The organism is Halorussus halobius, assembly GCF_004765805.1.
Taxonomy (GTDB): domain Archaea; phylum Halobacteriota; class Halobacteria; order Halobacteriales; family Haladaptataceae; genus Halorussus; species Halorussus halobius.
Genome location: NZ_ML219773.1, coordinates 111462 through 166418 on the forward strand (window position 1 = coordinate 111462; position 54957 = coordinate 166418).

Annotated in this window: 61 protein-coding genes and 1 tRNA gene (2 of these 62 running past the window's edge); 34 read left to right on the forward strand and 28 right to left on the reverse strand. The window is 67.8% G+C overall.

Annotated elements, in window-relative coordinates; all coding sequences use genetic code 11:
- The 9 genes from EPL03_RS00545 to pheA all read left to right on the forward strand — a co-directional run.
- Nucleotides 1-48 carry the 3' end of a dihydrolipoamide acetyltransferase family protein gene (locus EPL03_RS00545; RefSeq protein ID WP_135827388.1) on the forward strand. 1521 nt of this gene lie to the left of the window's left edge, so 48 of the gene's 1569 nt are visible here — the last part of the coding sequence; its start codon lies off the left edge, out of view; it ends in the stop codon at nt 46-48.
- Nucleotides 49-155: 107 nt separating this feature from the next.
- Nucleotides 156-386, forward strand: coding sequence for a UPF0175 family protein (locus EPL03_RS00550; protein WP_135827389.1), 231 nt, complete (start codon nt 156-158; stop codon nt 384-386).
- Nucleotides 383-904 carry a hypothetical protein gene (locus EPL03_RS00555; RefSeq protein ID WP_135827390.1) on the forward strand — a complete coding sequence of 174 codons (522 nt, stop codon included), beginning with the start codon at nt 383-385 and terminating at the stop codon, nt 902-904. Before EPL03_RS00550 ends, EPL03_RS00555 begins: the two co-directional genes overlap by 4 nt.
- A 155-nt stretch (nt 905-1059) precedes the next feature.
- Nucleotides 1060-2304 carry a threonine ammonia-lyase gene (gene ilvA / locus EPL03_RS00560; RefSeq protein ID WP_135827391.1) on the forward strand — a complete coding sequence of 415 codons (1245 nt, stop codon included), beginning with the start codon at nt 1060-1062 and terminating at the stop codon, nt 2302-2304.
- Between the two features lie 192 nt (nt 2305-2496).
- Nucleotides 2497-3153 (forward strand): lactate utilization protein, encoded by a 657-nt coding sequence (locus EPL03_RS00565; protein WP_135827392.1) that lies wholly within the window; start codon nt 2497-2499, stop codon nt 3151-3153.
- A gap of 106 nt (nt 3154-3259) precedes the next feature.
- The gene (gene lpdA / locus EPL03_RS00570) at nt 3260-4684 is read left to right on the forward strand and encodes a dihydrolipoyl dehydrogenase (protein ID WP_135827393.1); all 1425 of its coding nucleotides are present in this window, start codon (nt 3260-3262) and stop codon (nt 4682-4684) included.
- Between the two features lie 83 nt (nt 4685-4767).
- A complete protein-coding gene (locus EPL03_RS00575) occupies nt 4768-5490 on the forward strand; it encodes a LolA family protein (protein WP_135827394.1) in 723 nt (240 codons plus the stop codon).
- A gap of 134 nt (nt 5491-5624) precedes the next feature.
- Nucleotides 5625-6353, forward strand: coding sequence for a LolA family protein (locus EPL03_RS00580; protein WP_135827395.1), 729 nt, complete (start codon nt 5625-5627; stop codon nt 6351-6353).
- A gap of 78 nt (nt 6354-6431) precedes the next feature.
- Nucleotides 6432-7241, forward strand: a complete 810-nt coding sequence (gene pheA / locus EPL03_RS00585; RefSeq protein WP_135827396.1) for a prephenate dehydratase — start codon at nt 6432-6434, stop codon at nt 7239-7241.
- Nucleotides 7242-7260: 19 nt separating this feature from the next.
- Here pheA and EPL03_RS00590 read toward each other — a convergent pair whose 3' ends face one another.
- Nucleotides 7261-7752: a hypothetical protein gene (locus tag EPL03_RS00590; protein WP_135827397.1), complete on the reverse strand. Its 492-nt coding sequence runs from the start codon at nt 7750-7752 to the stop codon at nt 7261-7263.
- 158 nt (nt 7753-7910) lie between these two features.
- Between EPL03_RS00590 and hsp14 the strand changes: the two genes are divergently transcribed.
- From hsp14 to EPL03_RS00605, 3 genes are read left to right on the forward strand one after another with little or no spacing between them, the layout of a single operon-like run.
- Nucleotides 7911-8351, forward strand: coding sequence for an archaeal heat shock protein Hsp14 (gene hsp14, locus EPL03_RS00595; protein WP_135827398.1), 441 nt, complete (start codon nt 7911-7913; stop codon nt 8349-8351).
- Nucleotides 8352-8389: 38 nt separating this feature from the next.
- Entirely contained in the window at nt 8390-8842 is a 453-nt protein-coding gene (locus tag EPL03_RS00600) for a peroxiredoxin (RefSeq protein ID WP_135827399.1), read from the forward strand.
- Nucleotides 8843-8898: 56 nt separating this feature from the next.
- Nucleotides 8899-9357 (forward strand): hypothetical protein, encoded by a 459-nt coding sequence (locus EPL03_RS00605; protein WP_135827400.1) that lies wholly within the window; start codon nt 8899-8901, stop codon nt 9355-9357.
- Between the two features lie 9 nt (nt 9358-9366).
- Here the strand turns inward: EPL03_RS00605 and EPL03_RS00610 are convergent, their stop codons facing one another.
- Complete coding sequence (locus EPL03_RS00610; RefSeq protein ID WP_135827401.1) at nt 9367-9831, reverse strand: hypothetical protein; 465 nt, start codon at nt 9829-9831, stop codon at nt 9367-9369.
- Between the two features lie 26 nt (nt 9832-9857).
- Nucleotides 9858-10016 carry a hypothetical protein gene (locus EPL03_RS19690; protein ID WP_168216152.1) on the reverse strand — a complete coding sequence of 53 codons (159 nt, stop codon included), beginning with the start codon at nt 10014-10016 and terminating at the stop codon, nt 9858-9860.
- Between the two features lie 238 nt (nt 10017-10254).
- Here EPL03_RS19690 and EPL03_RS00615 point away from each other — a divergent pair, with 238 nt between their 5' ends.
- Nucleotides 10255-11526, forward strand: coding sequence for a carboxylate--amine ligase (locus EPL03_RS00615; RefSeq protein WP_135827402.1), 1272 nt, complete (start codon nt 10255-10257; stop codon nt 11524-11526).
- 1 nt (nt 11527) lies between these two features.
- Here the strand turns inward: EPL03_RS00615 and EPL03_RS00620 are convergent, their stop codons facing one another.
- The 6 genes from EPL03_RS00620 to ilvA (EPL03_RS00645) all read right to left on the reverse strand — a co-directional run bounded on the left by EPL03_RS00620 (nt 11528) and on the right by ilvA (EPL03_RS00645) (nt 16819).
- Nucleotides 11528-12523 (reverse strand): ornithine cyclodeaminase family protein, encoded by a 996-nt coding sequence (locus EPL03_RS00620; RefSeq protein ID WP_135827403.1) that lies wholly within the window; start codon nt 12521-12523, stop codon nt 11528-11530.
- 175 nt (nt 12524-12698) lie between these two features.
- On the reverse strand, nt 12699-14351 hold the full coding sequence (thsB, locus tag EPL03_RS00625) for a thermosome subunit beta (RefSeq protein WP_135827404.1): 1653 nt from the start codon (nt 14349-14351) through the stop codon (nt 12699-12701).
- Between the two features lie 498 nt (nt 14352-14849).
- A tRNA-Ser gene (locus EPL03_RS00630) sits at nt 14850-14931 on the reverse strand.
- 42 nt (nt 14932-14973) lie between these two features.
- On the reverse strand, nt 14974-15165 hold the full coding sequence (locus EPL03_RS00635; RefSeq protein WP_135827405.1) for a hypothetical protein: 192 nt from the start codon (nt 15163-15165) through the stop codon (nt 14974-14976).
- Between the two features lie 3 nt (nt 15166-15168).
- Nucleotides 15169-15549, reverse strand: a complete 381-nt coding sequence (locus EPL03_RS00640; protein WP_135827406.1) for a Rid family detoxifying hydrolase — start codon at nt 15547-15549, stop codon at nt 15169-15171.
- 58 nt (nt 15550-15607) lie between these two features.
- Nucleotides 15608-16819 (reverse strand): threonine ammonia-lyase, encoded by a 1212-nt coding sequence (gene ilvA / locus EPL03_RS00645; RefSeq protein WP_135827407.1) that lies wholly within the window; start codon nt 16817-16819, stop codon nt 15608-15610.
- A gap of 358 nt (nt 16820-17177) precedes the next feature.
- On the opposite strand from ilvA (EPL03_RS00645), the gene EPL03_RS00650 reads away from it, so the two are divergent.
- Together EPL03_RS00650 and EPL03_RS00655 are read left to right on the forward strand one after the other, a co-directional pair.
- Complete coding sequence (locus EPL03_RS00650; RefSeq protein ID WP_135827408.1) at nt 17178-18431, forward strand: potassium channel family protein; 1254 nt, start codon at nt 17178-17180, stop codon at nt 18429-18431.
- Nucleotides 18428-19270, forward strand: coding sequence for a hypothetical protein (locus EPL03_RS00655; RefSeq protein ID WP_135827409.1), 843 nt, complete (start codon nt 18428-18430; stop codon nt 19268-19270). Before EPL03_RS00650 ends, EPL03_RS00655 begins: the two co-directional genes overlap by 4 nt.
- Before the next feature lies 1 nt (nt 19271).
- Here EPL03_RS00655 and EPL03_RS00660 read toward each other — a convergent pair whose 3' ends face one another.
- Nucleotides 19272-19538: a DUF7536 family protein gene (locus EPL03_RS00660; protein ID WP_168216153.1), complete on the reverse strand. Its 267-nt coding sequence runs from the start codon at nt 19536-19538 to the stop codon at nt 19272-19274.
- Between the two features lie 116 nt (nt 19539-19654).
- On the opposite strand from EPL03_RS00660, the gene EPL03_RS00665 reads away from it, so the two are divergent.
- The 7 genes from EPL03_RS00665 to EPL03_RS00695 all read left to right on the forward strand — a co-directional run bounded on the left by EPL03_RS00665 (nt 19655) and on the right by EPL03_RS00695 (nt 29296).
- Nucleotides 19655-21694 (forward strand): hypothetical protein, encoded by a 2040-nt coding sequence (locus EPL03_RS00665; protein WP_135827410.1) that lies wholly within the window; start codon nt 19655-19657, stop codon nt 21692-21694.
- A 558-nt stretch (nt 21695-22252) separates the two neighbouring features.
- Nucleotides 22253-22927 (forward strand): DUF7504 family protein, encoded by a 675-nt coding sequence (locus EPL03_RS00670; RefSeq protein ID WP_135827411.1) that lies wholly within the window; start codon nt 22253-22255, stop codon nt 22925-22927.
- Between the two features lie 488 nt (nt 22928-23415).
- Complete coding sequence (locus tag EPL03_RS00675) at nt 23416-24372, forward strand: succinylglutamate desuccinylase/aspartoacylase family protein (protein WP_135827412.1); 957 nt, start codon at nt 23416-23418, stop codon at nt 24370-24372.
- An 87-nt stretch (nt 24373-24459) separates the two neighbouring features.
- Complete coding sequence (locus tag EPL03_RS00680; RefSeq protein ID WP_135827413.1) at nt 24460-26874, forward strand: GAF domain-containing protein; 2415 nt, start codon at nt 24460-24462, stop codon at nt 26872-26874.
- Between the two features lie 94 nt (nt 26875-26968).
- Nucleotides 26969-27571 (forward strand): response regulator, encoded by a 603-nt coding sequence (locus tag EPL03_RS00685; protein WP_135827414.1) that lies wholly within the window; start codon nt 26969-26971, stop codon nt 27569-27571.
- A 97-nt stretch (nt 27572-27668) separates the two neighbouring features.
- Nucleotides 27669-28778 carry a threonine synthase gene (locus tag EPL03_RS00690; RefSeq protein ID WP_135827415.1) on the forward strand — a complete coding sequence of 370 codons (1110 nt, stop codon included), beginning with the start codon at nt 27669-27671 and terminating at the stop codon, nt 28776-28778.
- A complete protein-coding gene (locus EPL03_RS00695; RefSeq protein WP_135827416.1) occupies nt 28775-29296 on the forward strand; it encodes an NUDIX domain-containing protein in 522 nt (173 codons plus the stop codon). Before EPL03_RS00690 ends, EPL03_RS00695 begins: the two co-directional genes overlap by 4 nt.
- A gap of 33 nt (nt 29297-29329) precedes the next feature.
- On the opposite strand, the gene EPL03_RS00700 is transcribed toward EPL03_RS00695, so the two are convergent.
- Nucleotides 29330-30655: a tRNA(Ile)(2)-agmatinylcytidine synthase gene (locus EPL03_RS00700; RefSeq protein WP_135827417.1), complete on the reverse strand. Its 1326-nt coding sequence runs from the start codon at nt 30653-30655 to the stop codon at nt 29330-29332.
- Nucleotides 30656-30779: 124 nt separating this feature from the next.
- Here EPL03_RS00700 and EPL03_RS00705 point away from each other — a divergent pair, with 124 nt between their 5' ends.
- Nucleotides 30780-31628 (forward strand): DUF6159 family protein, encoded by an 849-nt coding sequence (locus EPL03_RS00705; protein ID WP_135827418.1) that lies wholly within the window; start codon nt 30780-30782, stop codon nt 31626-31628.
- Nucleotides 31629-31744: 116 nt separating this feature from the next.
- Here EPL03_RS00705 and EPL03_RS00710 read toward each other — a convergent pair whose 3' ends face one another.
- Nucleotides 31745-32548: a halocin C8-like domain-containing protein gene (locus tag EPL03_RS00710; protein WP_135827419.1), complete on the reverse strand. Its 804-nt coding sequence runs from the start codon at nt 32546-32548 to the stop codon at nt 31745-31747.
- 382 nt (nt 32549-32930) lie between these two features.
- Here EPL03_RS00710 and EPL03_RS00715 point away from each other — a divergent pair, with 382 nt between their 5' ends.
- Nucleotides 32931-33890, forward strand: a complete 960-nt coding sequence (locus EPL03_RS00715; protein ID WP_135827420.1) for a transcriptional regulator — start codon at nt 32931-32933, stop codon at nt 33888-33890.
- Between the two features lie 129 nt (nt 33891-34019).
- Here EPL03_RS00715 and EPL03_RS00720 read toward each other — a convergent pair whose 3' ends face one another.
- The 4 genes from EPL03_RS00720 to EPL03_RS00735 form a co-directional block, all read right to left on the reverse strand.
- The gene (locus tag EPL03_RS00720) at nt 34020-34277 is read right to left on the reverse strand and encodes a glutathione S-transferase N-terminal domain-containing protein (RefSeq protein ID WP_135827421.1); all 258 of its coding nucleotides are present in this window, start codon (nt 34275-34277) and stop codon (nt 34020-34022) included.
- Between the two features lie 71 nt (nt 34278-34348).
- On the reverse strand, nt 34349-34813 hold the full coding sequence (locus tag EPL03_RS00725) for a hypothetical protein (RefSeq protein WP_244605173.1): 465 nt from the start codon (nt 34811-34813) through the stop codon (nt 34349-34351).
- Between the two features lie 13 nt (nt 34814-34826).
- Entirely contained in the window at nt 34827-35498 is a 672-nt protein-coding gene (locus EPL03_RS00730) for a nucleotidyltransferase domain-containing protein (protein ID WP_244605174.1), read from the reverse strand.
- A gap of 382 nt (nt 35499-35880) precedes the next feature.
- Nucleotides 35881-37275 (reverse strand): aryl-sulfate sulfotransferase, encoded by a 1395-nt coding sequence (locus EPL03_RS00735; protein WP_394346925.1) that lies wholly within the window; start codon nt 37273-37275, stop codon nt 35881-35883.
- A gap of 167 nt (nt 37276-37442) precedes the next feature.
- Between EPL03_RS00735 and EPL03_RS00740 the strand changes: the two genes are divergently transcribed.
- The gene (locus tag EPL03_RS00740; RefSeq protein WP_210424877.1) at nt 37443-37946 is read left to right on the forward strand and encodes a DUF7342 family protein; all 504 of its coding nucleotides are present in this window, start codon (nt 37443-37445) and stop codon (nt 37944-37946) included.
- Between the two features lie 5 nt (nt 37947-37951).
- Nucleotides 37952-38395 (forward strand): hypothetical protein, encoded by a 444-nt coding sequence (locus tag EPL03_RS00745; protein WP_135827423.1) that lies wholly within the window; start codon nt 37952-37954, stop codon nt 38393-38395.
- A gap of 36 nt (nt 38396-38431) precedes the next feature.
- On the opposite strand, the gene EPL03_RS00750 is transcribed toward EPL03_RS00745, so the two are convergent.
- The 5 genes from EPL03_RS00750 to EPL03_RS00770 all read right to left on the reverse strand — a co-directional run bounded on the left by EPL03_RS00750 (nt 38432) and on the right by EPL03_RS00770 (nt 42638).
- Complete coding sequence (locus EPL03_RS00750) at nt 38432-39907, reverse strand: NCS2 family permease (RefSeq protein WP_135827424.1); 1476 nt, start codon at nt 39905-39907, stop codon at nt 38432-38434.
- 144 nt (nt 39908-40051) lie between these two features.
- Complete coding sequence (locus EPL03_RS00755) at nt 40052-40768, reverse strand: phosphoribosyltransferase family protein (RefSeq protein ID WP_135827425.1); 717 nt, start codon at nt 40766-40768, stop codon at nt 40052-40054.
- Between the two features lie 165 nt (nt 40769-40933).
- Nucleotides 40934-41479 carry an orotate phosphoribosyltransferase gene (gene pyrE / locus EPL03_RS00760; protein WP_135827426.1) on the reverse strand — a complete coding sequence of 182 codons (546 nt, stop codon included), beginning with the start codon at nt 41477-41479 and terminating at the stop codon, nt 40934-40936.
- A 71-nt stretch (nt 41480-41550) separates the two neighbouring features.
- Nucleotides 41551-41934 (reverse strand): winged helix-turn-helix transcriptional regulator, encoded by a 384-nt coding sequence (locus EPL03_RS00765; protein WP_135827427.1) that lies wholly within the window; start codon nt 41932-41934, stop codon nt 41551-41553.
- Nucleotides 41935-42092: 158 nt separating this feature from the next.
- Entirely contained in the window at nt 42093-42638 is a 546-nt protein-coding gene (locus tag EPL03_RS00770) for a CDP-2,3-bis-(O-geranylgeranyl)-sn-glycerol synthase (protein ID WP_135827428.1), read from the reverse strand.
- Nucleotides 42639-42801: 163 nt separating this feature from the next.
- Between EPL03_RS00770 and EPL03_RS00775 the strand changes: the two genes are divergently transcribed.
- The 3 genes from EPL03_RS00775 (at nt 42802) to EPL03_RS00785 (ending at nt 44901) form a co-directional block, all read left to right on the forward strand.
- Nucleotides 42802-43638, forward strand: a complete 837-nt coding sequence (locus EPL03_RS00775; protein ID WP_135827429.1) for a proline dehydrogenase family protein — start codon at nt 42802-42804, stop codon at nt 43636-43638.
- Between the two features lie 51 nt (nt 43639-43689).
- Nucleotides 43690-44301: a DUF502 domain-containing protein gene (locus EPL03_RS00780; protein WP_135827430.1), complete on the forward strand. Its 612-nt coding sequence runs from the start codon at nt 43690-43692 to the stop codon at nt 44299-44301.
- Nucleotides 44302-44433: 132 nt separating this feature from the next.
- Entirely contained in the window at nt 44434-44901 is a 468-nt protein-coding gene (locus EPL03_RS00785; protein ID WP_135827431.1) for a GNAT family N-acetyltransferase, read from the forward strand.
- 124 nt (nt 44902-45025) lie between these two features.
- On the opposite strand, the gene EPL03_RS00790 is transcribed toward EPL03_RS00785, so the two are convergent.
- Nucleotides 45026-45961: a branched-chain amino acid transaminase gene (locus EPL03_RS00790; protein ID WP_135827432.1), complete on the reverse strand. Its 936-nt coding sequence runs from the start codon at nt 45959-45961 to the stop codon at nt 45026-45028.
- Nucleotides 45962-46013: 52 nt separating this feature from the next.
- On the opposite strand from EPL03_RS00790, the gene EPL03_RS00795 reads away from it, so the two are divergent.
- The gene (locus tag EPL03_RS00795) at nt 46014-46349 is read left to right on the forward strand and encodes a hypothetical protein (RefSeq protein WP_135827433.1); all 336 of its coding nucleotides are present in this window, start codon (nt 46014-46016) and stop codon (nt 46347-46349) included.
- 449 nt (nt 46350-46798) lie between these two features.
- Here the strand turns inward: EPL03_RS00795 and ribB are convergent, their stop codons facing one another.
- A complete protein-coding gene (gene ribB / locus EPL03_RS00800; RefSeq protein ID WP_135827434.1) occupies nt 46799-47455 on the reverse strand; it encodes a 3,4-dihydroxy-2-butanone-4-phosphate synthase in 657 nt (218 codons plus the stop codon).
- Nucleotides 47452-48159 (reverse strand): DUF120 domain-containing protein, encoded by a 708-nt coding sequence (locus EPL03_RS00805; protein ID WP_135827435.1) that lies wholly within the window; start codon nt 48157-48159, stop codon nt 47452-47454. Before EPL03_RS00805 ends, ribB begins: the two co-directional genes overlap by 4 nt.
- Nucleotides 48160-48285: 126 nt before the next feature.
- On the opposite strand from EPL03_RS00805, the gene EPL03_RS00810 reads away from it, so the two are divergent.
- Both EPL03_RS00810 and EPL03_RS00815 read left to right on the forward strand, forming a co-directional pair.
- Nucleotides 48286-49179 (forward strand): FAD-dependent oxidoreductase, encoded by an 894-nt coding sequence (locus tag EPL03_RS00810; RefSeq protein ID WP_135827436.1) that lies wholly within the window; start codon nt 48286-48288, stop codon nt 49177-49179.
- Between the two features lie 59 nt (nt 49180-49238).
- Nucleotides 49239-50462 carry an ABC transporter substrate-binding protein gene (locus tag EPL03_RS00815; RefSeq protein ID WP_135827437.1) on the forward strand — a complete coding sequence of 408 codons (1224 nt, stop codon included), beginning with the start codon at nt 49239-49241 and terminating at the stop codon, nt 50460-50462.
- Nucleotides 50463-50479: 17 nt separating this feature from the next.
- Here EPL03_RS00815 and EPL03_RS00820 read toward each other — a convergent pair whose 3' ends face one another.
- The gene (locus tag EPL03_RS00820; protein WP_135827438.1) at nt 50480-51265 is read right to left on the reverse strand and encodes a hypothetical protein; all 786 of its coding nucleotides are present in this window, start codon (nt 51263-51265) and stop codon (nt 50480-50482) included.
- Nucleotides 51266-51380: 115 nt separating this feature from the next.
- On the opposite strand from EPL03_RS00820, the gene EPL03_RS00825 reads away from it, so the two are divergent.
- Nucleotides 51381-52034: a hypothetical protein gene (locus tag EPL03_RS00825; RefSeq protein WP_244605175.1), complete on the forward strand. Its 654-nt coding sequence runs from the start codon at nt 51381-51383 to the stop codon at nt 52032-52034.
- Here the strand turns inward: EPL03_RS00825 and twy1 are convergent, their stop codons facing one another.
- The 3 genes from twy1 to EPL03_RS00840 form a co-directional block, all read right to left on the reverse strand.
- Complete coding sequence (gene twy1, locus EPL03_RS00830) at nt 52035-53012, reverse strand: 4-demethylwyosine synthase TYW1 (protein ID WP_135827439.1); 978 nt, start codon at nt 53010-53012, stop codon at nt 52035-52037.
- Between the two features lie 100 nt (nt 53013-53112).
- Complete coding sequence (locus tag EPL03_RS00835) at nt 53113-54042, reverse strand: metallophosphoesterase family protein (protein WP_135827440.1); 930 nt, start codon at nt 54040-54042, stop codon at nt 53113-53115.
- Nucleotides 54039-54515 (reverse strand): DUF7529 family protein, encoded by a 477-nt coding sequence (locus EPL03_RS00840; protein WP_135827441.1) that lies wholly within the window; start codon nt 54513-54515, stop codon nt 54039-54041. The genes EPL03_RS00835 and EPL03_RS00840 overlap by 4 nt, the downstream gene beginning before the upstream one ends.
- A gap of 139 nt (nt 54516-54654) precedes the next feature.
- On the opposite strand from EPL03_RS00840, the gene EPL03_RS00845 reads away from it, so the two are divergent.
- Nucleotides 54655-54957, forward strand: partial view of an ABC transporter substrate-binding protein gene (locus tag EPL03_RS00845; protein WP_135827442.1) — the beginning only. Its footprint extends 1623 nt past the window's final position; only the first 303 of its 1926 coding nucleotides appear in the window; its start codon is at nt 54655-54657; its stop codon lies off the right edge, out of view.

The following is a 54957-nucleotide window of genomic DNA, read 5'->3' on the forward strand; positions in this document are numbered from 1 at the left end:
ACGTTCATCGAGTACGTGGAGAATCCGGAACTGCTCCTGCTGGAGTAGTTCCATCGTCCGAAGTCGTTCCGGAACCCCGTCTCTGACGTTCGCCGTCGGTGATTTTTGATTCGCCCGTACATTCATAAGTTAGAACGCCCAAGATTCGCGTAGCGATGGCTTCGGACCGCAGAACTGCCGACGCTGAAAGCTCTACCGAACTCGCCGAAACCATCGGACTCTACGCGCTCGGCGAGATTAGCCTCGGAAAGGCGGCCGAGCGCGCCGGCGTGTCCCGCTGGGAGATGCGGGACGTGCTTCGGGACGCCGGCGTCGAGGTCCGACTCGGGCCGCAGAGCGAGGCGGAGCTAGAGGACGAGATCGACGCCGCGCTGAATCTCGAATGAATCGGGCGAAGCCGCTAGTTCTAGATGCCACGGTTCTGAGCAACTTCGCCAGTTCCGAATCGATTTCGTGGCTCACTTCGTCGTTTTCCGGCCTCGAAACCGCACCCAGCGTCGAGCGCGAACTCCGAACCGGCGTCGAAGCGGGCTACCCGTTTTTGGAAGCTGCGGTTCGCGCTATCGATGACGAGACGATATCGGTGTCCGGGTCGACGGGTGAGGTCGCAGCTTCGCCCGAAATCCACCCCGTCTTGCAACGGCTGGACCGCGGGGAGGCGGAGGCGCTCGTGATTACGGAGCGGACTGATGGGACGCTCGTGACTGACGACATGGCTGCTCGGGAACTCGCCGACGTGCGCGACGTTCCGGTCACCGGGTCTATCGGACTACTCGTCAGTGGCGTTCACCGCGACCTGCTCTCGGTAGAGACGGCCGACGAGTGGCTCGACGTGTGGCGGGAGGTGCGGGACTACTACGCCCCCGTCGATAGCGTCACTGCAGTTCTCCCGCCCGACTCGTAACGGGACGGCGTGGTCGAGTACGTGGAGAATCCGGAACTGCTCCTGCTGGAGTAGTTCCGGCGACTCGTCCCGTCCCGACTCGCTTTTCGCTTCGATTTCGTCGGTCGCCCGCGCCACTGATAAACTCATATAACGCTCCTCGCGTAGGCGCAACCATGGCCGAAGTGACCCTCGACGACGTCGAGGCCGCGCGCGAGCGGTTCGACGAGGCGGTGGTCCAGCGGACCGGCGTCGACCGGAGCCGGTCGCTGAGCGGGATGACCGGCGCGGACGTCCGCCTCAAGATGGAACACCTCCAGCGCACCGGGTCGTTCAAGACCCGGGGCGCGTACAACAAGCTCCAGCAGGTGGCCGACCGCGGCGACAGCGGGGACGACCCCGAACGCGGCGGGGTCGAGCGCGTCGTCGCCGCGAGCGCGGGCAACCACGCCCAGGGCGTCGCGCTCGCCGCGACCGAGACCGGCATCGACTCGACCATCGTGATGCCCGAGAACGCACCGCAGGCGAAGGTCGAAGCCACCCGCGAGTACGGCGCGGACGTGGAACTGCGCGGCGAGGACTTCCGGGCCGCGATGGAGTACGCCCAGTCGCTGACCGAGGCTGCGGACACGGAGTTCGTTCACGCCTACGACGACCCCGCAATCGTGGCGGGACAGGGAACCATCGGCGTCGAAATCCACGAGCAGGTGCCCGACCTCGACACGGTGGTCGTCCCCATCGGCGGCGGCGGGCTAATCGGCGGAATCAGCGCCGCGCTGGCCGAACTCGACCCCGAGGTCCGCGTGGTGGGCGTGCAGGCCGAGCAGGCCGCCACGGTGCCCGAGAGCCTCGACAAGGGCATCCCCGCGACCGTGGACTCGCCGACCACCATCGCCGACGGCATCGCCACGGGGAGCATCTCCCGACTCACGCTCGACCTCATCGAGGCCCACGTCGACGAGGTGGTGACCGTCTCGGACGACGACATCGCTCGCGCGGAACTCCTCCTGCTCGAACGCGCCAAGCAGCTCGTCGAGGCGGCGGGCGCGTCGTCGGTCGCGGCGCTGCTCTCGAACGAGCTGGACGTGGCCGGCGAGACGGTCGTGCCCGTCCTCTCGGGCGGCAACATCGACATTTCGATGCTCCAGACCGTCCTCACGCAGGCGCTGACCGAGCGCAGCCAGCTCATGCGACTTCGGGTCCGCATCGAGGACGAACCGGGCGAGATGACCAAGCTCTCGGGCATCATCGCCGACGGGGACGCCAACATCCGGACCGTGCGCCACGACCGCGCGGTCGACGACCTGCGCGTGGGGGAAGCCTACCTCGTCTTCCAGGTGGTCACGAACGGCAGCGGGCACGCCGAGGCCATCATCGACGAGGTTCGGGACGCGGGCTACGAGGTCGAGCGCGTGGCGTGAGCCACACCCCCGAGACCGGCGGTTACGCTCGCGTCACCTGCTTGCGTCGGCATCACCTGCCCGCGTCCCCGTCACCGGGTGACCCGGGCGTCCGCGAGTACTTATCCGATTTCGGTGCCACGAGTCGAACGTGAGCGGCGCGGGTCGGCGCTCGACCGAGCGCGCATCCACAGCCCACCGCTCGTGATACTCATGGTGAACGACAAAGCAGCCTTCGCCGACGAGGTATCGTACGACGAATCGCTCGACGACCAGCCGACCGACGAACAGCTCGACGAGACGGTCGCCAACCTCGAAGACCGAGGGTTCGAGGTCGTGGTCGTCGACGACGCCGAGGACGCGCTCGCGCAACTCCAGTCCCGGATTCCCGACGGTGCGTCCGTGATGAACGGCCACTCCACGACCCTGGAGGAGATCGGGTTCGACGACTACCTCTCGGAGGGCGACCACGACTGGGAGAACCTCCACGCCGAGATATTCGGCATCGACGACGACGCCGAGCGCGCCACCGCCCGCCGCGAGGCCCAGACCGCCGACTACTTCCTCGGCGGCGTCAACGCCGTCGCCGAGTCGGGCGAACTCGTCGCGGCCGACGCCTCGGGGAGCCGAATCGGCGCGTACCCCTTCGCGGCCGAGAACCTCTTGCTCGTCACCGGGACGAACAAGATAGTCGACGACCTCGACGCCGCGCTCGACCGCGTGGAGAACGTGGCCTACCCCCTCGAAGACGCCCGGGCACAGGAGGTCTACGGCGCGGGCAGCGTCGTCGCCAAGCAGCTCATCTACCGCTACGAGAACACCGAGGGCCGCACGACCGTCGTCCTGATTCGGGGCGAGTTCGGCTACTGATCGGGCCGGGCTCCCGACCGTCACCGCGTCTCGGTAGTCGGTACCGCGACCGTCTCGCCGCAAAATCCACCTGATTTTTCACTCTGTCCGCCGACGTTCCGAACACATGGTCGTCGGAGACATCTCGACTGGAACGGACGTGCTGGTAATCGGCGCGGGACCGGGCGGTTACGTCGCCGCCATCCGCGCGGGCCAACTCGACCTCGACGTGACGCTCGTGGAGAAAGACGCCTACGGCGGGACCTGCCTCAACTACGGCTGCATCCCCTCGAAGGCGATGATAACGGCGTCGGACCTCGCCCACGAGGCGGGCAACGCCGAGGAGATGGGCATCTACGCCGACCCCGAGGTCGAGATGCCCGAGCTGGTCGAGTGGAAGGACGGCGTGGTCGACCAGCTCACGGGCGGCGTCGAGAAACTCGCCAAGGCCAACGGCGTCTCGCTCATGGAGGGCCGCGCGGAGTTCGCCGACGAGGGCAAGGCGCGCGTCGTCCACGGCGGCGAGGGGCAGGGTTCCGAGACCGTCGAGTTCGAACACGCCATCGTTTCGACTGGAAGCCGGCCCATCGAGGTGCCGGGCTTCGACTTCGGCGACGACCCCGTGCTGGACTCCCGGCAGGCGCTCGCCATGGACGAGGTGCCCGAGAGCCTGGTCATCGTGGGCGCGGGCTACATCGGGATGGAGCTGGCGGGCGTGTTCGCCAAGCTCGGGACCGACGTGACCGTGGTGGAGATGCTCGACTCCGTCCTGCCGACCTACGAGGACGACCTCGCGCGCCCGGTGAAGAAACGCGCCGACGAACTCGGCATCGACTTCCACTTCGGCCAGGCCGCCAGCGGGTGGGAGGAGGCCGGCGACGGCATCACCGTCACGACCGAGGACGAGGACGGCGACGTCTCGGAGTTCGGCGCGGAGAAGGTACTCGTGGCGGTGGGCCGCGAACCCGTCACCGACACGCTCGGGCTGGAGAACGTCGGCATCGAACCCAACGAGGACGGCTTCATCGAGACCGACGACCGCGCTCGCACGGAGAAAGACGACATCTTCGCCATCGGCGACGTGGCGGGCGAACCCATGCTCGCGCACAAGGCCAGCGCGGAGGGGCAGGTCGCCGCGGAGGTCATCGCGGGCGAGCCCTCGGCGCTCGACCAGCAGGCCGTCCCCGCCGCCGTGTTCACCGACCCCGAAATCGGCACGGTCGGACTGACCGAAGCCGAGGCCGAGGACGACGGCTTCGAGCCGGTCGTCGGCCAGTTCCCGTTCAACGCCTCGGGCCGGGCCTTGACGACGGGCCACGCCGAGGGATTCGTCCGCATCGTCGCCGACGAGCCCAGCGGGTTCGTCCTCGGTGCCCAGATCGTCGGCCCGGAGGCGTCCGAACTCGTCGCGGAACTCGGATTCGCCATCGAGATGGGCGCGACGCTGGAGGACGTGGCCTCGACCATCCACACCCATCCGACGCTGAGCGAGGCCGTGATGGAGGCCGCCGAGAACGCGCTCGGGCACGCGATTCACACGCTGAATCGGTAATCTCGATTCCGCTCACCCGCTGACCTCGATCCCGTCTCAGCTTTTCGCGTGACCTTATATTACTGTAGGTTCTATTATCATTCGTGTCCCCGAACAGCCAGACGCCTCCGGTCGCGGAGATGGTCGAGCGATTAGTCGCGACGGACAACCTGCCCGACGAACTCCACTGTATCCGAACGCGAACGCAGGAGTACGCCGGCGGTCGCGAGGAGACGCGATTCGAAATCTGGGAGCGACCGCCGGTAGCGTTCCGTCAAGTCGTTCTGTCCGCCGAGACGGTGCGCGAGCCCGATTTCGAGGTCGAGAGCGCGTTCACGCTGGGAATCGAGTCCATGGGCGCGGACGTGATGATACAGAACGAAACCGGGCTGGCCGAATACGATAGCGAGACGAACCAGTACCGCAAGCACGAGTTCGAACCGCCGACGGACGCGGGCGGACACGTCACCGACCCGCCGTTCGTCGGGTCCGCGCCCGAGGAGAACTTCGACGTGGCGTACGACGGGACGGACACCGTCGCGGGGCGCGAGACGCACGTGCTTACGTTCCGGCCCACGGACGACACCGAGTGGGTCCATCGAGGGTTCGAGTACGTTACCCTGTGGGTCGACGCTGAGTACTGGTTCCCGCTCGCACACGAAACGACGTACGACGTTCAGGAGGGTGGACTGTTGCAAGTCGATGCCGACGAGAGTCTAGGGGACGAGACGTACTGCCAGACGACGACGTTCGAGGAAATCACGTTCGACGCCGGTATCGAAGACGCCAAATTTCGGGTGCCGGACGACGCCGAACGCGTCGACTAGCTCGGAAATTCCGCGGCGCGTTCGTCTCACCTTCGGGGTTGTCGGAACGCGCGAGAACGCGCGTTTCACAGGTTCGAACGCCGATTCGACCCCGTTCCCACAGCGTTATTTGATTGCATATTCAACACTTATTCGTGTCCCCGAACGACGCCCCTTCGGTCGGAGAGATGGTCGAGCGATTAGTCGCGACCGACAATCTGCCGGACGAACTCCACGGCGTACAGCACAAAGTCGAGGAGTACGGCGGGGGACGCAAGGAGACGCGACTCGAAATTTGGGAGCGCCTTCCGAACGAGGTTCGTTCGGAAGTATTGTCGGCGGAGACAGTACGCGAGTTCGACTTCGAAATCGAACTCTTCACGTCCGCTCAAACGAGCCATTCGGAGAGCGGCGAGGGGACGATGGTAAAGAACGAAAGCGGACTGATAACGTACGACGCCGAGGCGAATCAATACCATCGATACGAGTACGAACTACCGGAAGAACAGTCCGGGTACACGACCGACCCCACACTCGTCGGTTCGACTCCACAAATCGACTTCGACGTGACGTACGACGGGCGCGACACCGTGGCGGGTCGCGGGACCCACGTCCTGACGTTTCGACCGACGGAGGAAGCCGATTCGTTTACCCAGTCGTTCGACTTCATCACCATGTGGGTCGACGCTGAGTACTGGTTCCCGCTCAAACACGAGGCGAATTTTCAACTCCGAAACGAGGGTATAGTACAGACTACCGAAGAAGACGTGCACAACGAGACGTACTTTCAGAAACACGCCTTCGAGGAAATCGAGTTCGACGTCGACATCGAAGACAGCACGTTCCGATTCGACCCGCCGAAGGACGCCGAACGGGTGGAGTAGCGCCCTTGGACGCGCGCCCGCTCCGAGGTTCCGCCGCACCCGACGGCCTTTTGACCCCGACACCGAAACACCTACCACATGAAGGCAGTCACGCTCGGCCCCGAAGGAACGTACTCCCACCGGGCGGCCAGTTCGGTCGCGGACGACGTGGAGTTCCGCGAGTCGGTCACGGCCATCGTGGAGGCGGTCGCCGACGGGGAGTACGAGCGCGGCGTGGTCCCCATCGAGAACAGCATCGAGGGCAGCGTCACCGAGACGCTCGACGCGCTGACCGACCGCGAGGTCGCCGCCGTCCGGGAGATAGTCACGCCGATTCGGCACGCCTTGCTCGCCCAGACCGAGAACTTCTCGGCGGTCGCCAGCCACTCCCAGGCCCTGGCCCAGTGTCGGAGCTACCTCGAATCCAACTATCCGGGGGCCGACCTCGAAGCGGTCGCCAGCACTGCTCGCGGCGTCGAGTACGCCCGCGAGAACGCCGACGTCGCGGGCATCGGCCACCCCGCGAACGCCGACGGGGACCCGGCGCTGTCGGTCGTCGCCGAGGACATCCAGGACCGGACCTCCAACGCCACGCGGTTTTTCGTCCTCGCGCCGCCCGAGTCGCGCTCGGACGCCGGCGGGAAGTCCTCGCTGGTCGTCTACCCCGACGCCAACTATCCGGGTCTCCTGCTCGAACTGCTCGAACCGTTCGCCGACCGCGACATCAACCTCACGCGGGTCGAGTCCCGGCCCAGCGGCGAGCGGCTTGGCGACTACGTGTTCCACGTCGACTTCGCGGCCGGCCTGTACGAGGAGCGCACGCAGGCGGCCATCGCCGAGGTCGAGGACCTCGCCGAGAACGGCTGGGTCCGGCGGCTCGGGTCGTACGACACCGAACACGTGGTGTAGCCGGCAGTTCAGGACCGACTCACTCGGACGCCGTCGTGGCTTTCGCCGGACACCGCTCGGGATTGTTGGTGTACCAGATGGACACCTCGCCGGTCCGGGAGGTCGTGTCGCCGATCTGGACCATGAGGCCGATGCAGGAACTGTCGTGTTCGCGGAAGTCGAATTTCCGCCACTCCGAGACGGGCTGGTCGTCTCGCCACGCGTACAGGACGTAGTCGCCGACGTCGGTCGGAGCGTCCTCGAACGTCGCGCCGCCGAGACGTGCGACCTCCGACGAATCGGCCGTTTCGGGCTCGGCGGGCGTTGCCGTCCGCTCCCCATGGTACACTGGTTCGTCGTCGTCGAGGAAGAGGACCGAGACGGCGTAGGAGCGAAAGTCGTGGTTGCTTACGTCGAGTTCGCCCAGCGTCGGGTCGGACGACTCCCTGCTGCCCGTCGAACAGCCGGCGACGGCACCGCTCAAGGTCACGCCACAGAGTCGGAGGGCTTCGCGGCGGCTCAAATCCGGCATACGATTGCGGATGTCTGCCGGTCGAGTATATGCCTTGGGACCTGTGGGGGTTCGTTCCCGTCCCGCCAGTCGGAGTCCCGTGACGAACGGTCGCCGGTAATTCTTAAGCACGAGTGGGTCGAACAGCATGCGGGCATCCGACGCCCGTGGGGGTTCCAATGACAGGACGACGCAATCCGTTCGAGGAGATAGAGGAGCTGATGAACCGAATGAGCCGCCAGTTCGAGGAGTCGATGGGCGGCTCGGAACTCGGGACGTTGACGGGCGGCGGCGCGGCCGTCGACGTGGCCGACCGCGAGGGCGAACTCGTCGTCACGGCGGACCTGCCGGGGTTCCAGCGGGAGGACATCGACCTGACGCTCCGGGACGACGAACTCCACGTCGAGGCCGACCACCGAGCGGAATCGGAGGAGAGCGACGAGGACGGCCACTACATCCGGAAGGAGCGCCGCCACCAGTCGGTGAGTCGGTCGGTGACGCTCCCGGAGGCCGTCGAGGCCGAGCGCGCGTCGGCACAGTTCCAGAACGGCGTGCTGACCGTCACGCTGCCGAAACAGCACGAGGAAGGCGAGAGGTCGACCCGCATCGACGTCAGCTAAGCGCAAACGCCTTCCCGCTCGGTCCGCAACCGGTGACCATGACGCTCCAGACCGGCGATTCCGCACCGAGAGTCGAGGCCGAGAACCAGCGTGGCGAGGTCGTGACGCCCGAGTTCGCGGAGCCGACCGTGGTCTACTTCTACCCGCGCGACGACACGCCCGGCTGTACCGTCGAGGCCGAGCAGTTCGACGGGGAGATAGAGAGCTACCGCGACGCCGACGTGACGGTGTACGGCGTCTCGACCGACGACGTCGAGAGCCACGCCGACTTCGCCGACAAGTACGACCTCGACTTCGACCTGCTGGCCGACCCCGACGCGGACGTCGCCGACGCCTTCGGGGTGGACACCTCGCGGGGCGCGGCCGCGAGGACGACCTTCGTGCTGGCGGACGGCGAGGTGCGGGCGGTGTACGAGGGCGTCGACCCGGACGGCCACGCCCGCGAGGTGCTGGCCGACCTGCTCGACGAGGGGCTGGCGTCGCTCGATTGACGGAATCGCCCGACGGCCGCCGATAGCGTTTTTCGCCGACGCGCCGAACGTCCGGCATGGTCGACGCCCGGCGCGCGGACCCGCCGTTGGCTCACCGACTCGTCGGCGGCCTCCAGTGGGCGGTGACCGGTTCGTACTGCTTCCTGCTCGGCGTGGCGGTCGCGGCGTGGTACCTCCGGTCGACGCGGGCCGCCGCGTCGGTCGACCTCGCCCCGGCGTTCGCGGCGCTGCTCGTCGGCTCGTTTCTCGCCGGCTATCGATGGGTCGGGTCGCGGTCCCCGGACCGGGAGGCCCACGCGCGTCGCATCGAGGCCGTCGTCACGCTGCTCGTCTCCGGCTTCGCGTTCCCGTTCGGCCTCGCTCGCCTGCTCGGACTGCTGGGCGTCGCTGCCGGGCTCCCGGTGGCGGGCTACGGCGCGGGGTACGCGCTGGCGCTGGCGGTCCCGTACGGACTGGTGTACGGGCTCGGCAGTCGGTTCTTCCTCGGGTCCGACCCCCGACTGCTCCGGGAGTGACGCGGTGACTCACAGCAGCGCCGCGAGTTCGTCGGCCGCCCGGGCGACGCGCTCTCGCCACCCCTCGGGTCGCTCGCCGCCCCGCTTTGGCGGGTCGACGGGGAGCCGGCGGGGGTGGAAGGCGACCCGGTCGACCGACTCGGCGGCGGTCTCGCCCACGAACTCCGCGACCTCGCGCTTGGAGGACACGCCGCCCGAGGCGAGGTCGTAGTAGCCCGAGAACAGTTGGCAGACCACCACTTCGTCGTGGTCGAGTCGCCCCTCGTCGGCGTAGTAGAACAGCTTCGCGGTGTTGTTCGCGGGGTCGGCCCGCCGCCACTCGATTTCGACCGCGACGAAGCGGTCGTCGCCGACGCCGGCCACGTCGACCGGCGTTCGACTCACGCGATGCTCGGTCTCCCAGTCGAGGTCGGGCCGGCGCTCGGCGAGGGCCTCGCGGAGTCGGTCGCGCACGTCCGCTGCGAACTCGCCCACGAGCTGGCGCACTCGCGGACGGCCCCTCAGGCTTTCGGTGAGTCGCCGGGCGCTGGCTGGATGGCACCGGCGAACGTCAGCAGGAGGCCGACGACCATGACCGTCATCCACAGTTCGGCGAACGCGGACTCGAACCACACGAACCCGAACGTCGCTAGCAGGCTCGTCTCGACGCCCAGTAGCATCGACTTATAGCGGTCTTGAATAAGACGCACCATGAATCCACGTACACCGAAGGGCTTGATAAGATACTCCCTCTGCTTCAACAAATCCGATTCGACCGCGGACCGTAGTTCCGTCCTCGATAATCGCCGTGTACGCTCTCGACTAGGGACTACAGGCGGTCCCTGCGCGGGTTACTCCGCCGGAACCACCCTGACAGGACGGTCATAACAAAGACGTAATGTAAGCTACGTGTTGGCAATGGTGGCAAGCGAACGACGCGAGGGTACCGTCGTCGTGCCCGCCATCGGGGTGGCGAGCAGCGTGGCGTGCCTTCGGTCGCTGGGACGGGCGGGGGTCCGGACCGTCGTGGTGTCCGAGTTCGACGACCCGCCGGGGTTCCGGTCGCGGTACGCCGACGAGACCGTCTCGGTCCCGGACCCGACCGAGGACCTCTCGGCGTACGCCGAGGCGCTCCTGTCGCTCGCCGAGCGCGAGGACGTCCGGACCGTGGTTCCGTTCCGGGAAGCCGACGTCTACGCGCTGGCGAAACGCCGGGGGGCGTTCGAGGCGCACGTCGGGACGCCGTGGCCGTCGATGGAGACGCTCCGGGGCGCGCAAGACCGCGTCGAACTGTTCGAGACGGCCCGGGCGGCGGGCGTTCCCGCGCCCGACACCGCGACGTTCGACGAGTGGGACGACTGGGACGAGGAGGTCGTCGTCAAGCCCCGGTACACGCTTCCGGCACCGGCGTACGTCGGCGAGGCGGTGGCCAGCGAGTTCCCGCACGCCACGACGACGTACGTCGACCCCTCGGAGACGCCCGACCGGGAGTCGCTCGTCGCGGAGATGGGCCACGTCCCCATCGTCCAGGAGTACGTGTCCGGCTCCGACGAGTACGGCTTCTTCGCGCTGTACGACCATGGCGAGCCGGTCGCCACCTTCCAGCACCGCCAGCGCCGGGGGTACAAGTACTGCGGCGGCCCGAGCGCGTACCGCGAGTCGGTCGCCATCCCCGAACTCGAGGACGCGGGCCGGGCGCTGCTCGACGCGCTGGACTGGCACGGGGTCGCCATGGTCGAGTTCCTGCGGGACGACGACGGCCAGTTCCGGCTCATGGAGGTCAACCCTCGGTTCTGGTCGTCGCTCCCGTTCACGGTGCAGGCGGGCGTCGACTTCCCGTACCTCTACTGGTCGCACGCGACCGGTCGACTGCCCGACGAGCCCCCCGACTACGACGTCGGCGTCGCGGGCCACCTGCTCCGGGGCGAACTGGTCCACCTCTACAGCGTCCTGTTCGAGGAGTACCCCTTGGTCGACCGCCCCTCGTTCGCCCGGACCGCGACCGCGATTCTGGGCTCCCTGCTCCGCCACCCGCGGTTCGACTACCTCGCGGCCGACGACCCCGGGCCGTTCGTCGGCGACCTCGAACGGACGCTCGACGACGTGGCCGGCGACGGGAGCGCGTCCCGGCCCTCGACGCGACCTGTCTGGCCGACGACCGCGCTCTGGAACCTGCTCTCGGGACGGTAGCTCACTGCGTCTCGGTGCCGACGAGGTCGAAGGGGTAGCCGTTGTCGTTCTCGTCGGCGTGCTCGTAGACCACGTGGGCGGCCGCCACGTCCTGAATCGCGAGTCCGGTGCTGTCGAACACCGTCACGCCGTCGTCGTCGGTCCGCCCCTCGACGTCGCCGACCACGATGTCGCCGAGTTCGCCGTAGACGTCGTCGTCGGTCAGCACGCCCTCGCGGTAGGGCACGTTGATCTCGCCCGAGTGGGTGGTCTGGGCGTGGTCGTCGATGACCAGCTTCGAGTCGAGCAGGAGGTCGTCGGCGAGTTCGTGCTTGCCCTCGGCGTCCGCGCCCATGGCGTTGACGTGAGTGTGTTCGCCGACCGCCTCCCGGGAGACGATTGGCTCCTCGACCGGCGTGACCGTCGAGAGGACGTCACACCGGGCGGCCTCCTCGATGGACCCCGCGCGCACGTCGAACTCGCGCTCGAAGTAGTCGATGAAGGCGGCGACTCGCTCCTCGTCGAGGTCGCTGACGACGACCTCCGAGATGGGCCGGACCTCGGCGATAGCTTCCAGTTGGGTGTACGACTGGACGCCCGCGCCGACGACGCCCAGCGAGGTGGCGTCCTCGATTGCGAGGTGGTCGGTGGCGACGGCGGCGGCCGCGCCGGTTCGTTTCATCGTCAACTCGGTGCCGTCCATGATGGCCAGCGGCACCGCCGTCTCGGGGTCCGAGTACACCATCGTCCCCATCACTGTCGGCAGGTCGAAGTTCTCGGGGTTGTCCGGGTGGACGTTGACCCACTTGATGCCGGCGGCGTCCCAGTCGTCGGCTTCCATGTACGCGGGCATCGACCGGAAGTCGCCGTTGTACTGGGGCAGGTCGATGTACGACTTGGCGGGCATCTGGGCGTCGCCGCGGGCGTACGCGGCGAACGCTTCCTCGACCGCCCGGATGACGTCTCCCATCTGGGTGTTCTCGTCGACCGCGTCCCGATTGAGCAACAGCGTGTCCATGTGCGACTGATTCTGGCGGGCGCACTATAAAGTATTCAAAACGCCGGCGGCTGGCGCAACTTTCGGTCGAAGCGGGCAACGCAAGCAGAAACTCGAAAGAAAGCGCGTCGGAAGCGGCTTGCAGTTCGACGGGACGCTCGAACGACTCGGTCGGGTCAGGCAGGTCGGGCCGAGCTTACATCGCGCCGCCCATGCCGCCCATGCCGCCCATGCCGCCGGCACCGCCGGGACCGCCCTCGTCGTCGCCCTTGTCGGTCGAGAGGTCACCGGCGGAGATGATGTCGTCGATCTTGAGCACGAGGTTCGCAGCCTCGGTCGCACTGGAAGCGGCCTGCTCTTTGGCGTGGGCCGGCTCGACGACGCCCGCGTCGAGGGTGTCGACGACGTCGCCGCTCTCGACGTTCAGGCCGGCGCGCTCGTCGCCGTCCTCGTGGGCCGCGCGGAGGTCGACGAGCGTGTCGATGGAGTCCAGGCCCGCGTTCTCGGCGAGGACGCGCGGGACGAGTTCGAGCGAGTCGGCGAACGCCTCGACCGCGAGCTGCTCGCGGCCGGAGACGGAGTCGGCGTAGTCGCGCAGCCGGCGGGCGACCTCGACCTCGATGGCACCGCCGCCGGAGACGACGCGGCCGTCCGAGACGGTCTGGGCCACCACGTCGAGGGCGTCCTCGACGCCGCGTTCGAGCTCGTCGACCACGTGGTCGGTCGAGCCCCGCAGCAGCAGCGTGACGCCGTGGCTGTTCTCGCCCTCGACGTAGAACAGTTCGTCCTCGTCGTCGCGGGTGACGTCGCCGTGGCCGAGGTCCGCGCTGGTCGCGCTGTCGAGGTCAGAGACGACGCTCGCGCCGAGGACCTCCTTCAGGAAGCCGACGTCGGACTTCTTCACGCGGCGGACCGCGAGGATGCCCTCCTTGGCGAGGTAGTGCTGGGCCATGTCGTCGATGCCCTTCTGACAGAAGACGACGTCAGCGCCGATGTCGGCGATCTTGTCGACCTTCTCGCGGAGCTGCTCTTCCTCCTGGTCGAGGAAGCTCTGGAGCTGGTCGGGGTTCTCGATGTTGACCGAGGTGTCGACGTCGGTCTCCTCGATCTCGATGGCCTCGTTGAGCAGGAGGACGTCGGCGTCCTCGACGCTCGACGGCATGTTGTCGTGGACGGGGTCCTTGCTGACGACCGCGCCGCGGAGGAGCTCGGACTCGCCCGCCGAGCGACCCGTCTGGGTCTCGGTCTTGAGGTACTCGAGGTCGACCGTGCCCTCGACGGTGACCTGCCGGACGGCGTCGACGATGATCTGGGAGAGCGCCTCCTTGTTGAGTTCCGCACCCTTGCCGGTCATCGAGGTCTCGGCGACCTTCCGGAGGAGGTCCTCGTCGCTGGCGTCGACGTCCTCGGCGACGTTGTCGATCTCCTCGCGGGCCTTCTCGCTGGCGAGGTGGAAGCCCTTGATGATCGCGGTCGGATGGATGTCCTGTTCGAGCAGGTCCTCGGCGTTCTTGAGGAGCTCGCCCGTCACCGCGACGGCCGTCGTGGTGCCGTCACCCGCTTCGTCCTCCTGGGTCTCGGCGACCTCGATAATCATCTCGGCCGTCGGGTTGTCGATGTCCATCTCCTTGAGGATGGTGACGCCGTCGTTCGTGATGGTGACGTCGCCCATCGAGTCGACGAGCATCTTGTCCATCCCTTTGGGTCCGAGCGTCGAGCGCACCGCGTCCGCGACCGCGCGGGCGGCGGTGATGTTGTGCTCCTGGGCGTCCTTGTCCTTGACGCGCTGGCTCTCGTCGCTCATTACGATCATCGGCTGGCCTTGCATTCGCTGTCCTCGCTGACTCATAGTACAGACGAAGATATGATTGTGCTTCTATATAAATGTATGGGTTACGGGCGAGCGGACGGGTTGCCAGTGAGAGGATGTGTCACACGAAACGAGCGCCTCAGCGCCGATATCTTGCGTCTCGTGTGTTATCTGTTGGCACGCTATCGGCGACGGCTCGGCGGGTTCTCCCCAATTTATAAGGTCGCGTGTCCGGTTCGCTACGGAGTCGCGTATCCGGAGTCACAACGTGGCTGGGTCGCACCGCTGCGCGTCGCTCGCGGATTGGAAGTCGAACAAGCGCCGGGACTGGGAGTGAGCAGACCTTCGGTCTGCGAACGCCGAAAGACGCGACGCGTCTTTCGGAATTTGAACCCGGAGCCAGACGGTCCGGGATGCTCGCTTCGCTGCGCGTCCGGGCGTGCGACTGGCAGGAGTTCGAATCCCACATGATACCGATTTCCTGCTCACGGTGATGCGAGCGCACGGGGCGCTCGCAGTGTGGTTCGCAGGAGAATACGCCGGGACTGGGATTTGAACCCAGAACCCCTAACGGGGACACGCTTTCCAGGCGTGCGCTTTGCCATTCGGCCATCCCGGCCCACCGAGCCGTAGTGCCGTCCCGCGCTTAAACCCTTTCTTTCTACCCGAACAGCCGTGGCTCCGCGACGTACGCCGCCGCCGTCGCGGCCGCGCCGACGCCGGCCGCGACGCCGGACTTGACCGCGAGCGCGTAGCGATAGCCGGTCCAGAGTTCGTACCCCTGCAGGAGGACCAGGAAGGCGAGGACGCCCACCGCACCCCACAGCAGGCTGGCCTTCGCGCGCGGGCGCATCGCCTACTCGTTGGTCGCGATGGCCTCTATCTCGACGCCGACGCCCTTCGGGAGGTTCGCCACCTCGACCGCGCTCCGGGCCGGCGGGTTGTCCTGGAAGTACTCCTTGTACGCCTCGTTCATCTTCTCGAAGTCGTCGATGTCGTCGAGGAACACCGTCACCTTCAGCGCGTTCTGCATCGTCAGCCCCTCGTCTTCGAGGATGGCCTTGACGTTTTCGAGGCTCTGGCGGGTCTGGACCGCGATGTCCTCGTCGGCGAGCAGGTCGCCGTCCGGGGTCATGGGAATCTGGCCCGCCGTGAACACAAGGTCGCCGTTCGTCGTGGCCTGACTGTACGCACCGACCGCCTCCGGAGCGTCCTGCGTGCTGATGATGCGCTTCATACCGGGTTCTCCGCGCCCTGTCACTTAAACTTGGGCAAGCCGGCGTCCGCTCGCCGACCTACGCCAGCAGCTCCACGTCGAACCCCTCCTCGCGCAGGGCGGCGAGCAGGCGCTCGACGTGGGCGGGGCCTCGCGTTTCGAGGTCGAGTTCGACCTCCGCCGCGTTCATCGCGATGTCCCGCGAGGTGCGGTCGTGCTGGATGCCGTAGATGTTGGCCTGCTCGGCGGTGAGGACGTCGAGCAGGTCGTCGAGCGCGCCCGGTCGGTCCTTGAGGACGGTCCGAATCTTGACGTAGCGGCCGGTCTCGACCAGCCCGCGCATCACGACCGTCGTGAGGGTGTTCATGTCGATGTTGCCCCCCGAGAGGACGGGCACAACGACCTCGCCCTCGTCGTACTCGATGGCACCCGACAGCAGCGCCGCCAGCGACACCGCGCCCGCGCCCTCGACCAGCGTCTTCGCGCGTTCGAGCAGGTGGGTGACCGCCACCGCGATCTCCGAGTCCGACACCGTCACCACCTCGTCGACCCGCTGTTCGATGACCGCGAACGTCTGCTCGCCGACGCTCCGGGTGGCGATGCCGTCCGCGATAGTGTCGACCGAGTCCAACGTGTGGACCGCGCCCTTCGCCAGCGACTGGGCCGCGCTGGACGCGCCCTCCGCCTGCACCCCGACGACTCGCGCGTCGGGTTGCTCGGCCGTGACCGCGGTCGCGATGCCCGCTATCAGGCCGCCGCCGCCGATGGGGACGACGACGGTGTCGACCTCCGGGAGGTCTTCCACGACTTCGAGACCGATGGTGCCCTGTCCGGCCATCACCATCTCGTCGTCGAACGCGTGGACGTAGGTGCGGCCCTCCTCGCGCTCTATCTCGTGGGCCTTCTCGGCGGCCTCGTCGTAGTCGTCGCCGAACAGTTCGACGCTCGCACCGTAATCGCGGGTCGCGTCGACCTTCGAGATGGGGGCGTGTTTCGGCATCACGATGGTCGAGTCCACGCCGGTCCTGGTCGCGGCCAGCGCGACGCCCTGGGCGTGGTTGCCCGCGCTCGCGGTGACGACCCCCGCGGCCTTCTCGTCGTCGGTCAGGGTCGCGATGCGGTTGGTCGCGCCCCGAATCTTGAACGACCCCGTCCGCTGGAACGTCTCCAGCTTCAGGTGGACCTCGGCTCCGGTCATGTCCGAGAACGTGTGGCTGTAGTCCAGGGGCGTCCGCCGGGCGGTCTCCTCGACCCGGCCCCGGGCGTCGACCACGTCCGAAAGCTCCAGCATGTCGGCGAGTAGTTCCGGCGTCTGTTTAGTCCTTTATCATACCCGAACGGCTCGTGGAACGCGGCCCGGTCGCGCGACGGTGCCATCGCTGTCGAGCGTGCAACAGGGGAAAGGGGAAGTGGGCGCGAAGCGTGTGACGCGCAGTTGGGACAAGTGCCGCCAGTAACTTAAACCCTCGCTCGACGGACTGAAAGTGAAAGTGGCGTACGGCACCGGGGTCGGGTTCGCGTCTGACGCGCGGCACACGAATATGGCCTACCTAAATCTGGTGGCCGTTCCCGCGGGACCCGGCCGCTCGCGGGGACGCGCTGGGCGACGGCGACGAACGCTTTTATCCGGAGGCGTACAACGGGGACGCATGGACCCGTCCGGCGGCGACGTAGAGTACGAGCCCGTCAGCGTCAAGGCGGTGCTCTCGGAGATGAAAGACACCGCGGAACTCCTCATCGACCTCTCGTTTTCGGCGGTGCTGGGCGGTAACGACGACGTGGCCCGGGAAGTGCTGGCGCTCGAAGCGCGGATGGACCTGCTCCAGATGCGCGCCCGGATGAGCCTCCTGATGGCGGCTCGAAGCCCGGAAGACGCCGAGCAACTGGCCGCCGTGCTGGGCGTCGTGGGCGCGGCCGAGAAGATAAGCGACGCGGCGGGCGACGTCGCCAAGGTCGTGCTCGAGGACATCGGCCTGCCCGAGGCGATGCGGGCCGCGCTCCCCGAGGCCGTCGAGACGCTCGTCCGCGTCGAGGTCGCACCCGACGCCGACCTCGCGGGCCGCACGCTGGGGGGCGAAAACCTCGAGACCGAGACCGGCGTCCGGGTCATCGCGGTCCACCGCGGCGACGACTGGCTCACGAACCCCGACCGGAACTCCCAGCTCCGCGCCGGGGACACGCTCCTCCTGCGCGGGCCCGACGAGGGGGTCGCGGCCGTGTACGAGCGCGCGACCGGCGAGGCCTACGACCGGCCCGACCCGCCCGAACCGGGCGACGAGGACCTCGAACGCGCGGTCGACTCCATCGTGCTGATGAAAAACATCAGCGAACTCGCGGTGGACCTCGCGTACGGGAGCGTCCTGTTCGACAGCCAGGCGGTCGCCGGGGAGGTGGTCGAACTCGAGGCCGAGGTCGACGCCCTCCAGTCGCGGTTCGAGGCGTGGACCCTCCGGGCGGCCGCGCGGGTCGACGACCCCGTCTCGCTCCGGGGGCTGGTCCACCTCGCGAACGCCACGGAGGTCATCAGCGACGCCGCGGTCGAGATCAGCGAGGGCGTGCTCCGGGGGCTCGGCACCCACCCGGTCGTCGCCGAGGCGGTCTCCGAGAGCGACGAGGTCATCGTCAGGCTGACGGTCGCGCCCGCCAGCGAGTTCGAGGGCGTGACGCTGGGCGACCGGGAGGTCAAGACCGAGACCGGGATGAGAGTCATCGCGGTCCGGCGGTCGGTCGCGGCGTCCGGCGGGCCGGACGCCGACGAGCCGAGCGACCGCGAGGACGAGTGGGTCATCCAGCCCGGCCCGGAGACCGAACTCCGCGCGGGCGACGTGGTCCTCGCCAAGGGGACCCGGTCGGGCGCGGAACGGCTCGCCGAACTGACCGGGGCGGACTACTCGGCGCGATGAGCGAGCACGGCGCGCTCGACCCGACCGAGTCGACCCACCGCGTCGTCACCCGACAGCCGGCCGGCGCGAACGACTGGGACGAGACCGGCCGAATCACGGTCGAGAACCGGGTCGTCGAGGCGCTCGTCCCCTACGGAACCGCCGTCCACCTGTGCGTCGACTCCGGGGTGGCTCCCCTGGGGGACCTCACCGAGCGGCTGGCGCGCGTCGGCGAGGGCGGGCGAGTTCTGTCGGGCGCTCGACCGGAGTATCGCGCGCGTCTCCCGGAGGACGCCGACGTCCTCCTGTCGGCGCTCGCGGTCGAACCCGGCGACACCGACGCGTGGGTCGCCCGGCTCGACGCCCTCCACGAGTTCGCCGTCGTGACGCCCGAGTCGTGGCTGTACCGCTCGGTCCCCCATCACGCGCACATCCGGGAGCTGAACGCGACGGCCCGCGACGGGGCGCTGGCGGCCGTCGCCGACGAACTCGCCCCGGTGGCCGGGTCCGCCGTGGTTCCGGTCGACGGCCTCGCGTCGTGGCGGTCCGGGGACTTCCGGTACGAACTGGCGTGGGACGCGCTCCGCCGTCGCAAAACCGGCGACAGTCAGTGGACCGCGTTCGACCTGTCCGGGCTCCGGCGGGTCGAGCCCCGACCGGAGCGGGCCGAACTCGTCGCCCGCTGGCGGCCGGTCGACTCGTGGCCCCGCCGGCTCGTCGCGCGCGTCGTCCGACCTGCATCGGTCGACCCGCCGACCCGAATCGAGTTCCCCGACGCCGCGGCGATGGCCGAGGCAGTGGCGGGACTCCGGAAACTGAACGACGAGCTCGGGTACGGGTTCGCGGTCGCGGAGCCGTGACTCAGTCGGGGTCGGTCTCCTTCGCCAGTCGGTAGGCCGACAGCAGCGTCAGCAGCGTGGTCGCCAGCGCGCCCAGCGACGTCGCGAGCACGAACCCCAGCGCCAGGTAGTACGGCGTCGCGCGGCGGGTCCCCGGCAGGAAGACGAACAGCGCCAGCACGCCGGCGGTCACGAGCAGCGCGACGCCGAACCCCCGGACGGCGTTCCGGCGGACGTGCAGCGCCGCCACGAAGTTGGCTCGCGGGCGCTCGGGGACGCGTTCGGACACGGCCGGCAGTTGGGCGCGCCGGATGAAAGGTGCGTCGGTTCGAGCGTTTCGTTCCCGCACGCGAGCCTAAAACGAGCCGGTTGACTATAAGTATTTACGGCAACTACGGCGAGACGATGACGCCGGAGTTCACCGTCCTCGTCGACCCCCACGGGGTGCGGATCACCGACCCCATCGAGCGCACGCGGTTCGACCTCCACGCGTCCGAGCCCGTCGACCCCGACCCCACCGACACCGAGTCGTTCTACTTCCCCATCGATACCGCGGTGTCGGTCCGGACGCCCCGCCTGCGGACCACCAAGGGGCTCGACGTGTACGTCCGCGACGACTGCGGCAACATGGTCGGCGAGTCGAGCGGCGGGTTCGAACTCTCGTTGCCGGCCGACGCGTACAACCTCGAACTCGCCACTACCCAGATGAAGGTGTACCTCGCGGTCGAGAGCGAGGTCGCGATATCGGGCGACACCGAGGCCGTGGCGATATCGTTCGGCGGGGAGACCCGCGTCGAGGTCGGCGCACGCTCGCTCCACGAGACGCCGGCCGGGACCATCACGGTCCCCGACGAGGTCGGGGCGACGATGGACGCCGTCTCGCTGCTGGGGTCGGCGCTGAAGACGACGACGTGCGAGCGCTCGTTCCCCTCCTTGCGCGGGCATCCGCCGCTGCTCGAACCCGGCGAGGAGTTCACCGTGTCGGGCGAGGTCACCCGCCCCGAGACGGGCGTCAAGATAGAGGTACCCGAGCGCCGCGAGGCGGTGTACGAGGTCGCGCCGCTGGCGTACTACCTCGGGGCGGACGTGGTGCCGGGCGACGAGCCCAGACTGCTCGCCGACGGGTTCGCGCACTCGCTCGACGCCGCCGACCTCCAGTCGTCGGTCGCACGGGTGCTCCAGCAGGTGTTCTTCCTCGACTGCGTGACTCGCACCGAGGGCTACTACGAGGTCGACCTGCGCGAGCGCGAGCGACTCGAACCCGACGTGGACCTCGACTTCGAGTCGCTGTACGACGCCTCGCTCGCCGAGCAGGTCGAGCGCTACCTCGACGTCCCCTACGACGTCGTCGAACCGCACCTGCCGCGCTGGAAGGTGACGATGGACGTGACGCCGACCCACGACAACGTCGCGGTCCTGCCGTTCGCGGCGGACGAACTCGCGCTGGTCCGGTGTCCGGACTCGCCGGACCCGTCGAAGGTCGACCCCGAACCGTCGGTGTTCGAGACGTTCTATCGCGACGCCAGCGCGGACGACGCGCCGGCGGCCGACGTGGTCCAGCCCGAACCGGTCGACACCATCGAACACGTCTGGGTCGGCGAGGAGATGCCCATCGGCGCGAGCAAGGCCACGCCCGACTCGCTCAAGCGCCGACTGGACGTGACGCCCAAGCACCACATCTCGGTCGACGTGGTCTGCAACGACGACCGCATGCGCGAGGAGGACGTGGTGGGCGACATCTACGGCACGCGGGACCTCTACGAGTTCAACGTCTCGGTCCACAACGACCTGACGACCGACGAGTTCCGGGCCCTGCTCGAATCCGGGACGGATTTCCTCCACTACATCGGCCACGTCACCGAACAGGGCCTCGAGTGCGCGGACGGTCTGCTCGACGTCGCCGAACTGGACGAGACGGGCGTTCGCGGGTTCTTCCTGAACGGCTGTCGGTCCTACGAGCAGGGCGAGAAACTGGTCGAGAAGGGGAGCCAAGTCGGCGTGGTGACGTTGGCGAAGATCGGCAACGAACCGGCGACGGACGTAGGCACGGAGTTGGCCCGACTGCTGAATCACGGATTCCCGATGCAGAGCGCGCTGTCGGTGGTGACGGACGTGAACGCGCCCGACCGCCAGTACCTCATCGTCGGCGATGGCAGTCAGGAACTCGTGGACTCGAAGTGTGGCAGTCCAACAGTCATCGAGCCCGAGAGAAAAAGTGGCGAAATATCAGCTGGAATACGTCCCTATCCGACGATAAAAACCCCTCTAGGAACCCTTTCGACAACGAAAATCGGCGGTGAAGAGATTTATTCGCTTAGCTCTACTCCTATCGAGACAATGGTCGATTCGGAGTCTTTGGAAGAGTTCTTCGGCTACGAGACAAGCCCTGTGCGACACAACGCCAGCATACGTTGGACGGATAATATGGATGTAGACGAAATCTAAGGTCCTGTCGTCGCGCATCTGGCACAACCAGTCAGCTCTATTATGTCTGTGATATAAACCCCGGCAGAAAACAACCCTCCGACTACCTTCGGATGCCGTTTTATCCAGTTCAGAATCCGGTTCTTCATCACATTCTACATTCAGCAGCCTGGCCAAAAAATACTTTCATTAGGAATCGTACTAAAAACTCTCGGAAAGTAATAGTTTCTGTCTCAAAAAATACTCTCAATTAAGACATTTCAATCCTGTCAGCGTAATCGGTTGGTTTCGGAATTGAGCGATTTTCTTGGTCCGGCCGAGCGTTCGATGCTCGGTTGCGCTCGGTGACGCGTACTGTCAGAGAGCGCCCGAGGTGTAGCGTTGGTCGTCGTGCCAGCGTCGTCACAGTGCGGGGCCCGCTCGTTCGAGAATCTGTCACCGAATATCCGACCACCGCCCCGCACGCCCTCCCCGAAAATTGGAGCGCGCGCGAGCCATCGTTTCATCTCTATTACTTCTCCGTTGAATCGACTCTCTCGATGCCAAATTTTAAATAATTTCTCGCCGTTCGCCCGAACGATGGACGAGGACCGACCGAGGCTCGGGGCGCGGGACCTCCGCGACCGGCTCCAGACGCTGAAACAGTTCGGCTGTACCGTCCTGGTGACGGGGAACGTCAGCGAGGAGGTGTCCCGCGAGATGACCCGGAAGTTGCTCGGCTCACCCGAGGAGTCCCGGACGCGCATCCTCGCGCTCACCGACCAGGACCGCGGGGACGTGCCCGACCTCCTTCCCGGCGACGTCACCGCGAGCGACGGGGACGTGTACGTCGCCGATTACGGCGGGACGCGGGCCGCCAGCCCGGCGTCGGTCGAGTCGTCCGACGCCGACTGGCGTTGCGACGACCTCGACGTCCTTCGGGGGCGGCTCTGCGAGACCATCGCGACCGCCAAGATGGCGTCGTCCGGGTTCGAGTCCGGCGAACTCCGCGTCTCGGTGTTCACGCTCTCGTCGCTGCTCGCCCGCCACGACTCGGCGGCGGTCGAGCAGTTCGTCTCCACGGTCGCCGACCACGTCCGGGGGGTTCGCGGCATGGGTCACTTCCACCTGCCCGTCGCCGACGACGCCGAGGTCGTCCGGCGACTCGCGCCCCTGTTCGACGTTCGTATCGAACTCCGCGAGACGCGGGGTGCGCCCGAGCAACGCTGGCACTTCTCCGATTGTGACGCCCCGACCGAGTGGGTCGGGCTGTAGCGACACTCTCGAACAGGCACTACGGTTCGTCCCTCGGTCCTCCCGTCTCGTCCTTCGGTCCCGCGACTTTTCGACCCTCGAAAGGCTGTGTCGCACTCTGCAACGGCAGGACAGCAAGCGTAACCACGTCCCAGAAAGTCCTCGGCGCGCTCTGCACAAACGCTTGAACCGCAACCACAGTCTCGAAAGCCCTCGGCGCGGTCGCGGTCGCTCTGGCGGATATCGGGGGCTCTCCGCAACGCCCGCCCCAGATAGGGCCGCCAGAGGCGACCACGGGCCTGCGGCCCGCGACCGCGCCTCGCCCTTTCAGTCCGCCAAGGAGGGGGTTGTGTCACCGAGCGTACCCGGTCAGTGGTCGCGCGTCTCTGACCACTGCCGACGTTTCCCGGTTCGGCTCTCCCCCCGACGCCACGCCACTCGGGGCCGGGATGCCGCCCACTTCGCCGAGACCGAACCGCTAAAGGGCGTGTAGCCGTCGGATATGGGTAATGAAGACGCTCGGAACGGCGAGTGCGGCCCCCGGGGAGTTCGACGCCGGGCGGTTGCAGGTCGGAGAAACGCGCGACGGGAGCGAGTTCGGGCTCCCAGTCGCGGTACTCAACGGCGCGGCGGAGGGCCCCACGCTGTACGTGCAGGCGGTCAGCGACGGCGACGAACTCAACGGGCTCGGCGTGGTCCGGCGGGCCGTCCCGCAGCTCGACCCCGAGGAACTCGCGGGCACCGTCCTCGTGACGGGCATCGTCAACTACCACGCGTTCCAGGTGGCCGAACACCGCAACCCCATCGACGACACCAAGATGAATCGCACCTATCCCGGCGACGAGTCGGGCACCGCCAGCGAGCGCATCGCGGCGGCCACCTTCGAGCCGGCGTCGCGGGCCGACCTCGTGCTCGACCTCCACCAGGGCTCGACCAGCCGGATGATAAACGAGGTCCGCGTGCGGTGTGGCCGCCACCACCGCCTCCACGACGAGTGCCTCGAACTCGCGAAGGTGTTCGGCTGCGGCCACGTCCTCGACCAGAAGGGCCCCGAGGGCCAGCTCGCCCGCGCCGCGCCCGACGAGGGCGTCCCGACGGTCGACCCCGAGCTCGGCGGCTGCGTCGGCTTCGACGAGGAGTCCATCCGGTACGGTGTCGAGGGGCTGTTCAACGTCCTCCGCCACTACGAGTTCCTCGACGGCGACGTCGACCTCGAACCCCAGACCCGCGCGCAGGGATTCGACCGCTACGGCTCGCCCGTGGGCGGTCTCGTCGACTTCCGCGCGGAACTGGGCGAGGAGGTCGCGGCCGGCGACGTGCTGTTCGAGGTGACCGACCCCTTCGGCCGGCGCAAGGCCGAGGTGACCGCCGACGACGAGGGCGTCTTCTGGCGCTCGCGTCGCCTCCCGCAGGTGGCGACCGGCGAGTACGTCTGCTCGGTCGGTACCGACGTCGACGAGTACTGACGCCGGCCCGACGTTCCGGCCGGGTGCGCCGCTCTACTTCCTCTCAGATGCGAAGAATTAACATCGAGTGACCTGGCCTGTGTACCAGTGGCACACTCGAACGACGCGGCGGGCGACTCTCCTCGTTCCCCGGGCGAGGAGGTGTTCGACCGGATACCCGACGCCGTCGTCGCCCTCAACAGGGACTGGGAGTTCACCTATCTCGACGGGAACGCCGAGGCGCTCCTCGACCGCGACGCCGAGGAACTGCTCGGAACCGACATCCGGGAGGCGTTCCCCGCCATCGAGGGGACCGCGTTCGAGCGCGAGTACGAGCGCGCGATGGAGACCCAGTCGACGGTCTCGTTCGAGGAGTACTACTCGCCGCTGGACGCGTGGTTCGAGGTTCGAGCGCACCCCTCCGAGACGGGACTGTCGGTCCTGTTCGCCCCCGTCTCCGAGGAGCGACGCCGGAGCCGGGAACTGGACCGGTACGAGACCCTCGTGGAGTCCCTCGACGACGGCGTCTTCGCCGTCGACGACACCGGGACGTTCCTGGCGGTCAACGAGGCGTACGCCTCGCTTACCGGCTACTCGCGGGAGGAACTGCTCGGCCGGACGCCCGCCTTGCTCGCCGACGACGAGACGAGCGCGGAGTGCGAAGCGGCCCGCCAGCGACTGCTCTCGGGGGAGTGCGACGCGGTCACGACGTCGGCCGACCTCGTGACGGCGGCCGGCGACCGGGTCCCGACCGAGACCACGCTGTCGCGGTTCTCGTCCGGGGGTGAGGCGGGCGTCGTCGGCGTCACCCGGGAGACCAGCCGCCGAACGCGCTACGAGCGCCGCCTGGAGCTGTTGCACGACGCGACCCGGGACGTGATGGCCGCGACGACCCGCCGGGAGGTCTGCGAGGTCGTCCTCGAGGCGACCGAGGGGATTCTCGACCTGCCGGGGCTGGCGATCTACTTCTGGGACGAGGCCGAGGGGCGGCTGGTTCCGGAACTCACTACCGAGGACTGTGAGGAACTGTTCGACGAACTCCCGACCTTCGAGGGCGGCGAGTCGCTCGCGTGGGACGCCTTCGTCGAGAACGACCTCCGGGTGTACGACGACGTCCGGACCGAGGAGGACTGCTTCAACCCCGAGACGGTGATTCGGTCCGAACTGCTCGCCCCGCTTGGGGACCACGGCGTGCTCGTCTCGGGCTCGACCGAACCCGGGTTCTACGAGTCGGCCCACGTCGACCTGATAAGCGTCCTCGCGGCGAACGCGACGGTCGCCCTCGACCGGGTCGAACGCCAGCAGCGCGTGACCGCGCGCCGCGAGGAACTCCGCCGGCAGACGCGGCGGCTGGAACAGTTGGCCCGGGTGAACAACGTCGTCCGGGACGTCCAGCGGGCGCTCGTCGGCGCGTCTACCCGCCGGGAGGCTGCCGCCAACGTCTGCGAGCACGTCGTCGACGTCGACCCGTACCGGTTCGCGTGGGTCGGGAACGCCGACCGGTCCGGACCCGTCCGCCCCGACGCGTGGGCCGGTGAAGACGGCGATTTCCTCGACCACCTGAACGAGTCACGCGACGCGGACGAGGCGTCGCGTTCGCCCGCCGAGCGGGCGGTCGAGACGGGCGAGCGGGTGGTCGTCGACAACATCTTCCACGAGGAGTCGTTCCCGCAGTGGCGCAAGGAGGCGCTCGGTCGCGGGTTCCAGTCGGCGCTCTCGTTGCCCCTGACCGGCGAGGGCACGGTCCACGGCGTCATCGAGATATACGCCTCGGAGGCGAACGCCTTCGACGACGACGTCCAGGAGGTGTTCTCGGACCTGTGTCGGATAGTCGCCGACGGAATCGAGATCATCGAACGCCGACAGCTGGTGACGTCGGCCAACGACGTCGAAGTCGAGTTGCACGCCACGGCGGGCGACTCGTTCCTCGCCGACGTCGCGCGCGGGGCCGGCGCGGAACTCCGCGTCGACTCGGCCACGCTCCGCGACGACGGGACGTGGCTGCTCTACGTCACGACGGGGACGGACGTCGCCGAGGACGTCCGGTCGAGGCTCGACGCGTCGACCGTCGTCGAGAGCGTGGAACACATCCGGACGGGCTCCGCGGGGGAACTGTTCGGCGTCGTGGCCTCGGCGTTCGAGGTCGGCCGGATTCTGATGGAGTACGGGGCGACCCTGACCGAGCTTTCGGTGTCGGCCGAGACGGTCACGCTGTCCGTCCGAATCGGGCAGAACGTGGCGGTGCGGGGGCTCGCGGACGCGTACGACGACGTCCTCCCGGACGTGGCACTCGTCCGGAGAGAGCCGGTCGACGACCGGGAGAGCGACGATTCGTCGCCCCCGGCGCTGACCGACCGACAGCGCGAGGTCCTCCGGGCGGCCTACGACGCGGGGTACTTCGAGTGGCCCCGCGAGGCCACCGGCGAGGACGTCGCCGACGCGCTCGGCATCTCGAACCCCGTGTTCCACCGCCACGTCCGGCGCGCCCTCCAGAAGCGACTTACCCGCGAGTTCGGCCGGTGACCCCGGCACGCTAATATATTAGCGTCGGCGTCCCGGGGACGCTAATAGATTATCTACGCCAGCTTAGACGCGTGGCTCGGTACGGGCAGTCGTCATGGCAGGTCTCGGGCCCGGAGCGGGAGACGCGACCGACGGCGGGTGGGGAACGCGGGTGTTGCTCGTCGACGACGACGCGCGCGTCAGGGGGATGTACGCGGACTGGCTGGAGCCGACGTACGACGTCGCGGCGGTCGCCGACGGCGACGACGCCCTCGACGCGCTCGACGAGACGTTCGACGTGGTGTTGCTCGACCGGCGACTCCGCGAGTGGAGCGGCTCGGAGTTGCTCGCGGAGCTTCGACGCCGGGGCCACGACCAGTCGGTCGTGATGGTGACCGGCACCGAACCCGACGTCGACGTCGTCGACCTCTCGATCGACGAGTACCTGGTCAAGCCCATCTACGAGAGCGAGCTGCGGGAGGCCGTCGAGTTCGCCGCCCGGCTCTCGTCGTACGACGGCTCGCTCCACGAGTACTTCTCGCTCGTCTCGAAGCTCGCCGCCCTCGAGAACTCGAACGTGGACGGCGACCTGCGCGCGACCGACGCGTACGCCGACGTCGAGGACCGGCTCGCCGCCCTCGAAACGCGGCTCGAACGCGACCGGCGGTCGCTCGCCGAGACCCACTCCCCGCAGGTGTTCCGGAAGGTCCTCGACTGACGTCGGGTCCGTCGGGCGGTTCGTCCGCTCGGACGAGCGTCACTGCCGCTCGGCGCGTTCCGACAACTACTGGGTGACTCGCGACCGAGACGCCCACATGCCACCGAATCTCTCTTGTCCGTCGTGTGGCCGGACCGAGGCGGCCGGCCCGGACGAACCGTGGCGGTGTGACTGTGGCCACCCGCTCGAGTTCGCCGACCGGCCGCTCCCCGACGGGCCCGCCCCGGACTTCGCCGACCTCGACACGCGGGAGGGCCTCTGGGCGTTCGCGGACTTCCTCCCGGTCGCGCCCGAGGTCACGCTCGGCGAGGGGTTCACGCCCCTACGGGACGCCGCCGCCTCGACCGACTGGGGGCCGACCGTCGAGTTCAAGCTGGAGTACGTCTTCCCCTCCGGGAGCTTCAAGGACCGGGGCGCGACCACGACCCTCTCGCGGGCGGCCGAACTCGGCGTCTCTCGCGTGGTCGAGGACTCCTCGGGCAACGCTGGCGCGGCCGTCGCCCAGTACGCCGCCCGCGCCGGCATCGACGCCGAAATCTACGTTCCGGCCGACGTCAAGGCGTCGAAGCTCGCGGCTATCGAGGGCGTCGGCGCGACCCCCGTCCGGGTCGAGGGCTCCCGACAGGACGTGACCGACGCCTGTATCGCTGCCGTAGAGAGCGACGACGACTCCGCGTGGTACGCCAGCCACGCGTGGAACCCCGCCTTCTTCGCGGGCACCGCGACGTTCGCCTTCGAGGTCGCGGCCCAGCGCGACTGGCGGGTGCCCGACGCCGTGGTCACGCCGCTGGGTCACGGCACCCTCTTTCTCGGAGCCTACCGGGGGTTCCGCGCGCTGAACGAGGCGGGCTGGACCGACCGGATGCCCCGACTGCTGGGCGCGCAGGCCGCCGGCTACGCGCCGATCGCGACCCACCTCCACGGCGACTCGGCCGGCGACAACGAGGTCGCCGACGGCATCCAGATACGCGACCCGGCCCGGACGGACGAAATCCTCGACGCCATCGAGGCCACCGACGGCGACGCCGTCGCGCTCGGGACCGACGCCGTGGCGGACGCGCTCGACCGCCTCCGGCGGGGCGGGTTCTACGTCGAACCCACGTCGGCGGTCGCGCCCGCCGCCGTGGAGACGTTCCGCGAGCGCGGGGTGCTGGACGAGGACGACGAGGTGGTCGTGGCCCTGACCGGGAGTGGTCTGAAGGGATGACCGTCCGCCCGGCCGACTACTGTCCGAACTGCGGGACCGCGACGACGACCCGCGAGGTCGAGGGCCGCGAGCGCCGGTACTGCGAGACCTGCGAGCGCCCGGTGTTCCACAATCCCACGCCGACCGCGGCCGCCGCCGTGGTCGACGGCGATTCGATACTGCTGGTCGAGCGAGCGGTCCCGCCGGGGGTCGGCGAGTGGACCGTGCCCGGCGGCCACCTCGAAGCCGACGAGCAGCCCGCGGTCGCGGCCGCGCGCGAACTCGAAGAGGAGACCGGGGTCCGGGCCGACCCGGCCGCCCTCGAACTGGTCGGCGCCGAACTCCTCGCTCCGTTCGGCGACAAGCACGCGGTCTCGATGGCGTACGCCGTCCCGGTCGACGACACCGAGGGGACGCCGGAGGCCGGGACGGACGCCGCGGCGGTCCGGTTCTTCTCCCGCGAGGAACTCGACGCCGACGCCCACGCGTTCCGGCCCCACGTCCCCGGTCGGTTCGAGCGAGTGCTGGACGCGCTCTGAGCGCCGGACGGCGCGGTGGTCCTCGGCGTCCGGTCACTTCTCGGGATGAATCGGCGCGTCGAACCCGCCCCGGATTAGGGGCTTGGCGACGTGCCGCCGCGCCTCCGGGGGCACCTCGTACCATCCGAGTTCCAATTCCCGGTCGAGCGCGCGCTCGACCTTCCCCGGCGCGGTCGTCCCGCAGTCCCGACACCGGTAGCCCTGCCCGGCCCCCGCGCTCTCCATCGACCGGTCGCACTCGGGACAGTCGGGCGTGACGAGCTCGGTGCGGTCCAGCTCGCGGACCGCGAACTTCTCCAGCTTCAGGGTCCCCTCCGAGACCTCGCCGCAGGCCGTGATGCGGTCGCCGACGCGGAGCGCCCGCACCCGGTCGCGAAAGCGCTTGGTCGGTTCGAACGCGGCGCACTGGATTTGCGCGCCCTCGTCGTCGAGCCGGAAGAACACGTGGCCGCCGCGTCGCGTCTCGGGCGCGCTCGCGACCGTCCCGGGGACGCGGTAGCTCCGGCCGTCCGCGACCTCGGGAATCGTCGCCGCTTGCAGGTGGGCGTCGGTGCCCTGATTCGTCAGGAAGACCGCCCGGCGCGCGACCGGTTCGCTCTCGATGGCGTCGGCGACTCGGCGGACCGTCTCCGCGTCGTCGCCCCGGATGCCGTGGAGGATGGGCCCCGGCGTGTGCGGGACGCAGACCAGTTCGCCCGTCTCGCGGTCGACGGTGTCCCACGCCTCGGGGTAGGCGTCGTTCGCGGCCGCGAAGACGGAGTCGGCGTCCACCTCGCGGGGCGTCCCGACGCGCTCGGGGTCGCGGTAGGAGATGCACTCGTAGGTCCAGTCGCTCGCGTACTCGCCCGCCGGGGCGTCCGCCGTCTCGGCACCGCCCGAGCGCCCGCCGAACGCCGCGAGCGCGCCGACCGCCGCGAGCGCGCCGACCTTCCCCCGGCCGAGCTTCCACCCCTGGCTCCGGTAGCCGGCGGCCGCGATGCGCGCCTCGGCCGCCTCGACCGTGAGGTGGTCCCGGACCGCCTCGCGGGCGAACGCGGCGACGGCGTCGGGCACCTCGTCGGGGTCGCCCGGCGCGACGACCAGTCCCGGGTTCGTCCGGGGGTCGTCGGTCTCGGCGACGGCGGCGACTTCCTCGCGAGCGACGCGGAAGGCCTCGTCGGGGTCGACGTCGGCGTGGAGCGCGAGCGCGGCGTTGCCCCGGGTCTTGTGCTCGACCGCGGGGTTGAGCCGGACGAGTAGCTGGCGCTGTACGGCCGCCGCGGACTCCTCGCGCAGGCGGGTGGCGAGCCGGGCCGCGAGGTAGGTCGTACACATCCCCCGCTCGCGGGAGTCGGTGTCGTCGAGGCCGATGACCGTCACGACCCGGCGTAGGGCCGTGTCGGATTAACCCGTTTCGGAGCGTGCGAACGACCTGCCTCGGACGCGCGGATAATACGTGTTCCGAAGGGGCGAATTTAAGTCGAACGAGCACCTTCCTCCGCCCATGAAACTGTTCAATCGATTGAAGACGGGGTTCTCGCTGGTCCGCCGGAGCGTGCGCGTGCTGGCCGACCACCCGAAACTCGCGCTGTTCCCGCTGACCGCCGGCGTCGCCGGGCTGGGGTTTCTCGGCGTGCTGTGGGCTTCCCTGTTCGCGGTGGGCGAGGTGTCCTCGCTCGCGACGTACGCCGGACTGTTCGCGTTCTACCTCGCGTCGACGTTCGTCTCCGCGTTCTTCACGGCCGGGCTGATGTACTGCTCTCGACAGGCGTTCGGGGGCGAGACGCCGCGAATCGGGGACGGCCTCCGGGCGGCCTCGCGCAACGTCGGGCCGCTCCTGATATGGTCGGTCGTCAGCGCGACCGTCGGCGTCCTCCTCCGCGTGCTACAGGACAACGACACGCCGGTCGCACGGATTCTGGCGGCGATGTTCAGCGTCGCGTGGACCGTGATGACCTACTTCGTGATTCCCGTCGTCGTGTTCGAGGACGTGGGCACCGTCGAGATGTTCTCGCGGAGCAAGGAGACGGTCACCGAGACGTGGGGCGAGTCGATGGGTGCGGTCGGCGGAATCGGTCTCGTCACGGTGGCGTTCGGCGTCGTCGGGGCCGTCCCGGGGGTCGCGCTGCTCGTCGTCGGGTCGGGCGCGGTCGGCCTGTTCGGCCTGCTCGTTCTCGTGGCCGGCGTCATGCTCGCCGCGCTCTCGGCGCAGACGCTCACCGGCATCGCGAAGACCGCGCTCTACGTCTACGCGACCGAGGACGAGACGCCCGCGTACTTCGACGGCATCGACTTCGGAGACGCCGAGGGGTCGATATCCGCCCGGCGTCCCGGCTCCGGCGGGTTCGTCTGACTCGCAGGCGCTCCCGTCCGGTGGTCGGACGACGCCGACGAACCGTCGTTCGGTGAATCGTCGTTCGGCGAAAAAGCGGTCGTTCGGACGCGCCGGTCGGCGGGGCGTCGAACGCCTCAGCAGAATCCGGCCTGCTCGCAGACGTAGTTCGCGCCGTAGTCGCACGCCTCCTTGGTCAGGTAGTCGAGGAGGATTGCGCAGGCACCGGCACAGGCGATGTACGTCGCCACGCCGGAGACCAGCGGGAGGCAGATTTCGATGCAGTAGCCCTTGGTCACCTTTCCGACGCCGTACTCGCACAGCTTGGACACGAGGAACTCGCAGACGCCACAGCCGATGTCCTCGGCACCCACGTCGGCGGCGGCGACCTGCTCGCTGCTGACGACGCTCGCCTGTTCGTCGCCGTACGCGTAGGACTTGACCTGCGCGGACTGCATCGCCTGCACGTCGTCGCGCGCGTCGCCCTCGGCGGTGACGCCGAACGCGGCCAGCGGCTGGCGGCCCTCCTCGGTGTCCGCCACCGTCATCACGAGCAGTCCGGCGCGGTCGCTCCGCGGCGAGACCAGCGGTAGCGTCACCGTCACCGGGTTGGCCTCGTTCACCTTCGGGTCGTCGGTCGTGACGCTGAGACCGAACGCGTTCCCGAACGCGGGCCGGAGGTCGGCCTCCTGGGCCATCGTCTTCACGAGGTCCTGGCTGTAGGTCGACGTCATCGCCGTTCCGACCTGACTCTGCGCCTCGGAGCCGCTGAGCTCGCTGCGGCCCGTGATCTCGAAGTCGACCTTGTCCGTAGCGCTGGCGTTCTCCGCGAGTCCGGTGAAGCCGAAGATACCAGCACCGGCGGCCAAACTGGACTTCTTCAGGAAGTCGCGTCGTTGAATGTCGTTCCCGTCGTGGCTATCGTTATCGTCGTTGGTCATCGAAACCAAGAAGCAAATCTCCCCGAACTCGGATATATTTTTTCAAATATTTACAAAATTAATAAATTACACAACAGGAATAAAAGTACGTCTCTTCGATGCGGTGCGTGAGTATCGGGCACGAGCGCGGCTCTCTCCGGGAATCCGCCCGGCTCGCACTCGTCGGCGACTGGTTGTTTCGAACTAGTTAGCAATGAATAAAACTCCCGGGACGTTTCCGCCGACTGCGGGCCGAGACGGTCGGGCGAACGTCCGGCTGTCACCGGCCCGGCGCGGCTCGGGCGTCCCGGCGTCGACGCGTTCGCCCGAGCGTCCCAAGCGCACGCAGTGACCGAGTTCGGGTGACACAATACATATATAGGGGAATCACTTACATCGGGGTATGTCCCGGTCTGCACTGGTCGGGAACGTGACCGCGATGCTGGAGGACGCGGGGTTCACCGTGAGCGACCGGTGCGCGATCCGACCCAAGAGCTTCGACGTGGCCGCGCGGCGCGGCCGCGACCTGCTTCTACTGAAAGTGCTGGCGAACGTCGACGCGTTCGACGACGCGACGGGTCTGGAGATGCGCCGGCTCGGGGAGTACCTCGACGCGACGCCGCTGGTCGTCGGGCTCCGCACCCGCGACGAGGAGCTGGAGCCCGGGGTCGTGTACTTCCGCCACGGGGTCCCCGTGTTCAGTCCCGACACCGCGATGGAACTGTTCGTCGAACGGGTCCCGCCGCTGGTGTACGCCGCGCCGGGCGGGCTCTACGTCAACATCGACGGCGAGGTACTGCGCGACGAGCGCGAGGAGCGCGGCTGGAGCCTCGGCCGACTCGCCAGCGAACTCGGCGTCTCCCGGCGCACCGTCTCGAAGTACGAGGACGGCATGAACGCCAGCGTCGAGGTGGCGCTCGAACTCGAAGACATGTTCGAGGACGACCTCACGAGTCCGGTCGAGGTCCTCGACGGTGCCGACGAGGTCCGCGAGGAGGAAGACACCCCCGAGGACCCCGACCCGGAGGACGACGACGAGCGCATCGTCACCGTCCTCACCCGGGCGGGCTTCGAGGTCCACCCGACCGTCCGCGCCCCGTTCAAGACGGTCAGCGAGGACGACGGCGAGGAGAAGAACGTTCTCACGGGCCACTCGTCGTTCACCAAGGCCGCCGAGAAGCGCGCCCGCATCATGTCGTCCATCGGCGAAGTCGCCCGCACGCGGTCGGTGTACTTCGTCGACGAGGCCAAACGCGACAACGTCGACGGGACGGGGCTGGTCGAGCGCGAGGAACTGGAGGACATCGACGACCCCGACGAGTTGCGGGACCTGATTCGCGAGCGCGGCGGGGAACCGGCCTGAGACTTTTGTCGACCGAGTCCTCTCCCCCGGTAGCTTGGAAATAGCGGCCGCCACCGGAGCTTAACGCTCGTTCTGATGCTGGCTCTCAGCGCCGCGATGGCTGGAAGTTGAGTCGGACGATAGCTTCGATTACGCCGCGCCCTCGCCGTACTCCTCTTCCAGATACGCCACGATGTCGTCGCTCTCGGGCATCCCCTCGACGTCGTTGTCGGGGTCGACCAGCACGGGAACGCCGGTCTGACCGCTGACCGCCTCCACCTCGTCGCGGTCGGCGTGCGAGGAGGGGACCATGTGCGACTCGTAGTCGAGGTCGAGTTCGTTCAGCTTGTCCACGACCTTCGCGCAGTACGGACAGCCGTCGAGTTCGTACAGTTCGAGGTTCGACATGGTCGTGCGTAGTGGTTTCTGCGGGAAGAACGTGGTGGTCGGGGAAGGGGTTGACGGGATTTAGCGGGCACTCACTCACAGACGCATTCGTATCCCTGGTGGGAGAATCCCAGTACGTGACGGTGTAGCTCCCGCGCGAGTTCGGTCACGCGCGCTGCCCGATCGGCACTCGCAAGTCCGTCGCGGTAGTACGTCTTCGACCGATAGTCCTTCCAGAGATTTTCGAGTCGGGTCCGGAACTCCTCGGAGTACAGTCCCTCGTCCGCGCCGGTTTCGTACACGTCCGTATGATTCTGCGGCAGTGTGTCGGATTCGAAGATACCCTGTTCGAGAAGCCGAAATTCGACGGTTCGCTCCATCGAGACGAACGCGGCCTCGATTCCCAGCGTGTAGTATCCATCTCGGTGGAGGCGCTCGGCGGCCTGTAGTAGACGACATGCTTTCCGAAGTTGGAGGAGTGCGGCGCTCGACACGTCGAGATGGTCCTCCACGTCGCGGGCTTCCCGCTCGAAGACCCGCTCGGCACGTTCTAGCAAGGATTCTAGTTCGCTACTCTCCATTCTGAACCTCTCGCCGGAGTTCCCGAAGTTCGTCGGTCACGTGGAGCGGGATTCCCTCCTCGAACTGCTGTTGAAGTCGCTCACCGATTCGATCCACACTCTCGACCGTCTCGACCATCGGCTGGAAATCGTACCGGTCGCCGTCGAATTTCTCGTCTCGAAGCTCGGCAGCGACGTCGCTCACGCGACGCCGTGCGACGGTCTTGTTCCCGTCTACGATAATCAACAGGTCGACGTCACTTCGCCGATCTGCGTCACCACGGGCGACGCTTCCGAAGAGGACGATTCCGACTACCTCGTCCACGTCCTCGGTCTCTGAGAGGATTGCCAGCGTTTCGTCCACGAAGGTTCGGACGGGTTTCCGGAACTCGGACTGCTCGATTACCAGTATCGGATCGGGTTTGTCGAGCCGATTCTGCCTGATCGAGACGTAGTCGCGTTGCGGGGTCTTCCTGACGGCGATGACGTCGAGTGTTTCGAGGTGTTTGACGGCTCGCCTGACCGTGGCGAGCGACGCGTCGGTCGTGTCCGCGAGTTCCGTGACGGTGAACTCCGCTTCGGGGGACTCGACGAGCGTCCGTAGAACGTCGTCCTCTGCGGGCGATTTGAATATCCGCTCTGACGCCGGTATCGTGACCGAAACTTTTGTACCTTCCTTCATCTTCTATTGGTGTCCTTCATTGAATGAGCGGAGGTATAAAGAACTTGGTGCGGTTTTAGTTCGCGTTCTCGGTAGTACTCCTCCTCGCAGTCCGGTAGCGGTTGCAGTCCGGTGACTCACTGGCCTTGGGGATAGCTGACTTGAACTCCGTCCAACGGAAGGAAACGAATCACGATAGCTCCTGCTTGAGCCTCGGCGTGACCGCCCTGCCCCGCCCTGCCCTGCCCCGCGTCCGCGGGCCTCGGACCTCCCCAGCCGCCTGCGTTGCTCGGTCGCTTCGCTCCACTGCGCTACTCGTCCCTCGCGCGGTTTGGCGCGACACGAGGTCGCGCCCGCACGCGCCGGGCAGGAAGTCTCACCAGCGCGTCACCACCTGCGATGCTCACTCGCCGACGTTCCGAACCCGGCGCACGACGCGCGAAACCCGATTCCGAATCCGCCCGCGCTGATAGACCGCCTCGCCGAGTCCCCACGCGACGAGCGCGACCCCGCCGAAGATGGCCGCGAGGAACTCCCAGCCGGTCATCCACACCGGGCGAATCCACGGCGCGACGTGGGCCCACGTCCGGGCGAACTCGTTGGCCTGTGACTCGACGGGCGTCCCCGCGAACGTCTCCTCCAGCCAGAACGAGACGCCCCGGCTGTTCGAGACCGACAGGCCGCTCCCGCCGAGGCTGTAGTTCCCGGACGCGTTCATGTCCGCGATGGTCGGGCCGCCGGGCTCGTCGCCGAGCTGGACGCGCTCGACGTCGTAGGGAGCCCACGGCGCGTGGAACTCCCAGACGATTTCGCCCTCGGGGGTCGTCTCGAACACGCGCTGGTTCATGGTGTCGACGACCATCGTGTTGCCGTTCGGGAGGCGGTCGGCGTCGCGGGGCCAGCTCAGCCCCGCCGTACCGACCTGCCACGTGCGCTCCCACTCCTCGTCGCCCTCGCGCTCGTACTCGACGAGGCGGTCGTTCTCGCTGTCGGCCACGAGGACGGTCGGCGTGCCGTCCTCGCTTTCGAGGTACGTCGGGTTGTGCTGCTCGTAGAGGGTGTCGTGGTCGCCGTCCTCGCCGAGTCGCATGTCGATCTCGTTCGTGGAGCGGTTGACCACGACGACCTGGTCGAAGTTGCGCGGCGACACCAGATACTCGCCGTCGCCGATCTTGTCGATGTCGTTGACGTGCGTCCAGTCGTTCGCGGGCCCGCCGACGTCCTCGGGGTAGTGGTCGTCGAAGTACCACTCCCAGACGATTTCGCCCTCGCCCCTGTCGTAGACGAAGATGCGGTCCTCCTTGCCGGACTCGCGCATGTTGGCGACCAGCAACTGGTCGCCGTTTATCAGGTCCACGTCGTGAGTGTCGTGGATGTCGAGGCGCTCGGTCCAGACTCGCTCTTGGGTGTCGGGGTCGAGTTCGTACACCAGCGTCTCGCCCTGCGCGGTGGCGGTCACGAGCAGGTTCCCGTCGTCCAGCGGGTCGACGTCGTAGAACCACGTCGCGTCGAAGCCGGTCCCGTCGTGGACCCACTCGACGTTGCCTCGCGGGCCGACCGCGACGAGGCGAGCGGGCTTGTTCTCGTTGGCCATCCCCTGGAAGTGAAAGCCCTGGATGGAGATGATAGTCGTGCCGTTCGCCGGTTCGTCGACCGACGCCCGGAGGTTGGTCGGGTCCTCGGTCGTGGTGAGATAGCCCACGCCGGAGGTGGCTGCGGGCGCGAGCAGCGCGAGCGCGAGGAGGCCGACGACGCCTCTGACGAGCCATCGGCGGGGGATGGAACGAATGGATGTCACGGCTGTTACCGGAATCCACGCGCCCGAGGGGGATTAAGATTGGTGGAGCACCCTCGGGTTGGATGGCTACGGGGCGGTCGCGGTTCGGACGCTCCGACGCCGGGCCACTCTCGGAGTTATATTTCCGGCACGATGGATATATGTTCGAGTAGGGCGAACACACGAGCATGCCCGACGATGCTCGCGCTTCGATGACGCGTGGAGAGCGGATTCGCGCCGCCGCGCGTACGATTCGGACGCCCCGCACCGCCTCGTGGGTCGCCGACGAAACCGACGTTTCGGTGAAGACGGCCCAAAAGTATCTCGACCAACTCGTCGAAGACGACGTCCTGCGGACGGTCGAGCAGGGCGACCAGACGCTCTACTGCGTCGACCAGCTCATGGCGACCTACCGGGAAGTCGCCGCTCTCCAGCGCGAACACGACCGCGAGCAACTCACCGACTCCCTCGAATCGATGCGACGGAAGATTTCCGGGTGGAAAGCGTCGTACGGCGTCGAGACGCCGGGCGAACTCCGGGCGAGCATCGCCGACTTCGAAGACGCCGAGGAGCGTTCGGAGCGGCGCGAGGCCGCCAGCGAGTGGGAGCATCTCGCCGACCGCATCCCCGTCGTCCGGGCGGCGCTCAACGAGTACGACTGGGCCACCGAGCGCGACGCCCCCCGAGCGTAACGACGATGGGTCTTCCCGGAACCACCGACAGTTCGGTCTACGAGGGACTGAAGGACGTGTTACGACGATATCCCCTCGTCACGACCGTCGCGTACGAACCCGACGGCATCGTCAGGCAGTTCCTTCGAGCGCAGGTCGCCCCGAGTCACGTCGAACCGCCGACCGGGCCGGAATCGCCGACGCTCGACGTAGAGTGGCGATTCGTCGGCGACGAACCCTACTATCGCATCCACTACGCCGACTCGAACACTGGATTCAACTGCGGTTGGCACCGCGACGAGGACCACCCTGACCTCGGGGCGGTCCACTTCCAGTACGACCATCCCGCGAGGGACGAGCGAGACCACGAGCCCGCTCGATTCGAGAAGACGATTCCAACCGAGATTCTCTGGACGGCACTCGATAGACTGTTCGAGGAGCGGATTCCGGAGCTTGCGAGGAACGATTGAGTCGAGTCGTTCGACCGAAGGCGAGAATCGACTGTCTTAGACCGCGCCCTGCAGCACGCCGCCGGTCCGGACGACGAAGTAGAGCACGAACGCGGCCGCCAGCACCCAGTGGCCGGGCCGGGTGTCCTCGCGTTCGCCCGCCGCCAGCTTGACGACCGGATAGGAGACGATGCCGGCCGCGATGCCGTACGCGATGGAGTAGGTGAACGGCATCACGAAGATGGTGAGTCCGGCCGGAATCGAGTAGGTGAGGTCGTCCCACGCGATTTCGGCCACGTTCGACAGCATGATGATGCCGACCACGACGAGTACGACGTGGGAGGCGTAGGTGGGTATCGCGACCGCCAGCGGGACGAGCGCCAGCGACGCCAGAAACAGCAACGCGACCACCAGCGCGGTCATCCCGGTGCGGCCGCCCTCGTCGACGCCCGTGGCGGACTCGACGTACGTCGTGACCGTCGAGGTGCCCAGCATTCCGCCGACCGTGGTGCCGACCGCGTCGGCCAGCAGCGGCTTCTCGATGTCGGGGAGGTTGCCGTCGTCGTCGAGGAAGCCCGCGGCCTGCGAGACGCCGGTGAGCGTCCCGGCGGTGTCGAAGAAGTCCACGAAGAAGAACGTGAACACGACGAGCGCGAACGAGAACGGCTCGACGCTCCGGAGTCCGTCGAGGAACGCCCCGGCCAGCGGCGCGACGTTGTAGCTCGCGGCGTCGTAGGTGACGGGCGCGTCGGGTACCAGCGGGACCTCGAGCAGGCTCACGCCCATCTCTTCGAGCGCGGGCGAGTCGTAAGGATACGCCGAGTAGCCCAGCGCGGAGGCCGCATACCCCATCAGCGAGGTGGCGACGATGCCCAGCACGATGGAGCCTCGGATGCCCCGGGCGTACAGCGCCAGCGTCACGAGCAGTCCGACGACCGAGATTACGGCGACCGGGTCCGAAGCGAACACGGGGTTGAAGGTGACGAACGTCGAGCCGTCGCCCGCGACCACCCGCATCTCCTCGAGTCCGATGATGGCGAGGAAGAGCCCGATGCCCGCGCCGACCGCGAGTTTGACCGGCTCGGGGAACAGTTCGATGATGTACGTGCGCGCGCCGACGAGCGTGAGCGCGAGGAAGACGACGCCCTCGACCACGACGGCCGCCAGCGCGACCTGCCAGTCGATGCCGAGCCCGAGGACCACGGTGAACGCGAAGAAGGCGTTCAGCCCGAGTCCCGGCGCTTGCGCGAACGGGCGCTTGGCGTACAGCGCCATCACCAGCGTCGCGACCGCCGCCGACAGGATGGTGACGACCGCTATCATCTGGACGGTCCGGTCCGGGCCGATGCCGTCGGGCTGGATGGCCGCCGCGAGGATGGTCGGGTTGACCACGACGATGTAACTCATCGTCAGGAACGTGGTCAGTCCCGCCAGAACCTCGGTTCGGAGGTCCGTGCCGTGCGCCTCGAAGTCGAAGTACTCCGCGAGGCCGCCCGCCGCGGAGCCGCCGTCGTTGGTGTCGCTAGACCCCATGATGCACGAGTGAGCGTATCCGCCAAAAGGCACTTAAGTATTCTCATGGCTCGTGGACAGACGTACGCAATTGTGTATATCTCTTCGAGTTCGCTCCGGAATAGCAGCCGATAGCCCTCGGACGTGGATAGCTCGCGGCGCGACTCACTCCTCGAACGTCGTCAGCGCGCCGACCGGCGCGTCGGTCAGCCCCTCGGCGCGGTCGAGGCCGCGCTCGCCCGCCGCGATGAGCGCGAACACCCCGACCACCTCGGCGTCGGCGCGGTCGACGATGTCGAGCAGGAGTTCCTGGGTCTCGCCCGACCGGATGAGGTCGTCGACGACAAGCACCGACTCGCCGGGGTCGATCGCCGACGCGGGCAGGTAGTAGGTGAGTTCGATGCCCGAGGCCAACCGCTGGCGCGACTCGATGAACTCCTCGACGGCGGTCTCCTTGGACTTCTTGGCGTAGGCCACGCGGGCGTCGAAGTAGTCGGCCATCGCCGCGCCGAGCGTGATGCCGTCGGTCGCGGCGGTCAACACCACGTCGGGGCGGTCGAAGTCGAGCGACTCGGCCGCGACCGGGGCCACGAGGTCGAGGAACGACTGGTCGAAGACGACCTCGGAGTTGTCGACGTACCCCTCCTCGTCGCGGGTGACGCGCGACTCGAGTTCGGCGGCGAGTTCCTCGCGACCCACGCCGTCGACGACCGCGCGGGCGCGGTCGACGCTCGGCAGGACGTGGCCGTTGACGTACCGGTTGAGGTCGCCGGACGGGAGTCCGGTCACCGCCGCGAGTTCGTCGTAGGTCCGGGTCTCCTTGAGCATCCGGAGGACGGCGACCGCCTGTAGCTGGAGGGTCGCCTTCTCTGCGCGGTTCATGCTCCCGCCGATACATTCCACGAACTTGAATATCTCGAAAGTTCGTAGCGCGGTTTGAATCCGCTCGCCGCCGCGTTCGGCGACCGCGCGACGCCCCCGTTGGTGGATTGTGCGACCGTGGTCATCCGGCGGCGACGCGACCGGGCGCGCCCCGAGGACGAGCCGTCACGCCGCGTCGAGCAGTTCGGTGGCCGTCAGCAGCGACTCCAGCTCCACCTCGTGGTCGGCCAGCTTCTCGGCCGCGCCCTCCTCGCGGTCGACCACCACGAGTACGCGCTCGACGGTCGCGCCCGCGTCCCGAAGCGCCTGCACGGCGTCGACAGCGCTCTGGCCGGTGGTGGCGACGTCTTCGAGGACGACGACCGCCTCGCCCTCGTCGAGGCGGCCCTCGACGAGGTTGGCCGTGCCGTACTCCTTCTGCTGTTTGCGGACGATGACGTACGGCGCGCCGGTCTCGACGCTCGTAACCGAGACCAGGGGGACCGCGCCGAGCGCGACGCCCGCGAGTTTGGTCTCGCCCGCGCCGGTGGCGTCGAGGCGGGCCGCGAACGCCTCGGCGACCAGTTCCAGGCATCGGGGGTCGGTCTCGAACAGGTACTTGTCCACGTAGTAGTCGCTGGTGCCGCCGTGCGAGAGCTCGAACTCGCCGTACCGCACCGCGTCGGCGTCCCGGAGCGCCGCGACGAGGCTCTCGGTGGTGGTGTCGCTCATCGTCGTGAGTCGAGACGCCCCGCGTCAAAAGCGGTTCCGTTCGACGCGCGGGGCGGGGTCCGCGAGCCGCCTCAGTCGTCCGCAGTCGCCGCGTCGGGCCGGCCGGCCGCGGCCGGCGCGTCGAGCCAGTCGTCGGCCCACGACTCGAGTTCCTCGAACACCGGGCAGAGGTCCCGGCTCTTGTCGGTCAGGCTGTAGTAGGTCGCGATGGGCCGGTCCTCGACCCGGCGGTTCACCAGCCCGGCGGCTTCGAGGTCGTCGAGGACCCGCGAGAGCGTCCGGGAACTCGACCCGGTCGAGCGCTGGAGCTCGTTGAACCGCTTCTCGCCGTCCTGCAGGTCGTTGAGCACGACCAGCCGCCACTCGGAGCCGATCTGCTCGATGGCCTCGACCACCGGGCAGGCGTCGGCGTTCTTCTCCTCTGGGGTCTCGTTTTGCGACGTTGTGGACGACATCGGTGTTGTCGCTCGACGTATTGTCGGCGAGTACGCAAATAGGTTCCGGTACGAAGTAGGTTACGTAACGAAAGCTGGTGTTCGAGAGACAGTCGAGGCTCGCGTGACCAGATGACCGAAACTCCCCGCCGCGACCGGGACGTGACCCGACAGTCGCGTCACCACGGCTCGTCCTTCAGCCCCAACTGATAGGCGACGCCGTTGGTCGCCAGATGCAACAGCGGGGTCGCCACGAAGACGACCGCCAGCACCGGGAGGGTGAACACGTCGCCGGTCCACGCCGGCGCGGCCGCGAACGCGAACAGGAGCGCGAACGCGACGAAGTCGAGCTGGTCGAGCCCGGGGAACGCGGCCCCGCGCTCGCGGCCGGTCCGGCGCTTGAGGAACGAGGCCGCCACGTCGCCGGCCATCGCGCCCGCCGAGAGCGCGAGCGCCGCCGCGAGGGGGAAGGCGGGCAGGTCGACGCCGACCAGTTCGGAGGCGCTCGGCGCGACCGCGTTCAGCGCCAGCGCCAGCGCTGCACCGGCCAGGATTCCGGCGGCCGTGCCCCGCCACGTCTTGCCGTCGCCCAGCACCCGCTTGCCGTTCCACGTCCGGCCGCCGTCGATTGGCCGGCCGCCCCCCGCCAGCACGGCGGCGTTGTTCGGCACGTAGGCCGGCAACATCGCCCACAGCGCGATTGCGACGGTCTCGAAGACGCTCATGTCGGAGTAGGCGAACGCCGGGGCCTTAACCCGGACGGTTCCGGGCGTCTCCCGCGCTCGTTTCCTGCGCGTCGGCCGGGTCGCGGGCGATTCGCGGGATTCGGTACCCGGACCGGAACGAATAGCCCAGTTTAAAGGTCTGCCGGGAGAAATCCTCCGACAAATGATACCGCCCATCGCCAGTCGGTTCGTCGCCGGGGAGACGCCGGCCGAGGCGCTCGACCACGCCCGCAGCCTGAACGACCGGGACGTGACGGCCATCCTCAACCTGCTCGGCGAGCACTACGAGGACCGCCTGCCAGCCGACGAGGACGCCGAGGCGTACCTCCGGCTGGTCGAGGACATCGCCGACAGCGACGTCGAGGCCTGCATCTCGGTCAAACCCTCCCAGATCGGGCTCGACGCGGGCGTGGAGGTGTTCCGCGAGAACGCCGAGCGCATCGCGGCGCACGGGGCCGACCGCGACGTGTTCGTCTGGGTCGACATGGAGGACCACACCACGACCGACGCCACGCTCGACGCCTTCGAGCGGCTCGCGGTCGAACACGGCGGCGGGGTCGGCGTCTGCGTGCAGGCCAACCTCGAGCGCACCCCCGAGGACCTCGAACGCCTCGCCGACCTCCCCGGCAAGGTCCGCCTCGTGAAAGGCGCGTACGACCCGCCGAGCGACGTCGGCCTCTCGGAGAAGGCCGCGGTCGACGAGGCCTACCGGGAGCAACTCGAATACATGTTCGAGCAGTTCGACGGCGGCATCGCGGTCGGGAGCCACGACCCCGCGATGATAGAGCGCGCGCGAGAACTCCACGACGAGTACGGCACCGACTTCGAGGTCCAGATGCTGATGGGCGTGCGCGACGACGCCCAGTTCGACCTCGCAGAGGAGTACGAGGTCTACCAGTACGTCCCGTACGGCGACAAGTGGCTGTCGTACTTCTACCGGCGGGTGATGGAGCGCAAGCAGAACCTGACGTTCGCGCTCCGTGCGGTCCTCGGCCGGTAGCGTCGCCGGATAGCATCTAGTTTATAATCCTGCGGTCGGTTGTTCCCACAAATGGCCTCGTGGAAGCGCGACGTCGCGAGCGGCCTCATCGTCATCCTCCCGCTCGTGGTCTCGGCGTACATCATCGGGTGGCTGTATCTGGCCCTCGCTGGCATCCCGCTCCTCCAGGACATCCAGCCACAGCCCCTCCGGGTGCTGACGGTGCTGGTCGTGTTCTGGATGCTCGTCCTCAGCGTCGGCTACATGATGCGGACCGCCGTGGGGACGCTCGTGGAGGGTGCCATCGACAACGTGATGAACCACCTGCCCGGCCTCCGGGTCGTGTACAACGCCTCGAAGATGGCGGCCGAGACCGCGCTCTCGGACACGACCGACCTCCAGGCCCCGGTCAAGGTCGAGGCGTGGGACGGGATGCGGATGACCGCGTTCAAGACCGGCAAGACGACCGACGACGGCCGCGAACTCCTCTTTTTGCCGACCGCGCCCAACATCACCACCGGGTTCGTCGTCGAGATGGAACCCAGCGACTTCGAGGAGACCAACGAGACCGTCGAGGACGCGCTGACCCGCGTGCTGAGCGCCGGCTTCGGCGAGACCGCCGAGACCGGCATCCCCATCGACGTGGAGGACGAGCGGGAGGCCGAGTCGCCGCCCGTGAAGTAGTCCCTCTCCGCGTTCGAGTCCGCTCAGATAGAGAGAAGTCGTCTCGCGTGTCAGCAGGCCTCACGTCTAGCAGCGTGATTGGCCTCGGCACACCCGGCGTAGTTTGAAGACCGGGCGTCCGAGACGCGCTGTATGGAACTCGTCGAAGCCACCCTTGACGACCTTGACGCGCTCGTCGACCGCTGGTACGCCCTCGCGAAAGCGATGGAGGAGTACTCCGACCTGAACGAACTCGTCTACACAGGGGCCGACGAGGTCCCCGAGGACGGCTTCCGCGCCCTCCTGGACGACCCGGACGCGACCAACTACCTCGTCGTCAACGACGGCGAGACGATCGGCTATCTCACGCTCCGCGAGGACCACCACCCGTCCCGGACGTATTCTCAGTCCCTCCGCATCGTCGACCTCGCCATCGACGACGGCCACCGGAATGAGGGCCACGGCACGGAAGTCGTCGAGCGCGTGAAAGCGCTGGCCCGCGAGCGGGACTGTGACCACGTCACGGTCGCCTGCGAGTGGGAAAACGAGGGCGCGCGCCGGTTCTACCGCGAAACGGGCTTTCGACCGAAACAGGTCGACTACGCACAACCACTGGAATGAACCGGGATACGCGTTCGGTGCAGGCGAACGGGTACGCTATCTGATTTCGTCTCCGCTCCGTCCTCCTCGAAACGCCCCGCTCGCGTCGATTCAGAGCCCAACCAGGGCTCCCGACGGACGCCCGCTACGCCTCGACGTACGTGAACCACTCGTCGTGGTCGTCGGTCCGGCGGTTCACCACGTCGAAGAACCGCGACTGGAGCTCCTCGGTGACCGGCCCCCGGCCGCCGTTGCCGATCTCGACGTTGTCGACCTGCCGGATGGGCGTGATTTCGGCCGCCGACCCCGAGAAGAACAGTTCGTCGGCGGTGTTGAGTTCGCCCCGCGAGATGGTCGCTTGGTCGTGGACCTCGTAGCCCAGCTCCTCGGCCAGCGTGATGACCGACTGGCGCGTGATGCCGTCGAGGATGCTCTCGGCCAGCCCGGGCGTGTATATCTCGTCGTCGCGCACGAGGAAGAGGTTCTCGCCCGGTCCCTCGGCCACGTTGCCCTCCTTGTTGAGCACGATGGCCTCGGCGAAGCCGTTCCGGCGGGCCTCCTCGCCCGCGAGCATGCTGTTGACGTACAGTCCGGTGGTCTTGGCGTTGGTCGGAATCTGGCTGGAGGAGTGCTTGCGCCACGACGACACCATCACCTCGACGCCGTTTTCGAGCGCCTCCTCGCCCAGGTACGTGCCCCAGGGCCACGCCGCGACGGCGGTTCGGGTCGGGCAGTCGCCCGGACTCACGCCGAGGCTGTCGTAGCCGTAGAACGCGATCGGCCGGACGTAACACGAGGCGAGGTCCTGCCGGCGGATGAGTTCCAGCGTCGCCTCGGTCAGTTCCTCGGGCTCGTAGTCGATGTCGAGGTCGTAGGGCTTGGCGGAGTCGTACAGCCGGTCGAGGTGTTCGTCCCACCGGAAGATGGCCGCCCCGTTCTCGGTGTCGTAACACCGCACGCCCTCGAACACGCCCGTTCCGTAGTGCAGGCCGTGAGTGAGGACGTGGACCTGTGCGTCGTCCCAGTCGACGAACTCCCCGTCCATCCATATCGTGTCCACGTCCATCTCGTCGAAGCTCATACGCTCGGACGTTCGGAGGCCTCCGTAATGAGTCTTGACGCTTCGTGACAGGATGGCGTTCCGGTACGCGGGGTCGATAGCGGGATTCTCGTACGCCCTCGGCGCGCTCTCAGACACGAGAACTGCAAACTTGGCCTCGAAAGCCCTCAGCGCGCACTGCGACAACAGAACTGCAAACACATCCTCGAAAGCCCTCGGCGCGCTCGTCAACGACTATGACACCAACAACTCCTCGAAAGCCCTCGGCGCGCTCTCTGACAATGCTGGAACCGCAAACACATTCCCGAAAGCCCTCGGCGCGCTCTCTGACAATGCTGGAACCGCAAACACATTCCCGAAAGCCCTCGGCGCGCTCGCGGTCGCTCAGCGACATATTCGACGGACGTAGTTGCGTCGAATAGGGGTCGCTGAGACGACCACGCGAACGCGAGCGCCGGAAGACAGTCCTGCTCGCTTCGCTGCGCGGGCTGTGACTTCCGAGGTCACACTCGCTTCGCTCGCGTGACCGCGCCTCGCCCTTTCAGTCCACCGAGGCCAACCGCACAGCCCCGCACCCGCACTGCCCCCGCACCGCACCCGCACCCGCACCCGCACCGCGACGGCGGGCCTCACACCTCCCCAGCCTCGGGGCGCACGAGAGCGCCCCTCCCTCGCGCAGTTGGCGCGGCGCATGAACGCGCCGCGCCAGCGCGCGCCACCGTGGAAAACCGAGTCAGTGCGCGTCGGTCGGGCGCAGGGCCGCGTGATGGAGATCGAACTGCGTCTCTGAACGCTCCCCCGTGACAGCCGACTCCGACGAAGATGGCCGCGTCCTTCCCGGAGTGGCCTCGCTGACAGCTATCCCAGTCGCTCCACGACGTCCGACCCCTCCAGATACGCGAGTCCGTGGCGCTCGGCGTACGCCTTCGCGTCCTCGGGCGCGAGCGCCTCGCCCGTCTCGTCGTCGAGCATCTCACAGACCACCACGGCCGGCTCTATGCCGGCGGCCGCGGCCAGCGCGATGCCGAGTTCGGTGTGGCCCTCGCGGTCGCCCACGAGGTTCGGCGCGGCACGCAGGAGGTGGACGTGGCCCGGCGCGCGGAACTCCTCGGCGAACTCGACGCCCTCGGGATTCGCGGCGGCTTCGGCCAGCTTCGTGATGGTCGTCGCGCGGTCCTCGTCGGTGATTCCGGTGTAGGTGTCGCGGTGGTTCACCGGGAGCGAGAACGACGACCGCTCGTCGTACCCCAGTTCGTGGTCCCCGGCGGCCGGGTGGTCGAGCGCGTCCTCCAGAAACGGCAGGCCGAACGCGTCGGCCACCTCGTCGGCGAGCGCGAGGCAGACGAGTCCGCCCGCGTCGTTGCGCATCCGCGAGACGTCCTCCGGTTCGACCGCACCCGCCGGGTATATCAGGTCGGTCTCGCCCTCGCGGTCGGCGGCGTCGTGGACCAGCACCGGCGACCCCTCGCGGAACGCCGAGACGGCGGCGTCGACGCCCGCAGCGGCCTGGCTCATGCGTCCTCCTCGACGTGGACGGTGACGCGGTCGCCGTCTTCGAGCCCGAGCTCCTCGCGGAGCTTCACCGGCGCGATGACCTCCAACTGGTCGTCGTCGTGGTGGGTGCGCTCGGGCGCGATGGTGTGGGCTCCCTCGTACACCGCGCCGTCCTGCGTCTCCACGACGGCGGGGTAGCAGACCGCCGGGCCGTAGGTCCGGTCGTCGTCCTCCCAGCCGTCGATTGCCACCGGGTCCAGCGCCCCCATCGCCGACCGGGCGCGGACGCTCTCGTCGGTCAACTCGACGTTGAGCGTGCCGAGGAACGGCTCGTAGCCCAGTCGGTCCTCGAACTGGGCCATGTAGCCCGGCAGGGAGATGTAGTGGCGACCCTCGCCCATTCCGCTGGTGACGATGCCGGTCAGGTCCACGCCCGCGGGCGTCTCGAAGATGCGCCGGTAGTCCTCGTACTCCCGCTTGAGCGCCCACTCGCCGTCCTCGGTTATCGAGACCCACTGGCCGTCGCTGACCATCTGGCGCTCGACGAGCCCCGCGTCGTCGAGGCCCTGAAGCCGCCGCGAGGCGGTCTGGTTCGAGGCGTCGAGGCGCTCGGCGAGCGCCGAACAGGAGACCTTGACCTCGCCGTCCAGCCCCCCGTCGAGCGCGAGAAGTTTGAGCGCGGCGAGTTCGTCGTACCCGACCGCGCGCGGCCTCGTTGCTGACATGGGGGATATTCGGGCCGCGCGCGGTTTAAGGATAACGGAAGCGGTACGGTTCCCACAATTGGAACTACGCTCCTGTCGCCGCGCGGCGTCCGGAACGACTATAATGCTTTAGGCAAGCCTAAAAACATGGAATCCGACTACGACGTCGCGGTCGTCGGCGGCGGCCCCGCGGGCTGTGCTGCCGGCGTCTTCGCGGCGCGGTACGGTCTCGACGTCGTCGTGTTCGACCGAGGTCCCTCGTCGCTTCGCCGGTGTGCGTTTCTGGAGAACTACCCCGGCTTTCCGGCGGGCGTCGACGTGGAGACGTTCTACGACCTGCTCCACGAACACGTCGCCGAGGCCGGCTGTGCGCTCGCGTCCGAACTGGTCGCGTCGGTCGCCCGAGGCGACTCCGACTCGGCGTTCGCGGTCGAGACCCAGGACGGCCGGCGCGTCACCGCGACCCGCGTCGTCGCGGCCACGCGCGAGGCCGCGCCGTACCTGCGCCCGCTCGACGAGGGCGCGATGTTCGAGACCTCGGACCACGGCGACGAGGAGCGCGAGCGATTCGACCCCGACTACGCCGACGCGGGCGGCCAAACCCCGGTCGAGGGGCTCTACGTCGCCGCGCCCGCCGGGGAACTGAACGCACAGGCGGTCGTCTCGGCGGGCCACGGTGCTCGGGTCGCTCGTACCCTGCTCGCGGACTATCGACGCGAGCAGGGGTATCCCGACGCGCTCGCCGACCACTGGGACTGGCGTCGCCGTGCCGCCGAACTCGACGGCGAGTGGGGCGACCGCGACCGCTGGCGGGAGTGGTTCGACGCGCAGGTACCCGAGGACCACCCCGTCTCCGAGGACCGCCTCGCGGACCTCCGGGAGGCCGACGTCGACCGCCGCTTCGACGCGTACCTCACCGAGTCGGCGGTCGAGGAGCGCGCGGAACGCGGCCTCGAACGACTCGTCGAGACGCTGGGGCCCGAACGGATTCTCGACGCAATGGACGACGAGCGGATTCGGGGGTACCTCGGCGCGGAGTGACGGCTCGCCGGCGGCGTCGAGAGGAAAGAACTAAATTTGTTTAGGCGGGCCTAAAATACATGGTTGGCATCGAAGACCGGCGCGGCGACCCGACGCGACGCGACTACCTGACCTACGGGGGGTCGGCCGTCGCCACCGGTCTGCTGGCGGGCTGCATGGGCGACCAGTTGTTCGTGGAGTCGGGAGCCGATGGGACGACGACCGACTCGGGCGACACAGGGGGCGGCGACACCCACTCGGTCGCGATGTCGCCGATGGGCGAGGTCGAGTTCGAGGGCGTCCCCGAGAGCGCGTTCACCATCTACCCCCAGTACGCCGACATGGCGGTGGCGCTGGGCCACGGCGACGCCATCAACGCGCTGTACGTGCCCGAGATGTCCGGGACGACGATGAACCGCTACTACCACCGCCTCGACGGCGTCTCGTTCGACTGGGAGGGCCTCGACGACCCGCTCGACGTCGGCCTCTCGAAGGAGCTCCTCTACGACCTCGACAGCGACGTCCACCTCGCCGACCCCGCGTGGGTCACGACCCAGGACAACTGGAGTCGGTCGGACGTCGACGACGTCGCCACGCAGCTCGCGCCGTGGTTCGGCAACTTCTACAGCGGAACGCGGGCGTCGCCGCCCGCCGAGTACGAGGACTACGAGTACTACGACCTCTGGGAGCTGTTCGGCAGGGTCGCCGGGGTGTTCGACGAGCGCGACCGCTACGAGGCGCTCGCGGCGGTCCACGACGACCTCGTCTCGACGATACAGTCCGACCGCCCGCCCGAGGACGAGCGCCCGACCGCGGTGCGGGTCACGCTCTCGGGCGACGGCGACGCGTTCTGGACCTACCACCTCAACGAGCCGGGCTACTGGCTGGCCGACACCCGGCCGCTGGGCGCGCGCGACGCGTTCGCCGACGCGGACTGGGAGGGCCTCTGGGGAACCGTCGACTACGAGGCGATGCTCGAAGCCGACCCGGACGTCGTCCTCCACCTCTGGGGCATGACGCCGTCCTACAGCACGGCCGACGCCCGAGCGTCGCTCGAAGACCATCCCGCGGGGCGGAACCTCGCTGCGGTCCAGAACGACCGCGTGTACTCCGCCGGGATGCGGTATCAGGGGCCGCTGATGAACCTGTTCCAGCTTGAGATGGGCGCGAAGCAGCTCTACCCCGACCGGTTCGGCGAGTGGCCGGGCCACGAGGAGGGCGAGCCGTATCCGGAGATTCCCGCGGACGAACGGCTGTTCGACCGCGACCGGGTGGCGGACATCGTCACTGGGGAGTCGGTTTGAGGCGTCGCGGCGAGATTCTATTCGGTTTCCCAGTCGGGATGGGTACTCGGCTCCGGAACTACTCCGACTGCGTCACGCAGTTCGGACTCCTCCACCCACGGTCGACACCGGTCGTGTAGCTCGAACAGTCGGAACTCGTTGAGATGGACCCAACTGTACGACGCGACGTCGTCGTCAGCTCGTTCGCGGACCGCGTCGACGAGTTCGCCCTTCGAAACGTCGATTCCGTTCTCCTGCGCGTCCGTTATCAGCGATTCGAGTCGCTCGTCCGTCTCGTCATCGTCGAGGTCGTCGCTGTGGTAGATGTCCATCGCGGCAGCGACGACGTCCGGTTTCCCGTCGAAGTTCTCTCCCGTCATCCAGCAGTAGTCCCTCGGGAGTGCGTACGATTTGTCGAAGTACGGCGTCTCGCTGATCTTCCCGAGTTCGGTTACTTCTCCACCTGCGTCCTGCTCGTACACGCCGACGACGAAATCCGCGTACGCCGCGAGCAGATGGAATCGGATTCTGAACTCCGGGAGTCGGTCGAGTCCGATCTCCCGGAGGTCGCCCATCACGAAGGCGTAGGCGCTGAGCCGCCTGTTCAATTCGTTCTCGACCGTCCGGAGGCGACGGACGTACGGGTCCCGATAGCTTCCGAGGACGAAGTAGCACGTCTCCGGGGTCTGTAGATGGGGGAGTTCGTCGTTTGCGAATCCCAGAATCTCGGCAGTCTCGTCGGGTTCTAGTTCGAGACCGTGGAGGGCTTCGTCTACGGCGGCCTCGATTTCGTCCGCATTGGGTGGTATCGCTGGGTCCGCCATTGGTTTTCGACTCGTGTTGCACCTGTTTATATATTTCTGACTTATTTGGATATTCTACGAGAAACCATATTGGTTGACCCAAAGTGTTATTGCTCGCCCCATCGAAGCATTCCCCATGAGCGATAGCTCGTCGAGAAGTGGGTCCGGTCCGTTCGAGGAGCAACGGCGCATCTTCGACCTGCTCTCGCAGGAGACGCGCCACCTCGTCATCCAGTACGTTCTCGGTCATCCGGAACACCTCGCGTCGCTCGACGAGTTGGATTACATGATTCCGAAGAGCAAGGCCGCCATCAGCGACCAACTCGACAATCTTATCGAGGCAGATATTCTCGGTCTCTATCGCTACGAACCGAGTGAGGGAAAGCGCGACCTACCCTCGAAGTTCTACGGGTTCACTGAACACGGTATCGAAGTTCTTGACAAGTACAACTACCTTCGTGGCGTTCCCGTGGCCCGAGCGTTGTACAAAAACACTCGAAAGTCGGAGAAAATCGAGCGCCACGAGGATGCTCCTAGACCAGAGCTTCCCGATACCGTTTCTGATGCTCTCTCTAGCGATAGTTCCGGGACTTCACCGTTAGAAACCCACGTTCGGGCGGTGGCTGAGAGTGAGGAGACCGCAGACGAACTACTAGAAATCACGGAAGCGCTGGCATTCCTTACGTCGCAGGGACAGGACGACGTTGCTGATGTCGAAATCGGAGGCAAGGAATACCGTCTGGTAGAGAAATCCGAAGGAGACGCCGAGAAAGAACCAGCCGAAAGCTAATCAGTCCCCCGTAACCGGGTCCCGGCTCCAGAACGTGCTGTCCTTCTCTAATTTCGGCACCCACGTCTCGTCGGTCTTCGACAGCAGGGCGACCCGCGAGACCGGCACCTCCTTCAGGTACTCGTGGTCGGGCATGTGGGCCCGTATCGCCTCCGCAAACTCCCGCACGTCCTCGTGGTCGAGCATCGACTCGCGGGCCACCCGGTCGCGGGATTCGCCGACGTGCATGTACGATTTCAGTTCCACGAAGTCGGGGTCCGCGCGCCGGTAGAAGCCCGCGTACCAGTCGGGATGGTGGACGTTCTCGCCGCCCACGAGCGTCGTCCGGAGGACGGTCCGAGTCTCGTCTTTCCCCGCGAGCACGTCCATCGTCTCGACCAGTTTCTCCCACGCGTCGTCCTCCATGGCCTTGACGACCTCGTCGAAGGTGTGGCGCTCGGGGGCGTCGACGCTGACGTACAGCTGGGTCGGGTCGCACTCGGCCAGTACCTCGGGCCGGGTGCCGTTCGAGACGAGGAACGTGGTGATGTCCCGGTCGTGGAACGCCTCGATGAGTTCCGGCAGATAGGGGTACAGCGTCGGCTCGCCGTCCAGGCTGATGGCGACGTGGCGGGGCTCCATCGACTCCTCGAAGCGCTCGCGGGGCACCTCGTCGTTGCCCCCGAACCCCGACAGGAGTTTCCGCTGGAGGTCGATGCTGGCGTCGACGACCGCCGCGGGGTCGTCCCACTCGACGTCGCCCAGCTCGTAGGCGTGGCCGGCGTGGTCGCGCCAGCAGAAGACGCAGCGCTCGTTGCACTTGACCACCGGCGTCATCTGGATGCACCGATGGGACTCGATGCCGTAGAAGACGTTCTTGTAGCACTTGCCCTCCCCGCGCATGGCGTTGGCGGTCCACCCGCAGGTCTGGGCGGCGGTGTGGTTCTCGTGGTGGTACGCCGGCGCGTCCACCTGCTTCGGGCCGTCCGAGTCGCTCATTGGCGAACAGATGGCGACCGAGGCTGAAACGTTCTTTCCTCCGGTCCGACCGCGCGCTCGCCCCGAACGAGTCGACCCGCCCGGTCGGCTCCCGGCCGGGTCAGTGCTCGTCCACGAGCGGCATCGCGGCGAGGCGGGCCGATGCGATGGTCGTGAGCCCGCGGGCCGTCACCGAGTCGGTCGCCCGCTTGGCGTGGGCGGTCTCCAGGCCGACGTCGTCGGCGACCGGCACCAGCCGAATCGCGAGCCCCTCGTCGGTCACGTCGCACAGCAGGTACGACTGCGGGAACGAGCAGGTCGTCGGCGTCGCCACCTCGCGGACGTCCCGGTACTCGCCGAACGCGGGCAGGTGGTAGTGGCCGGTGAACACGACCGACGCGCCGCCCGCCGCCAGCGTCTCGGCGAACGGGCCGGGGTCGCGCAGCCCCGGCACGGCCGTCATCTCCGGCTCGACCGCCTCGCGGTGGCGGTCCAACTGGTCGCTGACCGCCGGGAGGTTGTGGTGTGCGACGACGACCGGATTCCGCGCGCCGTCGAGGAGTTCGGCCACGCGGTCGCGTTGGGCGGCGTCGACGCGACCGCCGTGGGTCCCGAACAGCCGGTCGGCGGTCCCGGCCGTGTTCACCCCGACGACGTCGACGTCGCCGACCCGAACCCGGTACGGGAACTCCCCGGCACCGTATCGGTCCGCGAACTCGGTGACCGCGAGGGCGTCGTGGTCGTCCCCGTCTTTCGCCACGTCGTGGTTGCCCGGAACCGCGTAGAACGGCGCGTCGAGACGGTCGAGCGCGTCGTCGACCGCCTCGTAGTTCCACGGCTCGCCGTCCTTGGTCAGGTCGCCCGGGGAGAGCACCGCGTCGACGTTCCGGTCCGAGATGTCCTCGAGCGCCGCCTCGAAGTGGTCGCGCGTGTGCTCGAACAGCTTCGAGGTCCCTTCCGCGCGGGTCGAGACGTGCGGGTCGGCCACGACCGCGAACCGCGTGGCGTCGGCGGTCGGGCGGTCGAGCCGGCCGAACGCGGGGCCGGTCATGTTTCCTCCGGGAAGAACGCGGTCGGGTCGTCGTGGACGAACGACGCGACCCGCGTCCCGTCGAGCAGGTGGACGTGCGAGTGCATCGCCCCGCGCGAGCGAGCGGCCGACGCGAGCGATTCGCCCCGCGCGAGGTCGACGGCCCCGACGAGCAACACCGCCTGCCGGCGGTCCGCGTCGGTCACCCGCGTCAGGGCGTACAGGTCCGACCCCGACCGTCGGCTGAAGACGCGATAGCTGTCGAACGACCCGCGCTCGACCGCCGCACCGAGCGGGTCGGCGACGTCGCCCTGCGCGACGTAGACGAGCCCGACTTCGTCGGTGTCGCCGTGGCGAGGGAGCTCCGGTTCGACGTGGCCCGCGCGGACGGTCACGACGTCGTACCCGTCCTCGCGCAGGTCGGTCTCCATCTCGCTGGCGGCCGCCAACGTGCGAGCCCACCCGTTTCGAGTCCGTCGAGTGCTGTCGGCCATCGCTCGTATCTGGCTGTTCCGAACGTAAAGAAGTTCTTAACATTTCACTATGTAGGTGTACGTACCGGTGATTTCCCACCGATATGGTATTGCGTGCTATTATAAGGGGTAATATGGGTCGGGGCGAACAACTGGTCCGATGGCCGAAAAGAAAACCCGACGACAATTCCTCACCGCGACCGGCGTCGGTGCGGTGACCGCCGTTGCGGGATGCACCGGGAACGCCCCCGACGAGACCGCGACCACCACCGAGGAGTCGGACTCGTCCGGAGAGACGTCCGGAAGCACGGACGACCCCGAGACCGAAGCGACGGACGAGGGGTCCGAGACCGACGGCGAGAGCGTCCTCCAGATGCTGGCGACCGGCTCCATCCAGACGCTCGACCCCATCAACGCGAAGGGGTCGGGCGCGGGCTACGACCAGTACGGCCAGTCGCTGATG

Coding starts and splice junctions, on each gene's coding strand:
- EPL03_RS00550 (WP_135827389.1), top strand. CDS start 156: ATGGCTTCGGACCGCAGAACTGCCGACGCTGAAAGCTCTACCGAACTC.
- EPL03_RS00555 (WP_135827390.1), top strand. CDS start 383: ATGAATCGGGCGAAGCCGCTAGTTCTAGATGCCACGGTTCTGAGCAAC.
- ilvA (WP_135827391.1), top strand. CDS start 1,060: ATGGCCGAAGTGACCCTCGACGACGTCGAGGCCGCGCGCGAGCGGTTC.
- EPL03_RS00565 (WP_135827392.1), top strand. CDS start 2,497: ATGGTGAACGACAAAGCAGCCTTCGCCGACGAGGTATCGTACGACGAA.
- lpdA (WP_135827393.1), top strand. CDS start 3,260: ATGGTCGTCGGAGACATCTCGACTGGAACGGACGTGCTGGTAATCGGC.
- pheA (WP_135827396.1), top strand. CDS start 6,432: ATGAAGGCAGTCACGCTCGGCCCCGAAGGAACGTACTCCCACCGGGCG.
- EPL03_RS00590 (WP_135827397.1), bottom strand. CDS start 7,752: ATGCCGGATTTGAGCCGCCGCGAAGCCCTCCGACTCTGTGGCGTGACC.
- hsp14 (WP_135827398.1), top strand. CDS start 7,911: ATGACAGGACGACGCAATCCGTTCGAGGAGATAGAGGAGCTGATGAAC.
- EPL03_RS00600 (WP_135827399.1), top strand. CDS start 8,390: ATGACGCTCCAGACCGGCGATTCCGCACCGAGAGTCGAGGCCGAGAAC.
- EPL03_RS00605 (WP_135827400.1), top strand. CDS start 8,899: ATGGTCGACGCCCGGCGCGCGGACCCGCCGTTGGCTCACCGACTCGTC.
- EPL03_RS19690 (WP_168216152.1), bottom strand. CDS start 10,016: ATGCTACTGGGCGTCGAGACGAGCCTGCTAGCGACGTTCGGGTTCGTG.
- EPL03_RS00615 (WP_135827402.1), top strand. CDS start 10,255: ATGGTGGCAAGCGAACGACGCGAGGGTACCGTCGTCGTGCCCGCCATC.
- EPL03_RS00620 (WP_135827403.1), bottom strand. CDS start 12,523: ATGGACACGCTGTTGCTCAATCGGGACGCGGTCGACGAGAACACCCAG.
- thsB (WP_135827404.1), bottom strand. CDS start 14,351: ATGAGTCAGCGAGGACAGCGAATGCAAGGCCAGCCGATGATCGTAATG.
- EPL03_RS00635 (WP_135827405.1), bottom strand. CDS start 15,165: ATGCGCCCGCGCGCGAAGGCCAGCCTGCTGTGGGGTGCGGTGGGCGTC.
- EPL03_RS00640 (WP_135827406.1), bottom strand. CDS start 15,549: ATGAAGCGCATCATCAGCACGCAGGACGCTCCGGAGGCGGTCGGTGCG.
- ilvA (WP_135827407.1), bottom strand. CDS start 16,819: ATGCTGGAGCTTTCGGACGTGGTCGACGCCCGGGGCCGGGTCGAGGAG.
- EPL03_RS00650 (WP_135827408.1), top strand. CDS start 17,178: ATGGACCCGTCCGGCGGCGACGTAGAGTACGAGCCCGTCAGCGTCAAG.
- EPL03_RS00655 (WP_135827409.1), top strand. CDS start 18,428: ATGAGCGAGCACGGCGCGCTCGACCCGACCGAGTCGACCCACCGCGTC.
- EPL03_RS00665 (WP_135827410.1), top strand. CDS start 19,655: ATGACGCCGGAGTTCACCGTCCTCGTCGACCCCCACGGGGTGCGGATC.
- EPL03_RS00670 (WP_135827411.1), top strand. CDS start 22,253: ATGGACGAGGACCGACCGAGGCTCGGGGCGCGGGACCTCCGCGACCGG.
- EPL03_RS00675 (WP_135827412.1), top strand. CDS start 23,416: ATGAAGACGCTCGGAACGGCGAGTGCGGCCCCCGGGGAGTTCGACGCC.
- EPL03_RS00685 (WP_135827414.1), top strand. CDS start 26,969: ATGGCAGGTCTCGGGCCCGGAGCGGGAGACGCGACCGACGGCGGGTGG.
- EPL03_RS00690 (WP_135827415.1), top strand. CDS start 27,669: ATGCCACCGAATCTCTCTTGTCCGTCGTGTGGCCGGACCGAGGCGGCC.
- EPL03_RS00695 (WP_135827416.1), top strand. CDS start 28,775: ATGACCGTCCGCCCGGCCGACTACTGTCCGAACTGCGGGACCGCGACG.
- EPL03_RS00705 (WP_135827418.1), top strand. CDS start 30,780: ATGAAACTGTTCAATCGATTGAAGACGGGGTTCTCGCTGGTCCGCCGG.
- EPL03_RS00710 (WP_135827419.1), bottom strand. CDS start 32,548: ATGACCAACGACGATAACGATAGCCACGACGGGAACGACATTCAACGA.
- EPL03_RS00715 (WP_135827420.1), top strand. CDS start 32,931: ATGTCCCGGTCTGCACTGGTCGGGAACGTGACCGCGATGCTGGAGGAC.
- EPL03_RS00720 (WP_135827421.1), bottom strand. CDS start 34,277: ATGTCGAACCTCGAACTGTACGAACTCGACGGCTGTCCGTACTGCGCG.
- EPL03_RS00730 (WP_244605174.1), bottom strand. CDS start 35,498: ATGAAGGAAGGTACAAAAGTTTCGGTCACGATACCGGCGTCAGAGCGG.
- EPL03_RS00740 (WP_210424877.1), top strand. CDS start 37,443: ATGCCCGACGATGCTCGCGCTTCGATGACGCGTGGAGAGCGGATTCGC.
- EPL03_RS00745 (WP_135827423.1), top strand. CDS start 37,952: ATGGGTCTTCCCGGAACCACCGACAGTTCGGTCTACGAGGGACTGAAG.
- EPL03_RS00750 (WP_135827424.1), bottom strand. CDS start 39,907: ATGGGGTCTAGCGACACCAACGACGGCGGCTCCGCGGCGGGCGGCCTC.
- EPL03_RS00755 (WP_135827425.1), bottom strand. CDS start 40,768: ATGAACCGCGCAGAGAAGGCGACCCTCCAGCTACAGGCGGTCGCCGTC.
- pyrE (WP_135827426.1), bottom strand. CDS start 41,479: ATGAGCGACACCACCACCGAGAGCCTCGTCGCGGCGCTCCGGGACGCC.
- EPL03_RS00765 (WP_135827427.1), bottom strand. CDS start 41,934: ATGTCGTCCACAACGTCGCAAAACGAGACCCCAGAGGAGAAGAACGCC.
- EPL03_RS00770 (WP_135827428.1), bottom strand. CDS start 42,638: ATGAGCGTCTTCGAGACCGTCGCAATCGCGCTGTGGGCGATGTTGCCG.
- EPL03_RS00775 (WP_135827429.1), top strand. CDS start 42,802: ATGATACCGCCCATCGCCAGTCGGTTCGTCGCCGGGGAGACGCCGGCC.
- EPL03_RS00780 (WP_135827430.1), top strand. CDS start 43,690: ATGGCCTCGTGGAAGCGCGACGTCGCGAGCGGCCTCATCGTCATCCTC.
- EPL03_RS00785 (WP_135827431.1), top strand. CDS start 44,434: ATGGAACTCGTCGAAGCCACCCTTGACGACCTTGACGCGCTCGTCGAC.
- EPL03_RS00790 (WP_135827432.1), bottom strand. CDS start 45,961: ATGAGCTTCGACGAGATGGACGTGGACACGATATGGATGGACGGGGAG.
- EPL03_RS00795 (WP_135827433.1), top strand. CDS start 46,014: ATGGCGTTCCGGTACGCGGGGTCGATAGCGGGATTCTCGTACGCCCTC.
- ribB (WP_135827434.1), bottom strand. CDS start 47,455: ATGAGCCAGGCCGCTGCGGGCGTCGACGCCGCCGTCTCGGCGTTCCGC.
- EPL03_RS00805 (WP_135827435.1), bottom strand. CDS start 48,159: ATGTCAGCAACGAGGCCGCGCGCGGTCGGGTACGACGAACTCGCCGCG.
- EPL03_RS00810 (WP_135827436.1), top strand. CDS start 48,286: ATGGAATCCGACTACGACGTCGCGGTCGTCGGCGGCGGCCCCGCGGGC.
- EPL03_RS00815 (WP_135827437.1), top strand. CDS start 49,239: ATGGTTGGCATCGAAGACCGGCGCGGCGACCCGACGCGACGCGACTAC.
- EPL03_RS00820 (WP_135827438.1), bottom strand. CDS start 51,265: ATGGCGGACCCAGCGATACCACCCAATGCGGACGAAATCGAGGCCGCC.
- EPL03_RS00825 (WP_244605175.1), top strand. CDS start 51,381: ATGAGCGATAGCTCGTCGAGAAGTGGGTCCGGTCCGTTCGAGGAGCAA.
- twy1 (WP_135827439.1), bottom strand. CDS start 53,012: ATGAGCGACTCGGACGGCCCGAAGCAGGTGGACGCGCCGGCGTACCAC.
- EPL03_RS00835 (WP_135827440.1), bottom strand. CDS start 54,042: ATGACCGGCCCCGCGTTCGGCCGGCTCGACCGCCCGACCGCCGACGCC.
- EPL03_RS00840 (WP_135827441.1), bottom strand. CDS start 54,515: ATGGCCGACAGCACTCGACGGACTCGAAACGGGTGGGCTCGCACGTTG.